39 protein-coding genes and 1 pseudogene are annotated in these 44,350 nt (G+C 72.5%); 19 read left to right on the top strand and 21 right to left on the bottom strand.

The annotated features are described in order from the left end of the window. Positions 1-343: 343 nt before the first annotated feature. The 5 genes from leuA (at position 344) to FGF04_RS25545 (ending at position 4,789) form a co-directional block, all read left to right on the top strand. Positions 344-2,065 (top strand): 2-isopropylmalate synthase, encoded by a 1,722-nt coding sequence (gene leuA / locus FGF04_RS25565; protein WP_149513589.1) that lies wholly within the window; start codon positions 344-346, stop codon positions 2,063-2,065. A gap of 173 nt (positions 2,066-2,238) precedes the next feature. Further along, entirely contained in the window at positions 2,239-2,961 is a 723-nt protein-coding gene (locus tag FGF04_RS25560; protein ID WP_235882487.1) for a TerB family tellurite resistance protein, read from the top strand. 141 nt (positions 2,962-3,102) lie between these two features. Next, positions 3,103-3,537, top strand: a complete 435-nt coding sequence (locus FGF04_RS25555) for a protein-tyrosine phosphatase family protein (RefSeq protein ID WP_149513587.1) — start codon at positions 3,103-3,105, stop codon at positions 3,535-3,537. Positions 3,538-3,786: 249 nt separating this feature from the next. Beyond that, entirely contained in the window at positions 3,787-3,993 is a 207-nt protein-coding gene (locus tag FGF04_RS25550; RefSeq protein ID WP_149513586.1) for a hypothetical protein, read from the top strand. Then, positions 3,986-4,789 (top strand): DUF2637 domain-containing protein, encoded by an 804-nt coding sequence (locus FGF04_RS25545; protein WP_235882486.1) that lies wholly within the window; start codon positions 3,986-3,988, stop codon positions 4,787-4,789. The genes FGF04_RS25550 and FGF04_RS25545 overlap by 8 nt, the downstream gene beginning before the upstream one ends. Here FGF04_RS25545 and FGF04_RS25540 read toward each other — a convergent pair. Continuing rightward, positions 4,779-5,057: a DUF397 domain-containing protein gene (locus FGF04_RS25540; RefSeq protein WP_149513584.1), complete on the bottom strand. Its 279-nt coding sequence runs from the start codon at positions 5,055-5,057 to the stop codon at positions 4,779-4,781. The two genes, FGF04_RS25545 and FGF04_RS25540, sit on opposite strands and share 11 nt — an antisense overlap. After that, the gene (locus FGF04_RS25535) at positions 5,039-5,872 is read right to left on the bottom strand and encodes a helix-turn-helix domain-containing protein (protein ID WP_149513583.1); all 834 of its coding nucleotides are present in this window, start codon (positions 5,870-5,872) and stop codon (positions 5,039-5,041) included. The genes FGF04_RS25540 and FGF04_RS25535 overlap by 19 nt, the downstream gene beginning before the upstream one ends. 116 nt (positions 5,873-5,988) lie before the next feature. On the opposite strand from FGF04_RS25535, the gene FGF04_RS25530 reads away from it, so the two are divergent. From FGF04_RS25530 to FGF04_RS25515, 4 genes are all read left to right on the top strand, one after another. Then, entirely contained in the window at positions 5,989-6,216 is a 228-nt protein-coding gene (locus FGF04_RS25530) for a hypothetical protein (protein WP_149513582.1), read from the top strand. A 14-nt stretch (positions 6,217-6,230) separates the two neighbouring features. Further along, the gene (locus FGF04_RS25525; RefSeq protein WP_149513855.1) at positions 6,231-6,428 is read left to right on the top strand and encodes a hypothetical protein; all 198 of its coding nucleotides are present in this window, start codon (positions 6,231-6,233) and stop codon (positions 6,426-6,428) included. A gap of 89 nt (positions 6,429-6,517) precedes the next feature. Beyond that, the gene (gene recO, locus FGF04_RS25520) at positions 6,518-7,270 is read left to right on the top strand and encodes a DNA repair protein RecO (protein ID WP_149513581.1); all 753 of its coding nucleotides are present in this window, start codon (positions 6,518-6,520) and stop codon (positions 7,268-7,270) included. Between the two features lie 45 nt (positions 7,271-7,315). Continuing rightward, a complete protein-coding gene (locus tag FGF04_RS25515; protein ID WP_149513580.1) occupies positions 7,316-8,167 on the top strand; it encodes an isoprenyl transferase in 852 nt (283 codons plus the stop codon). Positions 8,168-8,245: 78 nt separating this feature from the next. On the opposite strand, the gene FGF04_RS25510 is transcribed toward FGF04_RS25515, so the two are convergent. From FGF04_RS25510 to FGF04_RS25495, 4 genes are read right to left on the bottom strand one after another with little or no spacing between them, the layout of a single operon-like run. Next, on the bottom strand, positions 8,246-8,659 hold the full coding sequence (locus FGF04_RS25510; RefSeq protein ID WP_149513579.1) for a Fur family transcriptional regulator: 414 nt from the start codon (positions 8,657-8,659) through the stop codon (positions 8,246-8,248). A 59-nt stretch (positions 8,660-8,718) separates the two neighbouring features. Next, positions 8,719-9,633 (bottom strand): metal ABC transporter permease, encoded by a 915-nt coding sequence (locus FGF04_RS25505; protein ID WP_149513578.1) that lies wholly within the window; start codon positions 9,631-9,633, stop codon positions 8,719-8,721. A 5-nt stretch (positions 9,634-9,638) separates the two neighbouring features. After that, the gene (locus FGF04_RS25500) at positions 9,639-10,424 is read right to left on the bottom strand and encodes a metal ABC transporter ATP-binding protein (protein ID WP_149513577.1); all 786 of its coding nucleotides are present in this window, start codon (positions 10,422-10,424) and stop codon (positions 9,639-9,641) included. A gap of 60 nt (positions 10,425-10,484) precedes the next feature. Then, on the bottom strand, positions 10,485-11,468 hold the full coding sequence (locus FGF04_RS25495) for a metal ABC transporter substrate-binding protein (RefSeq protein ID WP_149513576.1): 984 nt from the start codon (positions 11,466-11,468) through the stop codon (positions 10,485-10,487). A gap of 259 nt (positions 11,469-11,727) precedes the next feature. On the opposite strand from FGF04_RS25495, the gene FGF04_RS25490 reads away from it, so the two are divergent. The 3 genes from FGF04_RS25490 (at position 11,728) to FGF04_RS25480 (ending at position 14,946) form a co-directional block, all read left to right on the top strand. After that, positions 11,728-13,107 (top strand): glycine--tRNA ligase, encoded by a 1,380-nt coding sequence (locus FGF04_RS25490; RefSeq protein ID WP_149513575.1) that lies wholly within the window; start codon positions 11,728-11,730, stop codon positions 13,105-13,107. Between the two features lie 224 nt (positions 13,108-13,331). Next, positions 13,332-14,336 carry an aldo/keto reductase gene (locus FGF04_RS25485; protein ID WP_149513574.1) on the top strand — a complete coding sequence of 335 codons (1,005 nt, stop codon included), beginning with the start codon at positions 13,332-13,334 and terminating at the stop codon, positions 14,334-14,336. 25 nt (positions 14,337-14,361) lie between these two features. Next, positions 14,362-14,946, top strand: a complete 585-nt coding sequence (locus FGF04_RS25480) for a TetR family transcriptional regulator (RefSeq protein ID WP_408055657.1) — start codon at positions 14,362-14,364, stop codon at positions 14,944-14,946. Between the two features lie 13 nt (positions 14,947-14,959). Here FGF04_RS25480 and FGF04_RS25475 read toward each other — a convergent pair whose 3' ends face one another. Beyond that, positions 14,960-15,166 (bottom strand): hypothetical protein, encoded by a 207-nt coding sequence (locus tag FGF04_RS25475; protein WP_149513573.1) that lies wholly within the window; start codon positions 15,164-15,166, stop codon positions 14,960-14,962. 79 nt (positions 15,167-15,245) lie between these two features. Next, positions 15,246-16,637, bottom strand: coding sequence for an MFS transporter (locus tag FGF04_RS25470; RefSeq protein WP_235882518.1), 1,392 nt, complete (start codon positions 16,635-16,637; stop codon positions 15,246-15,248). Between the two features lie 137 nt (positions 16,638-16,774). On the opposite strand from FGF04_RS25470, the gene FGF04_RS25465 reads away from it, so the two are divergent. Then, positions 16,775-17,683, top strand: a complete 909-nt coding sequence (locus FGF04_RS25465; RefSeq protein WP_149513571.1) for a helix-turn-helix transcriptional regulator — start codon at positions 16,775-16,777, stop codon at positions 17,681-17,683. A gap of 144 nt (positions 17,684-17,827) precedes the next feature. On the opposite strand, the gene FGF04_RS25460 is transcribed toward FGF04_RS25465, so the two are convergent. Further along, on the bottom strand, positions 17,828-19,270 hold the full coding sequence (locus FGF04_RS25460; RefSeq protein WP_149513570.1) for an MFS transporter: 1,443 nt from the start codon (positions 19,268-19,270) through the stop codon (positions 17,828-17,830). Positions 19,271-19,350: 80 nt separating this feature from the next. On the opposite strand from FGF04_RS25460, the gene dusB reads away from it, so the two are divergent. Further along, a complete protein-coding gene (dusB, locus tag FGF04_RS25455) occupies positions 19,351-20,505 on the top strand; it encodes a tRNA dihydrouridine synthase DusB (protein WP_149513569.1) in 1,155 nt (384 codons plus the stop codon). 208 nt (positions 20,506-20,713) lie between these two features. Here dusB and FGF04_RS25450 read toward each other — a convergent pair. After that, positions 20,714-22,638 (bottom strand): annotated as a pseudogene (locus tag FGF04_RS25450) (amylo-alpha-1,6-glucosidase). Continuing rightward, a complete protein-coding gene (locus tag FGF04_RS25445; protein ID WP_149513568.1) occupies positions 22,635-24,080 on the bottom strand; it encodes an MGH1-like glycoside hydrolase domain-containing protein in 1,446 nt (481 codons plus the stop codon). The pseudogene FGF04_RS25450 and the gene FGF04_RS25445 overlap by 4 nt, the downstream one beginning before the upstream one ends. A gap of 146 nt (positions 24,081-24,226) precedes the next feature. Between FGF04_RS25445 and FGF04_RS25440 the strand changes: the two genes are divergently transcribed. Next, on the top strand, positions 24,227-25,435 hold the full coding sequence (locus tag FGF04_RS25440) for an ROK family protein (protein ID WP_149513853.1): 1,209 nt from the start codon (positions 24,227-24,229) through the stop codon (positions 25,433-25,435). Between the two features lie 427 nt (positions 25,436-25,862). Further along, on the top strand, positions 25,863-28,613 hold the full coding sequence (gene ppdK / locus FGF04_RS25435) for a pyruvate, phosphate dikinase (RefSeq protein WP_235882485.1): 2,751 nt from the start codon (positions 25,863-25,865) through the stop codon (positions 28,611-28,613). A gap of 127 nt (positions 28,614-28,740) precedes the next feature. Here ppdK and FGF04_RS25430 read toward each other — a convergent pair whose 3' ends face one another. The 5 genes from FGF04_RS25430 to FGF04_RS25410 form a co-directional block, all read right to left on the bottom strand. Then, a complete protein-coding gene (locus FGF04_RS25430) occupies positions 28,741-29,901 on the bottom strand; it encodes a PhoX family protein (RefSeq protein ID WP_149513567.1) in 1,161 nt (386 codons plus the stop codon). A gap of 181 nt (positions 29,902-30,082) precedes the next feature. Then, positions 30,083-31,015, bottom strand: a complete 933-nt coding sequence (locus FGF04_RS25425) for an oxidoreductase (protein WP_149513566.1) — start codon at positions 31,013-31,015, stop codon at positions 30,083-30,085. Positions 31,016-31,284: 269 nt separating this feature from the next. Beyond that, positions 31,285-31,671, bottom strand: a complete 387-nt coding sequence (gene nirD, locus FGF04_RS25420; protein WP_149513565.1) for a nitrite reductase small subunit NirD — start codon at positions 31,669-31,671, stop codon at positions 31,285-31,287. Next, the gene (gene nirB, locus FGF04_RS25415; protein WP_149513564.1) at positions 31,668-34,331 is read right to left on the bottom strand and encodes a nitrite reductase large subunit NirB; all 2,664 of its coding nucleotides are present in this window, start codon (positions 34,329-34,331) and stop codon (positions 31,668-31,670) included. Before nirB ends, nirD begins: the two co-directional genes overlap by 4 nt. Next, on the bottom strand, positions 34,331-35,641 hold the full coding sequence (locus FGF04_RS25410) for an NAD(P)/FAD-dependent oxidoreductase (protein ID WP_149513563.1): 1,311 nt from the start codon (positions 35,639-35,641) through the stop codon (positions 34,331-34,333). Before FGF04_RS25410 ends, nirB begins: the two co-directional genes overlap by 1 nt. A gap of 245 nt (positions 35,642-35,886) precedes the next feature. On the opposite strand from FGF04_RS25410, the gene FGF04_RS25405 reads away from it, so the two are divergent. Next, positions 35,887-36,669 (top strand): sulfite exporter TauE/SafE family protein, encoded by a 783-nt coding sequence (locus tag FGF04_RS25405; protein ID WP_149513562.1) that lies wholly within the window; start codon positions 35,887-35,889, stop codon positions 36,667-36,669. 9 nt (positions 36,670-36,678) lie between these two features. Here the strand turns inward: FGF04_RS25405 and FGF04_RS25400 are convergent, their stop codons facing one another. Beyond that, complete coding sequence (locus tag FGF04_RS25400) at positions 36,679-37,323, bottom strand: class F sortase (protein WP_149513561.1); 645 nt, start codon at positions 37,321-37,323, stop codon at positions 36,679-36,681. A 139-nt stretch (positions 37,324-37,462) separates the two neighbouring features. Next, positions 37,463-38,101, bottom strand: a complete 639-nt coding sequence (locus FGF04_RS25395; RefSeq protein WP_149513560.1) for a hypothetical protein — start codon at positions 38,099-38,101, stop codon at positions 37,463-37,465. 327 nt (positions 38,102-38,428) lie between these two features. Here FGF04_RS25395 and FGF04_RS25390 point away from each other — a divergent pair, with 327 nt between their 5' ends. Beyond that, positions 38,429-39,058, top strand: coding sequence for an NADPH-dependent FMN reductase (locus tag FGF04_RS25390; protein ID WP_149513559.1), 630 nt, complete (start codon positions 38,429-38,431; stop codon positions 39,056-39,058). 21 nt (positions 39,059-39,079) lie between these two features. On the opposite strand, the gene FGF04_RS25385 is transcribed toward FGF04_RS25390, so the two are convergent. From FGF04_RS25385 to FGF04_RS25375, 3 genes are all read right to left on the bottom strand, one after another. Beyond that, complete coding sequence (locus FGF04_RS25385) at positions 39,080-39,967, bottom strand: aminoglycoside phosphotransferase family protein (RefSeq protein ID WP_149513558.1); 888 nt, start codon at positions 39,965-39,967, stop codon at positions 39,080-39,082. A 210-nt stretch (positions 39,968-40,177) separates the two neighbouring features. Further along, positions 40,178-42,313, bottom strand: a complete 2,136-nt coding sequence (locus FGF04_RS25380; RefSeq protein WP_149513557.1) for a molybdopterin oxidoreductase family protein — start codon at positions 42,311-42,313, stop codon at positions 40,178-40,180. Positions 42,314-42,510: 197 nt separating this feature from the next. Further along, positions 42,511-43,230, bottom strand: a complete 720-nt coding sequence (locus FGF04_RS25375; protein WP_149513556.1) for a SanA/YdcF family protein — start codon at positions 43,228-43,230, stop codon at positions 42,511-42,513. 179 nt (positions 43,231-43,409) lie between these two features. Here FGF04_RS25375 and FGF04_RS25370 point away from each other — a divergent pair, with 179 nt between their 5' ends. Beyond that, positions 43,410-44,186: a sirohydrochlorin chelatase gene (locus FGF04_RS25370; RefSeq protein WP_149513555.1), complete on the top strand. Its 777-nt coding sequence runs from the start codon at positions 43,410-43,412 to the stop codon at positions 44,184-44,186. Positions 44,187-44,350 lie beyond the last annotated feature (164 nt).

Genomic DNA, 44,350 nt, shown 5'->3' with positions numbered 1-44,350 from the left:
CCTAAAAGACTGCGCAGTTCCCCGCGCCCCTCAAAAGCGAAAGACTGCGCCGTTCCCCGCGCCCCTGAAGTACTGCGCAGTTCCCCGCGCCCCTTCAAGGGCTGCGCCACTGGTGACCGCGGGGTGTCCCGCATGGTGATACGGGGGGATGGGCGGGGCGGACGTCGGATAGCATGCGGAGCATCATGCGTTACGGGCTGCTTCTCCTTAGCTGCCGCGGCGAGGGCCTGTAGTCGAGGCCGACCCCCTCCCCGCGGAGTTCGGCGTTGCGCCGTCGGCCGTCCCTCAGGACCGGAAACGACCGGTTCCGAGGATCAAGCGGACCAGAGGAGCCCTCCGCATCATGGTGAATCGCCAGCAGCCCACGTCCATGCCGATCCACAAGTACCGCCCGTACGACCAGGTCGACATCCCCGACCGCACGTGGCCGGACAACCGGATCACCGTCGCCCCCCGCTGGCTCTCCACGGATCTGCGGGACGGCAACCAGGCCCTGATCGACCCCATGTCGCCCGCGCGCAAGCGCGAGATGTTCGACCTGCTGGTCAAGATGGGCTACAAGGAGATCGAGGTCGGCTTCCCGGCCTCGGGGCAGACCGACTTCGACTTCGTGCGCTCGATCATCGAGGAAGAGGGCGCGATCCCGGACGACGTCACGATCTCCGTACTGACCCAGGCCCGCGAGGACCTGATCGAGCGGACCGTCGAGTCGCTGAAGGGCGCCAGGCGCGCCAACGTCCACCTGTACAACGCCACCGCGCCGGTCTTCCGCCGCGTCGTCTTCCGCGGCTCCAAGGACGACATCAAGCAGATCGCCGTCGACGGCACCCGCCTGGTCGTCGAGTACGCGGAGAAGCTGCTGGGCCCCGAGACGGTCTTCGGCTACCAGTACAGCCCCGAGATCTTCACCGACACCGAGCTGGACTTTGCCCTGGAGGTCTGCGAGGCCGTCATGGACGTCTGGCAGCCCGGGCCGGACCGCGAGATCATCCTGAACCTGCCCGCCACCGTGGAGCGCTCGACCCCCTCCACGCACGCGGACCGCTTCGAGTGGATGTCCCGGAACCTGTCCCGCCGCGAGTACGTCTGCCTGTCCGTCCACCCGCACAACGACCGCGGTACGGCGGTGGCCGCCGCCGAGCTGGCGCTGATGGCCGGCGCCGACCGCATCGAGGGCTGCCTGTTCGGGCAGGGCGAGCGCACCGGCAACGTCGACCTGGTCACCCTGGGCATGAACCTGTTCTCGCAGGGCGTCGACCCGCAGATCGACTTCTCCAACATCGACGAGGTCCGCCGCACCGCCGAGTACTGCAACCAGATGGAGGTCCACGCCCGCCACCCGTACGTGGGCGACCTCGTCTACACCTCCTTCTCCGGCTCCCACCAGGACGCCATCAAGAAGGGCTTCGACGCGATGGAGGCCGACGCCGCCGCCAAGGGCGTCACGGTCGACGACATCGAGTGGGCCGTCCCGTACCTGCCGATCGACCCCAAGGACGTCGGCCGCTCCTACGAGGCCGTCATCCGCGTCAACTCGCAGTCCGGCAAGGGCGGCATCGCGTACGTCCTGAAGAACGACCACAAGCTGGACCTGCCGCGCCGGATGCAGATCGAGTTCTCGAAGATTATCCAGGCGAAGACGGACGCCGAGGGCGGCGAGGTCACCCCGAAGGACATCTGGGCGGCCTTCCGGGACGAGTACCTGCCCAACCCGGACAACCCCTGGGGCCGCGTCCAGGTCCGCAACGGCCAGTCCACGACCAACAAGGACGGTGTGGACACGCTCACCGTCGAGGCCGAGGTGGACGGCGTCGAGACCACCCTGGTCGGCACCGGCAACGGCCCGATCTCCGCGTTCTTCCACGCCCTGCAGGGCATCGGGGTCGACGCCCGGCTGCTGGACTACCAGGAGCACACGATGAGCGAGGGCGCCTCCGCGGTGGCCGCCTCGTACATCGAGGTCGCGATCGGCGACAAGGTGCTGTGGGGGATCGGTATCGACGCGAATACGACACGCGCGTCGCTGAAGGCGGTCGTCTCCGCCGTCAACCGCGCGACCCGATAGGCCTGTTCACCTGCGTTTCTCCGGTCCCGTCCGCCTCTTCGGCGGGCGGGACCGCTGCGTCTATCCGGCCATGTCACCGAGCGGCCTCGTACGGGGTACTGACTCCGCGTCCACAATGTGGCTAACATCACGCCAACGCGGCGATGTTGCCGTGGGGTTACGGAGGTGCGAACGTGCTGCCAGTATGGGGACGAAACGGCCGGTTTGTCCGCATCGGCGCCTTAGGCGTTTCGCGCATCCTCGGAACCAGGACGGCGTGGACCACCGTCGGCGACGGCGAGTTCTTCTGCCCGGGCTGCGGCGGTGACCGCAACTACCAGCGCCTGACCGGCCGCCGCCGCTTCACCTGCCTCGGTGTCCCGGTCGTGCCGCGCGGCGAGACGGGGCCCGTCGTGGAGTGCGCGGCCTGCCGCCACCACTACAGCGCGGACGTCCTCGACCACCCGACCACCACCCGCTTCTCGGCGATGCTCCGGGACGCCGTCCACACCGTCGCCCTCGCGGTGCTCGCCGCCGGGGGGACGTGCGCGCGCACGTCGCTGGAGACGGCGGCCGGTGCGGTGCGCGCGGCCGGGTTCGACGACTGCACGGAGGAACAGCTCGCCGCGCTCGTCGAGGCGCTGGCCGCCGACACGGGGCGGCTCTTCGGCGACGGTGCCGGTGAGCCCTGCGGGCCGGGGCTGTCGATAGAGCTGCACGAGGCGCTGGACCCGCTGGCGCCGCACCTCGCGCCCGCCGGGCGGGAGGCGATCCTGCTCCAGGGCGCGCGGATCGCCCTGGCGGACGGGCCGTACACGCCGGCGGAGCGGGAGGCGTTGACGACGGTGGGGGTGGCGCTGACGATCTGCACGGACGATGTGACGCGCCTCCTCACGGCGGCGCGCACGCCGTCCTGACGGGCGCCCGCCCTCCCGGCGGGGGAGGGTGGACACGTGCGGGCCCGGTGGGGGCTGATCGCGCAGTTCCCCGCGCCCCTGAAAGGCTGCGCCCCTCAAAGACTGCGCCCCTAGGTACCTAGGGGCGCAGTCTTTGAGGGCGTGGGCTGGGACGAGCGGGCGCCGGGGGTGCTCCGGCTGCCGTCCGGACGGCTGGTACGGGGCCGGGGACTGCGCGCGGAGCTGGACCCCGAGGAGGTCCGCCCGACGTACGGCGTCTACCTGCTGGGCCACGAGCCGCCCGAAGTCCCCTGGGAGACACGGTGGCTGAAGTGGCCCGACTTCCGGCTGCCCGCCGACAAGGACCTGGCGCGCCGGGTCCTGACGGAGGTCTGGGAGCGGGCCGCGGACCCCGCCGAGCGCGTCGAGGTCGCCTGCCGGGGCGGCCGGGGACGCACGGGCACGGCCCTGGCCTGCATCGCCGTGCTGGACGGCGTACCGGCCGCGGAGGCGGTGGAGTTCGTCCGGCGCGCCTACGACAGCCGTGCGGTGGAGACGCCGTGGCAGCGGTCGTACGTCGGCAGGTTCGGGGACTGAGGAACGACAATATGGGTGGCGTCCCCGATAAAAGCATCTGAGGCTGCAAAACCTGTTCTTCTCGCAACAACGGTTCTTGACCTACAAACGGCACCGTCAATTATTTCCGCGCGGTGACGCTCACTCCTTTGCCGCGCATCCGAGCGAGGATCACGGCGTTAGCTACATATGGCGAACGCAAGGCCCGTCGACCCCCCACACCCCTTCCCCGCGGCACGGAAAAGTGTCCTCGCCGCCCCCGCGGTGGTGATGGGCCGGTACATCTTCACGCCCGCCGCCGCCTATTCGGCACCGGGCGCCCGCGGCACCCTGCACGGGGACGGAAAACCGCTCGAACTGCATGTCACCGAACCACTTCTGGGTGAATTCCTGGGATTCCTCAAGCGCGCGCAGCGCGATCTCGACCGGCGCTGGAGCGCGCAGGTGCGGCCCGGCGGGAATGCGGCCCATGGCTGACGGCAGCCGGAATTCCGTGAACGACGACTACGCCCACTTCTTCGTACCCGACGGCCACGCCGGCACGGGCGACGGGCGGCACCGCGGCCCCGTCGACACGGGGTACGAGGCGCCCGCCGCGGACCCCCTCGACTCCGCCTGGGACCCCGTCGAGGAGATGACCTACCTCCTCCAGGACGCCGTCTCCGCGGAGCGCGCCGCGTCCGTGCCCCGGCCCCGCGACGGGACCGCGCCCCCCATCACCCTCACCGGCGACCCGATCGACAACCTGGCCGCCCTCACCACCGAGCTGCCGCCCATCAGGCCGCATCCTTCCGGGCACCGCAAAGTGCGCGTCCGCAAGCTGCGCTTCACCTGGGTGCAGACCGTCAGCTTCCTGATCGCCGCGCTGGCCGCCGCCGTCGTGTCCATGGTCAGCGTCTTCGGCGGGATGGTGTCCTACGGCCCCCTGCGCCACGTCGCGTTCCTCACGGGCAGCGGTACGAGCGTGTGGTGGCCCCTGCTGGTCTACGGCCCGTGGACGGTCGCCTCGCTCTCCGTCCTGCGGGCCGCGCTGCACCGGCGGCGGGCCGTGCACTCCTGGCTGGTCGTCCTGCTGTTCTCCTCCGTCGCGATGGCGCTCTGCGTGGCGCAGGCCGACCGGACCTTCACCGGCGTCGCCGCGGCGGTGCTGCCGGCGGTGGCGGCCCTGTCCTGCTTCCAGCAGCTCGTCCGCCAGATCACGATGACCCGGCCGGCCCGCCGGAGCCTGCGGGGGCGCCGCCGCGCGGCAGGAGGGGCGACCGTCACCCGCTGACGGCACCGACGAACTCGGCCCAGGCGAGGGGCCCGACGAGCAGGACGGGCCCGTGCGGGACCTTGCTGTCCCGAACGGGGACGACACCGGGGACTCCGTCGGCGACCTCGACGCAGTCCTCGCCGCCGTCGCCGCCGCTGTGACTGCTTTTACGCCAGCGGGCGGCACCGATGAAGTCGTAGGCGACTTCGACGCAGTCCTCGCCGCCGCTGCCGCCGCTGTAACTGCTCTTGCGCCAGCGGGCGTTCGTCAGGTCGCACTCGCGCATCGTCTGTGGTCCTCCGCCGCCGACTCGATCAGGGTCAGGGACGCCTCGGGTGACAGCGCGGCGGCCCTGATCAGATCGTAGGACGACCGGGTTCGCTTCACCACTGCCGGTTCGTCCAGCAGATTTCCTGAAAGCACCGCTTCTGTATAGACAGTCGGTGGGGCGTCGTCGAACGACATGAGCTTCATCATCTTGCCCATCTCCCGGTGTGCTCCCGTCGCGAACGGCAGCACCTGCAACAGCATCTTGCGTTCCCGTGCCATCGCCGCGATGTGGCTCAGCTGGTGAGCCATGACGTGCGGGCCGCCGACGGCCACGCGCAGCACCGTTTCGTGGAGGATCACCCAATACCGTGGTCGTGCAGCACCCTTGAGGAGTTGTGCCCGGTCCATGCGTCCCTTGATCAGGTCCTCGATGTGGTCGTCCGGGGAGAGCGGATTGCCCGCCAGGAACACCGCCCGTGCGTACTCCCGCGTCTGCAGGAGTCCGGGGACCACCGTGGGGGCGTACTCGCAGATCTCCGTCGCCAGACGCTCCAGCTCCACCACATGCGCGAAGTACTCCGTGTACGGCTGGTCCACGATGAGTTTCCGCCAAAGCCGCTCGAAAAAACCGTCGGTTTGTAGGATCTCGTCGATCCTGGACGCCACGTCCAACTGCGGTTTCCGAATGGCCTGTTCGAATTGGCCGATGTAACCGCCGGAAACAAAGACCCGGCACCCCAACTCCGCCTGGGTCAGCCCCGCGTCCTCGCGCCGTCTCTTCAGCTCCGTTCCGAAGAACTCCCAAGCCGCTTGCCGTGAACCATTGGCCATGGCCGTACCCCCTTGTACTGCACCGACGCTGCTGCGTGCGAGGTCTTCCGAATTCTAAGCGGCACACGGCATTGTCGAGGCGGAAAGAATGGAATCCGGGGAAGAAGGGGAACACCGTGAGGTCTGATCGGCAGGGAAACGACACCCGGCACTCGACGATCTGCGTCGAACAAGCGGAGGAAACGGTGAAGGAATTGCGTGAAACACTCGCAGCCGCAGGAATCAAGCTGCCGACACTCCGGATCGACCCGGCGACCCTGGCGCGGGAGGCACCGTGTCCCCTGGTGGAACTGGGCCGGTGTTCCGTCGAGACGGCGGCCCGGCTCGCGGCGGTGCTCCGGTGAGGCCGGCCGTCGGGATGTACGTCGTCGACACGAGGACCGGTCGCGTGGGCCGGGTCATGGGCCACGAGGGACCGTACCTCCAGCTGCGTCCGTACGGCGGCGGCCGGGAATGGGACTGCGCACCGGACGAGGTCCGGGGAGCCACCGTGGCGGAACGGCTCAGCGCCGCGACCGCGTACGCCAACGCACGCAGCCGCGGCGAGGTCCCTTGAGGCCCGGGCGGGCGGAGGCGGCCGGGGACGATCAGGAGTGATCGGTCACCCCGGCCGCACCCGCCGGTTCCGTACGGGAGAATGGGGTCATGAGTCTGTTCCGCGACGACGGCATCGTGCTGCGCACCCAGAAGCTGGGTGAAGCGGACCGGATCATCACCTTGCTCACGCGCGGTCACGGGCGCGTACGGGCCGTGGCGCGGGGCGTGCGCCGGACCAAGTCGAAGTTCGGCGCGCGCCTCGAACCGTTCTCCCACGTGGACGTGCAGTTCTTCGCGCGCGGGAGCGAGCTGGTCGGCCGCGGGCTGCCGCTGTGCACGCAGAGCGAGACGATCGCCCCGTACGGCGGCGGGATTGTCACCGACTACGCCCGCTACACCGCCGGCACGGCCATGCTGGAGACGGCCGAGCGGTTCACCGACCACGAGGGCGAGCCCGCCGTCCAGCAGTACCTGCTGCTCGTGGGCGGGCTGCGCACCCTCGCCCAGGGGGAGCACGAGCCGCATCTGATCCTCGACGCGTTCCTGCTGCGCTCGCTCGCCGTGAACGGCTACGCGCCCAGCTTCAACGACTGTGCGCGGTGCGGGATGCCGGGGCCGAACCGGTTCTTCTCGGTCGCCGCGGGAGGTTCCGTCTGCGCCGACTGCCGGGTGCCCGGGAGCGTCGTACCCTCGCCTGGGGCGCTCGAACTGCTCGGCGCGCTGCTGACCGGGGACTGGGCGGTCGCGGACGCGTGCGAGCCGCGGTTCGTCAGGGAGGGCAGCGGCCTGGTGTCGGCCTACCTGCACTGGCACCTGGAGCGCGGACTGCGGTCCCTGCGGTACGTCGAGAAGAGCACCTGAGCAGCAACCGGCTGTACGAACGAGATCCGAGGAGACGAGAAGCAGATGGTGGTACGCGGGATCCTGGGGCGCCAGCGCCGCGAGTACAGGACGCCGGAGCCGCACCCGTCCGGGGCGCGGGCGCCCAAGCTCCCCGGGGAGCTGATCCCGAACCACGTGGCGTGCGTGATGGACGGGAACGGTCGCTGGGCCAAGGAGCGGGGGCTGCCGCGCACCGAGGGGCACCGGGTCGGGGAGGGCGTCGTGATGGACGTCCTCAAGGGGTGCCTGGAGCTGGGCGTCAAGAACCTCTCGCTGTACGCCTTCTCGACGGAGAACTGGAAGCGGTCGCCCGAGGAGGTCCGCTTCCTGATGAACTTCAACAAGGACGTCATCCGGCGCCGGCGGGACGAGATGAACGACCTCGGCATCCGGATCCGGTGGGTCGGGCGGATGCCCAAGCTGTGGAAGTCGGTCGTGCAGGAGTTGCAGGTCGCGCAGGAGCAGACCAAGGACAACGACCTGATGACCCTGTACTTCTGCGTGAACTACGGGGGGCGGGCGGAGCTGGCCGACGCGGCGCGGGCGCTGGCCGCCGACGTGGCCGCCGGGAAGCTGGACCCCGACAAGGTCAGCGAGAAGACCATCCAGAAGTACCTGTACTACCCGGACATGCCGGACGTGGACCTGTTCCTGCGGCCCAGTGGGGAGCAGCGGACGTCCAACTACCTGATCTGGCAGTCGAGTTACGCCGAGATGGTGTTCCAGGACGTGTTGTGGCCGGACTTCGACCGGCGGGATCTGTGGCGGGCGTGCGTGGAGTACGCGTCGCGGGACCGACGCTTCGGCGGCGCCGTCCCGAACGAGGACCTGCTGGCCATGGAGGCGGACATGAGGGGCCGGCCCGAAGAGGCTTAGGCCCCTCCGGCCCGCAGGCATAAAAGATTGCGCAGTTCCCCGCGCCCCTTCTAGGGGCGCGGGGAACTGCGCAATCTTTTAGCTGCGCGCAGCGCAGTCTGCGCAGGTGCCGAAGATTTCTACCGTGTGTGCCACGTTCACGTAGCCGTGTTCCGCGGCGATCGCCTCCGCCCACTTCTCCACCGCCGGACCCTCCACCTCCACGGCCTTGCCGCAGATCCGGCACACCAGGTGATGGTGGTGGTCCCCGCTCGCGCAGCGGCGGTACACCGACTCCCCGTCGGACGTGCGCAGCACATCCACCTCGCCCGCGTCCGCGAGCGACTGCAGCGTGCGGTACACCGTCGTGAGCCCGACGGAGTCCCCCTTGTGCTTGAGCATGTCGTGCAGGTCCTGCGCGCTGCGGAACTCGTCGACTTCGTCCAGCGCCGCCGCCACGGCGGCACGCTGGCGGGTGGAACGGCCCCGAACGGGCGGTCCAGCGGTCGTCACCGTTGCCTCCAAACGTCTGCGGCTTGCCGGGCCATTGTGCCAGCCCCGGCAGGACGCGGTCAGACGCCGACCTTCCCGGTCGGTTTCCGTCCCGGCGGGATGACGCACTCCGCCGGGTCGGCGCCCTCCCGCGCCGCGACCGCGGCAGCGGCCCGCGCCCGCCGCCGGGCCAGCGGCGCCGCCAGCGCCGTGAGCAGCACGAACGCGCCGATGGTCAGCAGCACGATCGTCGCCCCGGGCGGCACGTCCTGGTAGTACGAGGTCACCGTGCCGCCGATGCTCACGCTGATCCCGATGGCCACCGAGATCGCGAAGGTGGCCGCGAAGCTACGGCTGAGCTGCTGCGCCGCGGCCACCGGGACCACCATCAGCGCGGACACCAGCAGCAGGCCGACCACCCGCATGGCGACCGTGACGGTCACGGCGGCCGTGACCGCCGTGAGCAGGTTCAGGGCGCGCACGGGCAGCCCCGTGACCCGCGCGAACTCCTCGTCCTGGCTGACCGCGAACAGCTGCCGCCGCAGGCCGACCGTCACCAGGACGACGAAGGCCGCGAGCAGGCAGATCGCCGTCACGTCCTCCTCCGACACCGTCGAGAGTGAGCCGAAGAGGTACGAGGTCAGGTTGGCGTTGGAGCCGCCCGGCGCGAGGTTGATGAACATCACACCGCCCGCCATGCCCCCGTAGAAGAGCATCGCCAGCGCGATGTCGCCGCGCGTCCTGCCGTACCAGCGGATCAGCTCCATCAGGACCGCGCCGAGCACGGATACGGCGGTCGCCATCCACACCGGGGACCAGGACAGCAGGAAGCCGAGGCCGACCCCCGTCATCGCGACGTGGCCGATGCCGTCGCCCAGCAGGGCCTGGCGGCGCTGGACCAGGTAGATGCCGACGGCGGGCGCGGTGATGCCGACCAGGACGGCTGCGAGCAGGGCCCGCTGCATGAAGGCGTAATCGAGGATTTCGAGGTTCATGGCGGTCAGCTCAGCAGTCCTGTGCGGAGGGGCTCGGCGTCGTGGGCCGCGTGGGGGTGGACGTGGTCGTGGCCGGGCAGCGCGTGCTGGCCGACCGCCCGCGGGGGCGGGCCGTCGTGCAGGACGCAGCCGTCGCGCAGGACGACCGCGCGGTCGATCAGCGGCTCCAGCGGGCCCAGCTCGTGCAGGACGAGCAGGACGGAGGCGCCCGCGGCGACCTGCTCCCGCAAGGTCGCCGCGAGCACCTCCTGGCTGGCCAGGTCCACGCCCGCCATCGGCTCATCCATGATCAGCAGTTCGGGTGCGGAGGCCAGGGCGCGGGCGATCAGGACGCGCTGGTGCTGCCCGCCGGAGAGGGCGTTCACGGAGTCCTTGGCGCGGTCGGCCAGGCCCACCAGCTCCAGGGCGCGCCGGACGGCCGCGCGGTCCTCCTTGCGCAGCACGCCGAAGCGGGCGCGGGACAGCCGCCCGGAGGACACCACCTCGGTCACCGTGGCCGGCACCCCGCCCGCGGCGGTCGTGCGCTGCGGTACGTAGCCCACGCGCGCCCAGTCGCGGAAGCGGCGGCGCGGGGTGCCGAACAGCTCGATCTCGCCGCCGGTGACCGGCACCTGGCCGATGACCGTGCGGACGGCCGTCGACTTGCCGGAGCCGTTGGCGCCGAGCAGCGCGACGACCTCACCGCGGTGCACGGTGAGGTCGATGCCGCGCAGGACGGGACGCGAGCCGAGTTCGGCGGTCACTGAGCGCAGGGATATGACCGGGTCCCGATGCTGCTGGTCAGCCGTCATGGCTCGTGCCTTCCTTGGTTGCGTACCGGGTGCGGCTCCGCGGCGGCGTCCGCGGGCGCGTCACTTCGCGCCGAGGGCCTTCTCCAGTGCCGTCAGGTTCGACCGCATGACCTCGATGTAGTCGTCGCCCTGGGACTTGTCGGTGATGCCTTCGAGGGGGTCGAGTACATCAGTCCTCAACCCGGCGTCGTCGGCCAGGGTCTTCGCGGTCTTGTCCGAGACCAGTGTCTCGTAGAAGACGGTGGTGACGCCGTCGGCCTTCGCCTCCTGCTGGAGCTCCTTGATCCGGGCGGCGCTCGGCTCGCTCTCGGGGTCGAGGCCGGAGATGGACTCCTGGGTCAGGCCGTAGCGCTCGGCGAGGTAGCTGAAGGCGGAGTGGTTGGTGAAAAAGATCTTGGACCTGGTGTTCTTCAGCCCGTCCTCGAACGCGGTGTCGAGGTCGCCGAGCTCCTTCGTGAGCGCCTCGGTGTTCTTCTTGTAGTCGGCCGCGTGGTCCGGGTCGGCCTTCTCCAGGGCCTTGCCCACGCCCTCGGCGACCTGGGCGTACTTCACCGGGTCGAGCCAGATGTGCGGGTCGAGGCCGGAGCCCTCGCCCTCCTCGGCGTGCTCCTCCTCCTCGGCGTGCTCGTCCTCGCCCTCGTGGGAGTGGCCCGTGCCGCCGTGGTCCTCCAGCTCGGTCAGCGTCGCCGCGTCGACCTTGTTCTTGATCCCGGACTGGGCGACCGCCTCGTCGACGGAGGGCTGGAGGCTCTTCAGGTACAGGACCACGTCCGACTCCTGGAGCTGCGCGGTCTGCTTGGCGCTGATCTCCAGGTCGTGCGGCTCCTGGCCGGGCTCGGTCAGGGTGCTCACGCTGACGTGGTCCCCGCCTATCCGCTCGGCGAGGAACTGCATCGGGTAGAACGACGCCACGACGTCGAGCTTCCCGCCGCTGCCGGCACCGGCGGCGTCCGAGTCGGACGAGCAGGCGGAGAGGGTGCCGAGACCGAGGGCGGTGACCGCCGCGATCGCGGCGGTGGATATGTGGCGTCGTCGTACGTTCATGACAGTCATTTTCAATGATTCTGGAAACGATTGTCAATAACTGGACTTGTGACCTGGGCTTCATCCCGGTATGCGACGGTGCGGACGGCGGGGGCGGCCGGGACCCCGGACCGATTTGATTGCAGGGGCGGGGCCGCCGGTAATCTGAAGCATTCGCTCTGCAGCATTCGCTCTGAAGCAATCGCCGTGCAGCATCCGCCGTGCAGCAACCGCCGTGAAGCAACCGCTTCGTCGCCCGTCGTCGTATGAAGAGAGCACCGTGGCCGCCGACAAGATCGACACCATCGTCAGCCTGAGCAAGCGCCGTGGCTTCGTATTCCCCAGCAGTGAGATCTACGGCGGCACGAGGGCCGCCTGGGACTACGGACCGCTCGGTGTCGAGCTGAAGGAGAACCTCAAGCGCCAGTGGTGGCGCTACATGGTGACGTCGCGCGAGGACGTCGTCGGCATCGACTCGTCCGTGATCCTGGCCCCCGAGGTCTGGGTCGCCTCCGGCCACGTCGCCACCTTCACCGACCCGCTCACCGAGTGCACCTCCTGTCACAAGCGGTTCCGCGCGGACCACCTGGAGGAGGCCTACGAGGCCAAGCACAACCGCCCGCCGGCCAGCCTGACGGAGCTGAACTGCCCCAACTGCGGCAACAAGGGCACCTTCACGGAGCCCAAGCAGTTCTCCGGCCTGCTCTCCACCCACCTCGGCCCGACCCAGGACAGCGGCTCCGTCGCCTACCTGCGTCCCGAGACCGCGCAGGGCATCTTCACCAACTTCGCCCAGGTGCAGACCACCTCGCGCCGCAAGCCGCCGTTCGGCATCGCGCAGATGGGCAAGTCCTTCCGCAACGAGATCACGCCCGGCAACTTCATCTTCCGCACCCGCGAGTTCGAGCAGATGGAGATGGAGTTCTTCGTCAAGCCGGGCGAGGACGAGCAGTGGCAGGAGTACTGGATGGAGCAGCGCTGGAACTGGTACACCGGTCTCGGCCTGCGTGAAGAGAACATGCGGTGGTACGACCACCCGAAGGAGAAGCTCTCCCACTACTCCAAGCGCACCGCCGACATCGAGTACCGCTTCCAGTTCGGCGGCAACGAGTGGGGCGAGCTGGAGGGTGTCGCCAACCGCACCGACTACGACCTCTCCGCGCACGCCAAGGCGTCCGGCCAGGACCTCTCCTACTTCGACCAGGAGGCCGGCGAGCGCTGGACCCCGTACGTCATCGAGCCCGCGGCCGGTGTCGGCCGCGCGATGCTGGCGTTCCTGCTGGACGCCTACGTCGAGGACGAGGCGCCCAACGCCAAGGGCAAGATGGAGAAGCGCACCGTGCTGCGGCTCGACCCGCGGCTGGCGCCGGTGAAGGTGGCCGTGCTCCCGCTCTCCCGCAACCCGGAGCTGTCGCCGAAGGCCAAGGGCCTGGCGACGGCGCTGCGGCAGAACTGGAACATCGACTTCGACGACGCCGGTGCGATCGGGCGGCGTTACCGCCGCCAGGACGAGATCGGTACGCCGTTCTGCGTGACCGTCGACTTCGACACGCTCGACGACAACGCGGTGACCGTCCGCGAGCGGGACTCGATGAAGCAGGAGCGGGTGTCCCTCGATCGGATCGAGGGGTACCTGGCGAGTCGGCTCGTCGGCTGCTAGTCGCTCCGCGAACGGCGCCGCAGTCGTCCGGCTGCGGGTGCGTCGTGGCCGGTCGCGCAGTTCCCCGCGCCCCTAGGTGAACCAGCCCTCGGCCTCCTCACGCATGTGAGGAGGCCGAGGGCTTTTGGTTGCCCTCGCGGTGACAGCTGACAGATATTGAAATCTGTCAGCTGTCATGTCAAGGTGGAGGTGTTGCTTCACCAAAGGCTCGTGAGGAGTTTTCGATGATCACCCGACCCCTCGGAACCACCGGTCCCCAGGTCTCCGCCCTCGGCCTCGGCTGCATGGGCATGTCCGCGCTGTACGGCGGCGCCGACCGGGGCGAGGCCGTCGCCACGATCCACGCCGCCCTGGAGGCCGGCGTCACGCTGCTCGACACCGGTGACTTCTACGGCATGGGGCACAACGAGATGCTGATCGGCGAGGCGCTGCGCAGCGCCCCGGCCGCCCGGCGCGAACAGGCCCTCGTCAGCGTGAAGTTCGGTGCCTTGCGTGACCCCCAGGGCGCCTGGTCCGGCTACGACGGGCGCCCCGCCGCCGTGCATAACTTCGCGGCGTACTCGCTCCAGCGGCTCGGCGCCGACCACATCGACGTCTACCGGATCGCGCGCGTGGACCCGGACGTCCCCATCGAGGAGACCGTCGGCGCCATCGCCGAACTCGTCGAGAAGGGGTACGTACGGCACATCGGGCTGAGCGAGGCCGGTGCGCAGACCGTGCGCCGGGCGGCGGCCACCGCGCCGATCTCGGACCTGCAGATCGAGTACTCCCTCATCTCCCGCGGCATCGAGGACGAGATCCTGCCCACCACCCGCGAACTGGGCATCGGCATCACCGCGTACGGCGTGCTGTCGCGCGGTCTGATCTCCGGGCACTTCACGCGCGACCGGCAGCTCGCCGCGAACGACTTCCGGGCGTTCAGCCCCCGCTTCCAGGGCGAGAACCTCCAGCACAACCTGAACCTCGTCGAGGCGCTGCGCAAGACCGCCGAGCAGAAGGGCGTGTCCGTCGCGCAGATCGCGATCGCCTGGGTGCTGTCCCGCGGCGAGGACATCGTGCCGCTGGTGGGCGCCCGCACCCGTGAGCGGCTCTCCGAGGCCCTCGGGGCGCTCGACGTCACCCTCGACGCCGCCGACCTCGCCGCGATCGAGGACGCCGTGCCGGCCGGGGCCGCCGCGGGCGAGCGCTACCCGTCCGCGCAGATGGCACACCTCGACAGCGAGCGCTGACCGCACCGCCGGTACGGTCATCATCATGGGGACCACCGAGATCCTGACCGCCGAGCGCATCCTCGCAGCGACCGAGGAGGTGCTGCGCCGCCACGGGCCCGCGAAGGCGACCGTGGTGGACGTGGCCCGCGCGCTCGGCGTCAGCCACGGCAGCGTCTACCGGCACTTCCGTACGAAGGCGGCGCTGCGCGCGGCGGTCACCAAGCGGTGGCTGGACCGTACGTCGGAGGTTCTCGACGGCATCGCCGCCCAGGACCGCGACCCCGAGGCGCGGCTGCGCGACTGGCTCGCGGCGCTGTTCACCGCCAAGCGCCGCAAGGCGGGGGACGACCCCGAACTGTTCGCCACCTACATGGTGCTGACCGGGGAGAGCGGTGAGGTGGTCGGGCAGCACATTGCCGAGCTGACCGGGCAGCTGACGGCGATCGTCCGGGCCGGCGTCGACGCGGGCGTCTTCGCCAGCGCCGACCCCGCCATGAGCGCGCTCGCCCTGTTCCACGCCACGGACCGCTTCCACGACCCGTGCCATGCCGCCGCGTGGGAGGAGCCCGGTGTCGAGGACGAGTTCGAGGCGGTCGTGGACCTGGTGCTGCGCGGGCTGCGCGGCTGAGGGCCGGCTCCGTTCACGGGCCGGCCGGGTCCACCGTCGCCTGATGGGCCTGCGCGAGGTGCTCCTCGGCCTTCAGCCAGGGCAGGAACTGGGCCGCCCTGCGCCAGCCGCAGGTGTCGCACCTGATCGTCCGCTGTACGCCCGCACGCCGTACGCGTACGACGTGCTCGCGGCCGTGCTGGTCCCAGCGGCTCACCTTGCTGGTGTCGATCTGCGGCATGACGCCTCCCGGTTGTCGCGCTCGGCATGCGCGCGCCAAGAAGTGTGCAGCAAGAACAACATCAACGGGGCGGCCCGGATCAGGCGATCTCGCGCGGCAGGCGCAGGCTCAGGGCGGTCGTGAGGGCGACGCCGGCGAGCTGGACCAGCAGAGCCGTGGTCAGGGCTCCGCCCATGCCCCGGTCCGGGACCAGGGTGAGGAACAGGGTGCCGAGGGTGGCGACGCCCAGCGCCAGCGCGGACTGCTGGACGGTGATCATGACACCGCTGCCCACCCCGGCGCGGGCCGCGGGGACCTCGGAGAGGATGACGCGGAAGAGGACGGGCAACTGGAGGGCCTGGCCGGCGCCCGCGACGATCAGCCCGGGCCAGAGTTCGAGGCCGCCCACGTGCGGCCAGGAGCCCCACACCGCGAGGATGAGGGCGCCCACGCCGACGGCCTGGAGCAGGCCGCCCGCCGTCACCACGCGCGTACCCCAGCGGGTCACGAGGCGGGGTCCCAGGAGCGACGCCGCGAAGAAGGACACCGCCATCGGCGTGAGGGCGAGCCCGGCGCGCACCGGGCTCAGGCCCACCCCCTCCTGGAGCGCCACCGCGATGACGAACATGAAACCGCTGAAGCCGACGGAGAAGGGCACGACCATCACCAGGCCGCGACGCAGCGGCAGGTCGGCGAAGAGGCCCGGCGGGACCAGCGGGGTGCGGCCCCGACGCTCAGCTCGCCGTTCTACCAGGTAGAAGGCGGTCACGACGAGCGGGAAGAGGGCGAGCGACAGCCACGTCCACAGCGGCCAGCCCGCCGCACGCCCCTCGGTGAGCGGGGCGAGCAGGGAGACGAGGGCCACGGCCAGCAGGACCGTACCGGGCACGTCCACCGGCTGCGGGTCCTGCGAGCGCGTCTCGGGGACGGCCCGGGCGGCGAGGAACAGGCCGAGCAGCACGACGGGCACGTTCACCAGGAAGACCGCGCGCCAGCCGGTGCCCGCGACGTCCGCCGCGACGAGGACGCCGCCGAGTATCTGCCCGGCCACCATGGAGAGCCCGGCCGTGGCGCCGTACAGGCCCATCGCCCTGGCGCGGCGCGGGCCCGCGGTCGCCGACTGGATGGTGGCGAGGACCTGCGGGAGCATCGCCGCGGAGGCCGCGCCCTGCGCGACGCGCGCCGCTACGAGCGTCCAGGCCGTCGGCGCGAGGCCGCACACCAGCGAGGTCAGCCCGAAGGCGGCCATGCCGCCGAGGAAGAGCCGGCGCCGGCCGAACAGGTCGCCGAGCCGGCCGCCGAGGACGAGAAGCACGGCGTACGCGACTCCGTAGCCGGCGACGACGAGTTCCAGGACGGCGTCCCCCGCGGCCAGGTCGTGGCCGATCGTGGGCAGGGCGACGTTCACGATGAAGAAGTCGATGAGGGGCAGAGCCGCACCGAGCAGCACGGTGAACAGTCCGAGCGTGCCGAGCACGGGCGGACCGGCCATGGAGCGGGTGGAGCGGGGAGCCAGGGTTTCGGTCACGCAACCGAGCGTGCGCCCGTTCCCAGCCGGGTACCAGAGTCTTCTCATCCTGGTAGGAGGAGTACCTGGCAACAGGATCCGCGGGGCGGCAGGCTGGGGGGATGACGACCACGGCCGAGGGTGCGACGGCGGGGGCATCCCCGGTCCCCGGTGTGCCCCCGCACGGACCGGACGGGCGGGTCCCGGGGGATTCGGAGGTGCGGCGGCACGAGCTCGCCGCGTTCCTGCGGCACCGCCGGGAGCACATCACGCCCGAGCAGGTGGGTCTGCCGCGCGGCAGCCGGCGCCGCACGCCGGGGCTGCGGCGCGAGGAGGTCGCGCAGCTCTCCTCGGTGGGCGTCACCTGGTACACGTGGCTGGAGCAGGCCCGGGACATCCAGGTCTCCGTGCAGGTCCTCGACGCGCTCGCCCGCAGCCTGATGCTGGACCCGAACGAGCGGGCGCACCTCTTCCAGCTGGCCGGCGCCGTCGATCCGGCCCCGGCGTCGCGGTGCACGACGATCACACCGGCGCTGCTGCAGATGCTGGAGCAGCTGGAGCCGCTGCCCGCGTGCATCCAGAACAGCCGGTACGACATCCTCGCGTACAACCGCACGTACGGGAGGTTGCTGTGCGACCTCGACGAGGTGGCGCCGCAGGACCGCAACTGCATGCTCCTCGTCACGACCGACGAGCAGTGGCGGTCGTCGATCGTGCTGCTCGACGAGACGGTGCGGCTGATGGCCGCCAAGTTCCGGGCGGCCATGGCGGGGCACCTGACCGATCCGGCGTGGAAGATGCTGCTCAAGCGGCTGTGCACGGAGTCGGAGGAGTTCCGGGAGGTGTGGGAGCGGCACGAGGTGGTGGGGTCGCGCAGCAAGACGAAGCTGTTCGACAACCGGTACGTGGGGCGGCTGACGCTGGTCCACACCGATCTGTGGCTCGGACCGCTGGAGGGGGCTCGGATGGTGACGTACGCACCGGCGGACGAGGAGTCGCGGGAACGGCTGGAACGGCTGCGGCGCGTTTAGGGACTTTGCGGTGGGGTCGTCGGGTGGCTGCGGGCCGGTGGGGGCTGATCGCGCAGTTCCCCGCGCCCCTAGGTTTTCAGGGGCGCGGGGAACTGCGCGATCAGCCACTACGGAGCCGCACGTGACTGTCGGCCGTGGGCGCGCTCAGTGGATGCCTGCGGATTCCTTGATCTCCGGGGTCTCCAGGGAGCGGGCCGTGCGGTCCGCGGAGCGGCGCGCCCAGGCCCCGCTCGTCGCCGCCCCCACCAGCAGGACCAGCACGCCGCAGGCCGTGATGATCCACCACGCCGGCCGCGCCGCCGACACGAACGACTCCCGGTAGGAGGACGCGCCCACGCCGGAGGCGAGGACCGCGCCGATCACCGCGACGCCCAGCGTCTGCCCGATCTGGCGGCTGGTGGAGGCGACCGCCGCCGCCACCCCCGCCTGCGCCCGGGGCATCCCGGAGACCGCCGTGTTGGTGATGGGCGCGTTCACGAAACCGAAGCCGAGACCGAACAGCACGTACCCGATGACGAGCGTCACGTCCGCCGTCTCCGCCTCGAACGCCGCGAACAGCACCCCGCTCACCGTCATCGCCGTACCGGCGACCAGCAGGGAGAGGCGGGGGCCCCGGCTGCCGACCAGGCGGCCCGACAGCGGCGCGCAGAGGAACGTCAGCGTCGCCATCGGCAGCATCCACAGGCCCGCGTGCAGCGCGCTCAGGCCCCGTACGTTCTGCAGGTACAGCGTCGACAGGAAGAGGAAGCCGCCCAGCGCCGCGAACGCGCTGACCGCCACCACCGTCGCCCCGCTGAACGGCGCCGACCGGAAGAAGCGCAGGTCGATGAGGGGTTCGTCGCGCCGGGGCTCGTACCACAGCAGGGCCGCCAGGGCGACGAGCGCGACACCGCCGAAGGCGAGGGTGCGGCCGGCGCCGGAGTGCGGCGCCTCGATGATCGCGTACGTCAGGGAGCCGAGCAGCGCGATCACCAGGAGCTGGCCGACCGGGTCGGGGCGGCGGGCCTTCGGGGCGCGGGACTCGGGCACGTACCGCAGGGTGAGCAGGAGCGCGGCCAGGCCCACCGGCAGGTTGAGCCAGAAGATCGAGCGCCAGCCGACCGAGTCCACGAGGAGGCCGCCGACCAGGGGGCCGGCGGCCATGGATATGCCGACCACGGCGCCCCAGACGCCGATCGCGCGGGCCCGCTCCCGCGGGTCCGTGAACGTGTTGGTGATGATCGACATGGCGACCGGGTTGAGCATCGAGCCGCCGACCGCCTGGATCATGCGGAAGGCGACGAGCGACTCCAGATTGGGCGCGAGCGAGCACAGGACCGAGCCGGCGGTGAAGACGACCAGGCCCGCCATGAAGACCTTCCGGCGGCCGATGCGGTCGGCGGTCGAGCCCGCGAGCATCAGCAGCGCGGCGAGCACGAGCGTGTACGCGTCGATCGTCCACTGCATGCCCGACAGGCTCGCGTGCAGGTCCTTCTGCATGGAGGGCAGCGCGACGTTGAGGACGGTGTTGTCGAGGCTCACGATCAGCAGGCTCATGCAGCAGATCGCGAGCACCAGCATGCGCCGGCGGGGACTGAGCTCAGGCATGGTCACCAGGGTACGCCCATGTCGGTAGTGTCCCTAACTAACGACTACCGCCACGGGCCGGCGTACGTGACAATGGGGGGATGTCCACGCTCACGCCCGCGGTGAACACCGCTCTGCAGATCGGCCCGCACACCGTCCGGCCGCCCGTCGTGCTCGCCCCCATGGCGGGCATCACGAACGCGCCGTTCCGCACCCTGTGCAGGGAGTTCAGCGGCGGCAAGGGGCTGTTCGTCAGCGAGATGATCACCACGCGGGCGCTGGTCGAGCGCAACGAGAAGACGATGCAGCTGATCCGGTTCGACGCGTCGGAGACGCCGCGGTCGATCCAGCTGTACGGGGTCGACCCCGCGACCGTCGGCAAGGCCGTGCGCATGATCGCGGACGAGGGCCTCGCCGACCACATCGACCTGAACTTCGGCTGCCCGGTGCCGAAGGTGACCCGCAAGGGCGGCGGATCGGCCCTCCCCTACAAGCGGCCGCTGCTGCGGGCGATCCTGCGGGAGGCGGTGGCCGGGGCGGGGGACCTGCCGGTCACCATGAAGATGCGCAAGGGCATCGACGACGACCACATCACCTTCCTCGACGCCGGGCGGATCGCGGTCGAGGAGGGCGTGACGGCGATCGCGCTGCACGGGCGCACCGCGGCGCAGCACTACGGCGGCACGGCGGACTGGGACGCCATCGCGCGGCTCAAGGAGCACGTGCCGGAGATCCCCGTCCTCGGGAACGGGGACATCTGGTCGGCGCAGGACGCGCTGCGGATGGTGCGCGAGACCGGCTGCGACGGGGTGGTGGTCGGCCGGGGGTGCCTCGGGCGGCCCTGGCTGTTCGCGGACCTGGTGGCGGCGTTCGAGGGGCGGACCGGGGAGTACGCGCGGCCCACGCTGCGGGAGGTCGCGGCGGTGATGGTGCGGCACGCGACGCTGCTGGGGGAGTGGCTGGGGGACGAGGCCCGCGGGGTCGTCGACTTCCGCAAGCACGTGGCCTGGTACCTGAAGGGGTTCGCGGTCGGCTCGGAGATGCGGCGGCGGCTCGCGGTGACGTCGTCGCTGGCGGCGCTGTCGGAGGGGCTTGAGGAGCTGGATCTGGACCAGGCGTGGCCGCTCGGTGCGGATGGGCCTCGCGGGCGGACGTCGGGGAACAATCGGGTCGTCCTGCCGGACGGGTGGCTGAAGGACCCGTACGACTGTGCCGGCATCAGTGAGGATGCCGAGCTGGACACGTCCGGGGGCTGACGGCCCGTCGTCGGGTGCGGCCCGGCGGGGGCTTGTCGCGCAGTTCCCCGCGCCCCTGGAGGGTGGGGGTTGCGGACGGCTTGTACGTGCGGGGCCGTCGTGGTTGCCCGCGCAGTTCCCCGCGCCCCTAGGTATTTAGGGGCGCGGGGAACTGCGCGACCAGCCCCCACTCAGCCGCAGCCGCATCGCATCCGCCGGCCGGCAGGCCTCACGCGCCCCCTATCGCCGTCAGCAGCGCCAGCGGCGTGGCGGCTGAGCGGGATTCACGGACGCATGCGTGGGGGTACGGGACCGGCTCCGGGTGGGTCGTGCGGGCGTAGCCCGCGAGGACCTCCGGGAGCCGGTGCCCCGCGGCACCGGCCGCGTCCACCAGCCCCCGGGCCACCGCCCGCGCCTCGTCGTGCAGCCCGTACCGCGCCAGCCCCAGCGCGATCAGCGCGTTGTCGTGCGGCCACACCGACCCCCGGTGGTAGGACAGGGGGTGGTAGGCGGGCTGGCCCGCGGCGAGCGTCCGTACGCCCCAGCCCGAGAAGAAGTCCGGCTCCAGCAGCCGACGCCCCACCACCTCCCCGTACTCCTTGTCCAGCAGCCCGGACCACAGCAGGTGCCCCGCGTCGGACGCCAGCGCGTCGACCTGCTTCCCGTCGCCGTCCAGCGCCAGCGCGGGGAAGGCGTGGTCCGCCATCCAGAAGTCCCGCTGGAACCGGTCCCGCAGATCCCCCGCGGCCTGCTCCAGCAGCGTCGCGTACACCTCGTCGCCCCACACCGTCCGGGACAGGTACGCGGTGCGGCGCAAGGCGTCGTACGCGTACCCCTGCGCCCCCGCCGCCGTCACCGGGCCGCTCGGCCTGGTGCCGTCGCCGGAACAGATCGCACCGGGCGAGTCCTTCCAGTTCTGGTTGGCCAGTCCGCCCTCGTCCGCGCGGTAGACGAGGTAGCCGCGCGAGGTCAGCCCGCCGTGGTCCAGCATCCAGTCGACCGCCGCGCGGGCGTGCGGCTCCAGACGGCGGGCGAGCACCGCGTCCCCGGTCCGCTCGACGTACGCGCCGAGCAGGACCAGGAAGAGCGGGGTCGCGTCGACCGAACCGTAGTAACGGCCGTACGGCACCTGCTCGAAGTGCGCCAGCTCCCCGTGCCGCACCTCGTGCACGATCTTGCCCGGCTGGGCCACCGCGGCCACGCCGACCTCGGTCGCCTGGACCGCCGCGAGCGCGAGCAGCGTGGCGGCCGCCGGCCGGGAGCGGTAGGGGAGCACGAAGAGGGAGGTCAGCAGGGCGTCGCGGCCCAGCAGGGTGAGGAACCACGGGACCCCCGCCGCGGGGACGCGCAGGTCCTCCCCGTCGGGGCCCTTCGCCGGCACCTGGAGCGCCGCCAGGTCGGACAGCCCGCGGGCGCACGCCGCCGACAGCTCGGGCCAGCCCGTCGGGAAGGGCACCTCCCGCGCGAACTCCTCCTCCAGCGCGGCCAGCCGGGCGTGCGCGGCGGCCGGGCCCGCGGGCGCCTCGGGGTACGCCTCGCCGTGCGGGCGCGCCGTCACCCGCAGGGCCAGCTCGGCCGAGCCGTGCGGTTCCAGGTCGAGGGACCAGACCAGGCGGCGCGCCCCCGTGCCCGTCTCCTCCACGGCGTCGGGCGCCGGTTCCCCGGTGACGGTCGTGGCGGACCGCCATTCCCCGCGCCGGTAGGAGAACTCCACGCCGTCGTCCAGGACCCGGCGGGAGCGGACGGCGCCCGTCTTCGCGTACGTGCGGTGGTCGGAGCGCAGCTCGAACTGGTCCGTGAAGTCGGCGTCCGCCGTGACCGCGATCCGGACCTTCGTGGGCACCGGGCGGTTGCTCGTGATCCGCAGCGACTCGACGAACGAGCCCTCCGCGACGGCCTGTTCACGGAAGACCGTGTGGGCGGGCGGCTCCTGCCGGCCCCCGCGCGGCACGAGCACGCAGCGCGCGACGTCGCCGTCCGGGACCGGCGACAGCGTCTCGGGCACCGCCCCGTCGACGGTCAGCTGCCAGCGGCTCAGATGCCGGGCGTCGCGCACGAACAGTCCGTCGGGGGCGGTGTGCGCACTGCCGCCCCGCACTCCCCCACGGCCGCGAACGTCCCGCCGTGTACGAGCAGATGATGCCGGTCCGTCATCGCAGGTCCCCTCCCAAGGCACCCTCGCCGAACTCCTCGGTCGTGCCGTGCGCCGCGCCGGGCGCTTCGTGCAGCAGGTCCAGCGTCAGCGCCGCGGTCCAGCTGAAGCCGAGCGCCCCGCAGGCCCCTCCGGTGTACGGGTCCACGTACTCGGCGAATCCGGACGCGTCCGCCGTCTCCAGCAGGGCGGCGCGCAGTCGCCGCGCGCGGTCGTACTCTCCGTGCAGCCGCAGCCCGCGCTCCACCAGCCAGTTGGTGTTGAACCAGGCCGGGCCGCGCCAGTAGCGGTGCGGGTCGAAGGCGTGCCCGGTCAGGTCGTAGCTCGGTACGAGCCGGGTCGTGGCCCCGAGCCCGAAGTGCGGTCCCCGCAGGGTGCGTACGAGCGCCGCGGCGGCCTCGCGGGGGAGCGCGGGCAGGATCAGCGGGACCAGACCGGACACCCCGCGCTCGGGGACGAGCGCGTCCGTGCGCACGTCGCGGCAGAGGAACATGCCCTGCGCGGGGTCCCACAGCCGGTCCACCAGCGCCGCCGTCAGCCGCCGCGCGCGGGCGTCGCGGGCGGTGCCGGTGGCCCCCAGCTCCCGTGCGATACGGGCCAGCGCGTGCTCGGACGCGATCAGCAGGGCGTTGAACGCGGGGTCCTCCACCGCGAAGCCGGCGGCGCCGTCCCCGTACCCCGCGTCCCGGTAGTCCGCCGCCAGGCGCACGTAGCGGCCGTAGTCCAGGTCGGTGGGCCGGTCCTCGGGGGCGCCGTGGGCCAGGTCCGCGCGGCGGAAGGAGCGGGCCGGGGCGGGCACCACCCGCGACAGCGGCGCGTCCCAGCTCGGTGCGTTGTCCATGCCCTGCTCCCAGGGGTGGACCACCGAGGCGAGCCCGCCGCCGCCCAGGTCCCGGCGGTGCAGCAGATAGCGGTGCCAGGCGGCGAGGCGCGGGTAGACGCGGGCCAGGAAGGACCGCGACCGGGAGAGCCCCGGGTCCGCGGTGTGCACCAGCCAGGCGGCGAGCGCGTGCACCGGTGGCTGCACGATGCCGGAGGTCTGTACCGTGCGCGGGGCGCCCGCGGCGCGCCCCGCGCTGGAGGAGCGCCAGAAGTCGGGGCTCGGGAAGTACGCGTCGAGGGGGACGGAGGGGTTGAACACGATGTGCGGGATCCGGCCGTCGCCCCACTGCGCGTCGAGCAGCGTCTCCAGCTCGGTCTGGGCCCGCAGCGGCGACAGGTGGCGCAGCCCGATCGCGACGAACGCCGAGTCCCAGGACCACTGGTGCGGGTACAGACTGCGGGAGGGGACCGTGGAGGCACCCGTCCAGTTGCCGTCCAGCACCTCGGCCGCCCTGCGGTGCAGCGATCCGGCCGGGCGGACCGGACCGTGTACGGCCGCGCCGTCCCGGCCGCGCTCGTGGGGCGCGGTGCGCGGTGCGGTGAGCTGGGATGTGCGATTCACTCAGGTCTCCCCGAAGACGTGCGGCCGGACGGTTCGGCATCAACTGCCGTGGAGTTACGTCTATTTAACACGCACAACTCAATATGTAATGCAGAGTTGGTAAACGCAAGGGGGGAAGGATGACCGGGACCGGAGAGAGGAGCGCGATGGCGGCCAGGACCGGGAGCCGGACCGGCTCGGGCGATCTGCTGGAGCTGGTGCGCGGCGGACGCGCCACCACCCGGGGTGAGTTGCAGCAGGTCACAGGGCTGTCCCGGGCCACCGTCGGGCAGCGCCTGGACCGGCTGTTCCGGGCCGGCTGGCTGCGCGAGGGCGCCGCGGGCCCGGTCGACTCGCCGCTGGGCGGACGCCCTTCGGTCCGTCTGGAGTTCGACGACGCCCACGCCGTCGTGCTCGCCGCCGACCTCGACACCCGGCACGCCCGCGCGGCGGTGCTGTCGCTGACCGGTGAGTTGCTGGCCGAGCACGCGGGCCCGCTGCTCGTGGAGGACGGCCCGGACGCGGTCCTCGGCGAACTGGGCCGCTGGTTCGCCGAGTTGCTGGTCAAGGCCGGGCGCGCGGCGCACGAGGTGTGCGGCATCGGGCTCGCGGTGCCGGGCCCCGTCGACACCGGCACCGGCCGGGTCGTCCAGCCCCCGATCATGCCCGGCTGGGACGGCTACGACATACGGGGCCGCCTCACCCGCGCCTTCACCGAGCACACCGGCGCGGCGGCGGTCCCGGTCCTGGTCGACAACGACGCCAACCTGATGGCGTACGGGGAGCAGCGCACCGGCTACCCCGACTGCGCGGCCTTCGTCCTGGTGAAGGTGTCCACCGGTATCGGCGCGGGCGTGGTCGTCGACGGCTCGGTCTACCGGGGCATCGACGGCGGCGCCGGGGACCTCGGGCACATCCGGGTCCCGGCCGGCGCCGACGCGCTGTGCCGGTGCGGGTCCCGGGGCTGCCTGGCCGCCGTGGCCGGCGGCGGCGCCGTGGCGCGCAGGCTCGCGGAGTCGGGGGTGCCGGCCGCGTCCGGCTCGGACGTACGGGACCTGCTCCACTCGGGGCACCCCGGCGCGGCGGCGTTCGCGCGGGAGGCGGGGCGGCACGTCGGGGACGTCCTGGCGACCGTGGTGACCCTGCTCAACCCCGGCGTCCTGATGATCGCCGGAGATCTGGCCGGAACCGCGTTCCTCACCGGCGTGCGCGAACTGCTCTACCAGCGGGCCCTGCCCCGCGCCACCGCCGGTCTGGACGTGGTCACCTCCCGGCTCGGCGACCGGGCGGGCCTGGTCGGAGCGGGTGCGCTGGTCGTCGAGCACCTGTACGCGCCCGACCGGGCCGAGGAACGGCTGCTCGCGCTGGGCCTGTGAACCGCTGTGACGGCGGCGTTTCCGGGAGGGGACGGGTCCGTGCGGGCCGTCCGCATGGTGAAACCCCGGCCCGGCCGACGGCGTGATTCTCGCCACGCCTGATCGGGGTTTCGCTCAGATGAGCGGATCTTGGGCGGCTGCACTTCTCAAAGGGTGGCACTCAGTGCCACCCTTTGATCCTTTACCGCGTGAACTCAGGCGTGACATCGACTGCTCATGTGAGCGGTTTTTCAGGGTTGCGCGCACGGGTCCGTTCAAGAGGTGAAGGCTGTAGGGCTCAACGGCTTACCTTCCCTTGACTTTCGATCCGCTGGCGGACGGGTGGTTACAGCCGTATGACGCGCAAGTGGACGTACCCAGGTGCCTTCGATCTGGGTATGTTCCCCGTCGTCAGGGCAGCCACCGCGTCGTCGAGGAGTCGAGACCCGTGTCGGAAAACAAAGATCCCCACGTAGCCGAGAACGGCGACGGCGGCGTCGAGACCGTGAAGTTCGTCTATGACTTCACCGAGGGCAACAAGGATCTGAAGGACCTCCTGGGCGGCAAGGGTGCCAACCTCGCCGAGATGACCAACCTGGGCCTTCCCGTCCCGCCGGGCTTCACCATCACCACCGAGGCCTGCAAGACCTACCTCGACAGCGGCGAGGAGCCGGCGGCACTGCGTGACGAGGTGAGTGCGCACCTCGACGCCCTGGAAGCGAAGGCCGGCAAGAAGCTCGGCCAGGCCGACGACCCCCTCCTCGTCTCGGTCCGCTCCGGCGCCAAGTTCTCCATGCCCGGCATGATGGACACCGTCCTGAACATCGGGCTCTCCGACAAATCCGTGCAGGGCCTGGCCCAGCAGGCCGGCGACGAGCGCTTCGCGTGGGACTCCTACCGCCGGCTCATCCAGATGTTCGGCAAGACGGTCCTCGGCGTCGACGGCGACCTCTTCGAGGAGGCGCTGGAGGCCGCCAAGCGCGCCAAGAAGGTCACGGTCGACACCGACCTGGAGGCCGCGGACCTCAAGAAGCTCGTCGCCAAATTCAAGAAGATCGTCAAGGCCGAGGCCGGCCGGGACTTCCCGCAGGACCCGCGCGAGCAGATGGACCTCGCCATCCACGCGGTCTTCGACTCCTGGAACACCGAGCGCGCCAAGCTCTACCGCCGCCAGGAACGCATCCCGCACGACCTGGGCACGGCCGTCAACGTCTGCTCCATGGTCTTCGGCAACCTGGGCCCCGACTCGGGCACCGGCGTCGCCTTCACCCGCGACCCGGCCTCCGGACACCAGGGCGTGTACGGCGACTACCTGCAGAACGCGCAGGGCGAGGACGTCGTCGCGGGCATCCGCAACACCGTCGCGCTCGCCGAGCTGGAGGAGATCGACAAGAAGTCGTACGACCGGCTCATGGAGATCATGGCCACGCTGGAGAACCACTACAAGGACCTCTGCGACATCGAGTTCACCATCGAGCGCGGACACCTGTGGATGCTCCAGACCCGCGTCGGCAAGCGCACCGCCGGCGCCGCCTTCCGCATCGCCACGCAACTCGTCGACCAGGGGCTCATCGACGAGGCCGAGGCCCTCCAGCGCGTCAACGGCGCCCAGCTGGCCCAGCTGATGTTCCCGCGGTTCGACGAGGAGGCCGCGGTCGAGCAGATCGGCCGGGGCATCGCCGCCTCACCGGGCGCCGCGGTCGGCAAGGCGGTCTTCGACTCGTACACGGCCGTGAAGTGGTCCCGCTCCGGTGAGCAGGTCATCCTGGTGCGCCGGGAGACCAACCCCGACGACCTCGACGGCATGATCGCGGCCGAGGGCATCCTCACCTCCCGCGGCGGCAAGACCTCCCACGCGGCCGTCGTCGCGCGCGGCATGGGCAAGACCTGCGTGTGCGGCGCCGAGGAGCTGGAGGTCGACACCAAGCGGCGCCGCATGACCGTGCCCGGCGGGCGCGTCGTCGAGGAGGGCGACGTCATCTCCATCGACGGCTCGTCGGGCAAGGTCTACCTGGGCGAGGTCCCCGTCGTCCCGTCCCCCGTCGTGGAGTACTTCGAGGGCCGGATGCACGCGGGCGCCGACGACGCCGACGAACTGGTCGAGGCGGTCCACCGGATCATGGCCTTCGCCGACCGCAAGCGCCGCCTGCGGGTGCGCGCCAACGCGGACAACGCCGAGGACGCGCTGCGCGCCCGCCGCTTCGGCGCCCAGGGCATCGGCCTGTGCCGCACCGAGCACATGTTCCTCGGCGACCGCCGCGAACTGGTCGAGCGGCTGATCCTCGCCGACACCGACGCCGAGCGCGAGGAGTCGCTGAAGCAGCTGCTGCCGCTGCAGAAGCAGGACTTCGTGCAGCTCTTCGAGGCGATGGACGGCCTGCCGGTCACCATCCGCCTCCTGGACCCGCCGCTGCACGAGTTCCTGCCCGACATCACCGAGCTGTCGGTGCGGGTGGCCCTCGCGGAGGCCCGCCAGGACCCGCACGAGAACGAGCTGCGGCTCCTGCAGGCCGTGCACCGGCTGCACGAGCAGAACCCGATGCTGGGCCTGCGCGGCGTGCGCCTCGGGCTGGTCATCCCCGGCCTGTTCACCATGCAGGTGCGGGCGATCGCCGAGGCCGCGGCCGAGCGCAAGAACGCCAAGGGCGACCCGCGCGCCGAGATCATGATTCCGCTGGTGGGCACGGTCCAGGAGCTGGAGATCGTCCGCGACGAGGCCGAGCAGGTCATCGCCGAGGTGCGGGAGCACACCGGCGTGGACCTGAAGCTGGCGCTCGGCACGATGATCGAGCTGCCGCGCGCCGCGCTGACCGCGGGTCAGATCGCGGAGGCGGCCGAGTTCTTCTCCTTCGGCACCAACGACCTCACCCAGACGGTGTGGGGCTTCAGCCGCGACGACGTGGAGGCCAGCTTCTTCACGGCCTACCTGGAGAAGGGCATCTTCGGGGTCTCCCCGTTCGAGACGATCGACCGGGACGGCGTCGGCAGGCTCGTGCGCGACGCGGTGAAGGCCGGCCGCGCGACCCGGCCCGACCTCAAGCTCGGCGTCTGCGGCGAGCACGGCGGTGACCCGGAGTCGGTCCACTTCTTCCACGAGGCGGGACTCGACTACGTCTCCTGCTCGCCGTTCCGCATCCCGGTGGCCCGGCTTGAGGCGGGCCGCGCGGCCTCGTCCTCGGCGGGCAGCGACCACCGGTAGCCCCGGACCGCAGGATCCGGGACCGTGATCTGCCATCCCACCCTCACCGACGGATCACGGCCCCGGTGCACGAAAGAGGCCACGGGGGCGGCACCTGTGCGGGGTGCCGCCCCCGCGGCGTGTCCGGCTACGCGCGGAACGGGCCCTTCACCTCGTACGTGATGCCGCCCGACGAGCTGCCGCTGGTGCCGCGCTGGCTGGAGAAGTAGAGGCGGGTGCCGTCGGGGGAGAAGGCGGGGCCGGTGATCTCCGAGCCGGACTGGCCCTCCAGGCGCAGGAAGGGCGCGATCACGTCGTCCGGCGTGATGACGCAGATCTCCATGTTCCCGCCGTCCTCGGCGACGAACAGGTCGCCGGACGCGGTGCCGGTGATGTTGTCGACGCCGGTCAGCGGGGCCGTGCCGGAGGTGACGAGCGAGTCGTCGTACGCCAGCTCGTAGGTGCTGGTCGTGAGGTTCAGCTGCCAGACGCGGTTGTCGCCCTTGGTGGTGAACCAGACCGTGTCGTCGGCGTAGTGGCAGCCCTCGCCGCCGTCGAACTTCTTCGCCCCCGAGACCTGGGTACGGGTGGTGGTGGGCGAGCCGTCCGGGTCGGGCACGTTCGCCCAGGTGAAGGAGCCGGAGGTGGCGTTCCCCGCGACCAGGACCTGGAGCGTGCCGGCGGAGAGGCTGCCCCAGGTCGTCGGCACGAACCGGTAGAAGCAGCCGTTCGTCTCGTCCTCGGTCAGGTACACCACCTTGCGTACCGGGTCGGCGGCGGCCGCCTCGTGCTTGAAGCGGCCCATGGCGTCCCGGCGCACCGCCGCGTTCACCCCCCACGGGTCGGTCTCGTAGACGTACCCGAGGGACACCTCCTCGCAGGACAGCCAGGTGTTCCACGGCGTCCTGCCGCCCGCGCAGTTCTGCCGGGTGCCGGACAGGACGCGGTACGCGCCGGTGATCGCGCCCGCCGACGAGAACCTCACCGCGCTCGCGCCGCCGGACGGGTTGATCTCGGAGTTGGAGACGTAGATCCAGCCGCTGCCGTCGGCGTAACAGGCGCCGCCGTCCGGTGCGTTGTGCCAGGTGTACGAGGTGCCGGCGACCGGCTGGCCCGACCGGGCGATCACCCGGCTGGTGAAGCCGGCCGGCAGCCTGACGCCGTTCGCGTCCGCCGCGCCGAGCGCCCCGTACGGGCCGGTGCCGGGCTGGGCGGGCGCGGCGTACGCGGCGCCGCGCCACAGGGTGCCGCCGAGGACGGCCGACGAACCGCCGAGGACGGCCGCGCGCAGGAGGGTACGACGTTCCACTGTCGCTCCAAGGGGTGCCGATGCTGCCCCGACCGGCGGACGGGGTGGCGCACCGCCGGAGCCTAGGGGGGCGGGGTGGACGCACCGTGACCGCGTGGTGACGTGCACGCGTCACGCCTGCGCGTCACATCTGTGCGTCGCGCCTGCGCATCACGCCTGTGCGTCGGGCTCCGGGTGCACGTCAGGCCGGGAGCGCGTCGTACGTGACGCCCGTCAGCCGTTCCGACGCCTCCCAGAGCAGGCGTGCGGCCCGGTCGTCGAGGGTCCACCGGGCGCGCGCGGCGCGTACGGGGGTGCCGCGGCGGCTCAGCGCGGACGGGCCGGTGAAGGAGTCCGGCCGGACGCCGGGCGCCGTCGCCGCGTACAGCGTGGGCACGGCGCCCGCCTGCGCGGACAGCGCGACGAAGCGGCTGCCGACGGCCATGAAGAGCTCCTTGCCCCTGCGGCCCTCCATCCTCGGGCCCGCGGACATGAGGTCGGTCGCGGCGTACCCGGGGTGCGCGGCGGCCGCCACCACGTCCGAGCCGGCGGCGGCGAGGCGGCGGGCCAGCTCGTGTACGAACAGCAGGTTGGCCGTCTTCGAGCGCCCGTACGCGATCCAGCGGCGGTACGGCCGCTCGGTGTTCAGGTCGTGGAGGTCGACGGTGCCCAGCACGTGCAGGACGCTGGACACGCTCACCACGCGGGCGCCGGGCGTGGCGAGCAGCAGGGGCATCAGCAGTCCGGTGAGCGCGAAGTGGCCGAGGTGGTTGACCCCGAACTGCGTCTCGAAGCCGTCCGCGGTCCGTCCCTGCGGCAGGGCCATCACACCGGCGTTGTCGATCAGCAGGTCGAGCCGGCCGTGCTCGCGCGGGTACGCGGTCGCGAACTCCCGTACGGAGGAGAGGTCGGCGAGGTCCAGCGGGGCGAACCGTACGTCGGCGTGCGGGACCTCGGCGGCGAGCCGCTCGACGGCCGCGCCGGCTCGGGTCTCGCTCCGGCAGGCGAGCACGACCCGGGCGCCGCGCCGCGCCAGCTCCCGGGCGGTGACGTAGCCGATCCCGCTGTTGGCCCCGGTGACGACGGCCGCGCGCCCGCGCTGGTCGGGGATGTCACGCACGTTCCAGCCGGCCATGGCCTGGCTCCCTCCGCATGCGCCCCGTCTGCGGCCCGGTGGGGGCTGGTCGCGCAGTTCCCCGCGCCCCTGACGGGGCGGGGAGTTCCGCCGGGAATACGTCATGAAGCTGCGGGCCGGTGGGGGCTGGTCGCGCAGTTCCCCGCGCCCCTTACGGGGCCGGGTTCAGCCTAGGCGCCCCGATAGGGGCGCGGGGAACTGCGCGACCGGCCACATCCGGACCCGCACCCGACAACGCCCCGGGCGGAACCCTGGCTTCGGGCGGAGCCCTACTCCACCTGTACCTCGTACGTCGTCACGCGCACCGACTCGTCGTCCAGGCACAGGCCCGACGCCAGGTCGAACCGCTGTTTCAGCAGGGGCGAGGCGACGAACGCCCGCCCCCGGTGGGAGCCGGTGAGCCCGCGGGACAGGACGGCGGCCCCGGAGAACGGGTCCCGGTTGTCGATCGCGTACACCCGTCCCGCCCGGTCCATGAACACCGCCGCCTGCCGCCCGTCCGGCAGCAGCGCGGCCACCCCCCGGCCGGGGATCAGCACGGACAGGTCGCAGACGGCGAGCCAGCCGTCGTCGGCGCCGGGCGCGGCGGTCGCGGCGGTCGCGGCCGGCCGGAGCCGGACCGTGAGCGTCGTGGTCGTCTCGGGTGCGAGCGTCATCGCTGGGCGCTTCCTTCCAGGGGACGGATGCCGATGGCCAGCAGCGGCAGGTCGGGCTTGATCTGGTCGCGCTCGGGGACGAAGCCGACGACCGGGTCGGGCGTGTCCGGCGCGTTGACGAAGGAGACGAAGCGGGACAGCTTCTCCGGGTCCTTGATGGTCTCGGCCCACTCGTCGCGGTAGGCGTCGACGTGCGCCGCCATCAGCGACTCCAGCTCCTCGCAGATGCCCAGCGAGTCCTCCACGACCACGTCGCGGACGTGGTCCAGGCCGCCGTCGATCCGCTCCAGCCAGGTCGAGGTGCGCTCCAGGCGGTCGGCCGTACGGATGTAGAACATCAGGAACCGGTCGATGAGCCGGACGAGTTCGGCGTCCGAGAGGTCCTGGGCCAGCAGGTCCGCGTGGCGCGGGGTGGCACCGCCGTTGCCGCCGACGTACAGGTTCCAGCCGTTGGCGGTGGCGATGACGCCGAAGTCCTTCGACTGCGCCTCCGCGCACTCCCGGGCGCACCCCGAGACGGCCGACTTGAGCTTGTGCGGGGAGCGCAGGCCCCGGTAGCGCAGCTCCAGGTCGATGGCCATGCGCACCGAGTCCTGCACGCCGTACCGGCACCAGGTCTGCCCCACGCACGACTTGACCGTCCGCAGCGACTTCCCGTACGCGTGCCCGGACTCGAAACCGGCGTCCACCAACCGGGTCCAGATGAGCGGCAGCTGCTCGACGCGGGCGCCGAACATGTCGATCCGCTGGCCGCCCGTGATCTTCGTGTAGAGCCCGAAGTCGCGGGCCACCTCGCCGATCACGATGAGCTTCTCCGGGGTGATCTCGCCGCCGGGGATGCGCGGCACGATCGAGTACGAGCCGTTCTTCTGCAGGTTGGCCAGGAAGTGGTCGTTGGTGTCCTGGAGGGCGGCCTGCTCACCGCCCAGGACGTGGTTCTCGGCGCCGATCACGGGCGCGAGCGAGGCGATGACCGAGCCGACCGCGGGCTTGCAGACCTCGCAGCCGTCGCCGCCCCGCGCGTCCTCGCGGCCGTAGCGGTCCAGGAGCTGCCGGTAGGAGGAGACGCGCAGGGCCAGGACGATCTCGTACAGCTCCTCGCGGGTCTGTGCGAAGCAGCCGCACAGGCCCTTGTCGACCTCGACGCCGCTCGCCTCCAGCTCGGCGGTGACCAGCTGGCCGAGCACCTTGACGCAACTGCCGCAGCCGGTACCGGCCTTGGTGCACTTCTTGACCTCGGGGACCGTCGTGCAGGAGTGCTCGGTGACCGCGCCGCGGATCGCACCCTTGGTGACGTTGTGGCAGGAGCAGACGATCGCCTCGTCGGGCAGGGCGGACGGGCCGAGCTGCACGGGCGCGCCCGCACCGGCCGGCAGCACCAGCTGCTCCGGGGCGATCGGCGGCACCGAGCCGGTGAAGGCGCGCAGGGTCCCGTACGCCTCCGCGTCGCCGACCAGGATGCCGCCCAGCAGCTCCCCGCCGGACCCGATGACCAGCTTCTTGTACGTGCCGGAGCGGGAGTCCGAGTAGACGACGTCGAGGCAGTCGGCGGCGGCGCCGTGCGCGTCTCCGAAGGAGGCGACGTCGACGCCGAGGAGCTTCAGCTTGGTCGAGAGGTCGGCGCCGGTGAAGGACGCCGTGCCGGAGGCGACGGCCGGGGGCATCCCCTCGGCGGAGAGCTCCGGGGACATCCCGTCGGCGGCGATCGTGGCCGCGGCCGTCTCCGCCATCTCGTAGCCCGGCGCCACCAGGCCGTACACCCGGCCGTCGGAGGCCAGCGCGCACTCGCCGATCGCGAAGACGCGCGGGTCGGAGACCGTACGGCACTGCTCGTCGACGCTGATGCCGCCGCGCTCGCCCACGGTCAGGCCGCTGTCGCGGGCGAGCTGGTCACGGGGCCGTACACCGGCCGAGAACACCACCAGGTCGGTGGCGACCGTGGAGCCGTCGGAGAGTTTCATGCCGGTCACGGCGCCGTCGTCACCGGTGACGACCTCCTGCGTGCCCGTGCCGGTGTGGACGGTCAGGCCCATGCCCTCGATGGTGCGCAGCAGCGCGGCGCCGCCGCCCTCGTCGACCTGGACGGGCATCAGCCGCGGGGCGAACTCCACGATGTGCGTGGTGAGTCCGAGCCCCTGCAGCGCGCCGGCCGCTTCGAGGCCGAGCAGTCCGCCGCCCACCACGGCGCCGGTCGTCGCCCGCGCCTTCGCGTACGCCTCGATGGCGAGCAGGTCCTCGATGGTGCGGTAGACGAAGCAGCCCTCGGCGTCCTTGCCCGGCACGGGCGGCACGAAGGGGAACGAGCCGGTGGCGAGGACCAGCGTGTCGTAGCCGACGACCAGACCGGAGCGGGCGGTGACCTGCCGGGCGGTCCGGTCCACGCTCTCGGCCGGGTCGCCGAGGTGCAGCTCGATCCCGTGGTCCGCGAGGAACGCCGGGTCCGTCATGGACAGTTCCTCGGGCGTGCGGCCCGAGAAGTACGAGGTCAGCTGGACGCGGTCGTACGCGGGGCGCGGCTCCTCGCACAGCACGACCACGCGGTGCGTGGCGGTCAGGCCGCGCTCGGCGAGCGCTTCGAGGAAGCGCTGGCCGACCATGCCGTGGCCGACGAGCACGATCGTGGGCCGGGGCCCGGTCCCCGCGGGTGCGGTCGTGGACATCAGGAGCCTCCATCGTTGGTGAGCAGGTGGAGCAGCGGGGCGCCGTCCGCGGGGAGCGGCTCCGCTCCCTCCCAGGCGCGGGCGAGGGCGCCGACGGTGCCCAGCTCGCCGACGAGGACCCCGCCCACCAGGCGGTCGTCGCGGACGACGACCTTGCGGTAGGTGCCGCGGGTCGCGTCGGTGAGCTGGACGACGTCGTCGCCGGGGAGCGGCGTCTGCTCCCCGAACGCGGCGAGGTCGAGGGGGCCGCCGGGGCCTGGACGGCCACCGGGACCGGGACGGCCGTCGGAGCCGAGGGGGCCGCCGGGGGAGCCGCCGGAGGAGAGGGTCAGCCGGGTGAGGGCGCGAGTGCCGCGGTAGCCGGGGGCGGCGCCCTCCGCGGGCGCCGCCCCCGCGGGTGTCCCCGCCAGCAACCCGGCCAGCGCCTCGGCCTGTTCGAGTGCGGGGGCGGCCAGCCCGTACACCTGGCCGTCGTGCTGGGCGCAGTCGCCGACGGCCCGGACGTGCGGGTCGGAGGTGCGCAGCTCGTCGTCGACGATCACACCCTTGTGCACGGCGAGGCCCGCGTCCCGGGCGAGGCCCACCCGCGGATGCACTCCGCAGGCCAGCACCACCAGGTCGGCGCCGAGGGCGTACCCGTCGGCCATCTCGACCGAGCGGACCGCGCCCTCCACGCAGCGCACGCCGCGCACCCGGCTCTCGGTGTGCACCTCGACGCCGAGCTCCGTGAGGTGGCGCAGCACCAGCCGGGACGCGGTCGGATCGAGCTGCCGTTCCATCAGGCGTTCGCCCTGCTGGGCCAGCACCACCTGCGCGCCGCGCCGGGCGAGCGCGCGGGCGGCCGAGACGCCGAGCAGTCCGCCGCCGATGACGACGGCCCGGGTGCCGTGCCGGACGGCCGCCGAGAGGCCCAGGCAGTCGCCCATCGTGCGGAACGCGTGGACGCCCTGCGGCAGTTCGGTCCGGCCGGGGCCGAACAGCCCGCGCAGGGGCGGGAGCACCGGGTTCGAGCCGGTGGCGAGGACCAGCGTGCCGTACGCGATCTCCGTGCCGTCGGCGAGCTGGACCCGCCGCCCGGCACGGTCGATGCACACCGCCCGGCCACGCACCAGCCGCTCGGGCGCCGGGAGGGCGATGACCTCGGGGGCGTACCGCCCGGCCAGGACCTCCGCGAGCAGCACCCGGTTGTAGGGAAGGTGCTCCTCCTCGCCGACGAGGACGGCGGGCACACCGAGCTCTCCGAGCCGGCGGGCGAGACGCACGCCCGCGAGGCCGGCGCCGATCACCACCACACGCGTATTCAAGGTCATGCACCGCAGCGTGCGGTGCCGGTGTTACCCGTCCGCATCACGCCTGTTTCCCGCGGGGAACGCTGCCCTCAGCGGCACCGGGGCCCGGATGTGAGGGGTGCGCGCGAGGTGGAACGGGGCTTCGGCCGACCGGACCCCGGGTTTCGTACCGGCACCGTCGACCGCCGGGCCGGGAAGCTCAGAAGACCCTCAAGGTTCCCTGGATCGATGGACGACGCATCTACCTCGTCCATAAGCTCGCGATCATGCCCGACATCTCGCTGACCATGGTCGTCGTCCTGTGCCTCGCCGCGCTGGCGGCCGGCTGGATCGACGCCGTCGTGGGCGGCGGCGGACTGCTCCTGCTGCCCGCGCTGCTGCTCGGACTGCCGAACACGGGCTCGGCCGCCCAGTACGCGCTCGGCACCAACAAGGCCGTGGCCATCGTCGGGACGACGGGCGCGGCGGTGACGTACGCGCGCAAGGCGCCCGTGGACGTCCGCACGGCCGTGCGGATCGGGCTCGCGGCGCTCGCCGGCTCCACCGCGGGGGCGTTCGTCGCCACCGGGATGAGCACCGACATCCTGAAACCGGTCGTCATGGTGGTCCTGCTCGGCGTCGGCGCCTTCGTGATCCTGCGGCCCGGCTTCGGCTCGGCGCCCTCCACCGAGCCGGTCTCCCCGCGCCGCGTGCTGGCCGCGATCGGGCTCGCGGGCCTGGGCATCGGCTTCTACGACGGGCTCGTCGGCCCCGGCACGGGCACGTTCCTGGTGCTCGCGCTGACCGGTCTGCTCCACCTCGACCTCGTACGGGCCTCCGCCACCGCGAAGATCGTCAACTGCTGCACCAACGCCGGCGCCCTGGCCACGTTCGCCTGGAAGGGCACGGTGTTCTGGCAGCTTGCCGCGCTGATGGCCGTCTTCAACCTGGTCGGCGGGATGGTCGGGGCGCACACCGCGCTCAAGAAGGGCAGCGGGTTCGTCCGGGTCGTGCTGCTGACGGTGGTGTTCGCGCTGGTGGCGAAGCTGGCGTACGACTTCTGGCTCTGAGGGGGACGGTCACTCCCCGGCGGCCCCGGTCGCCGGGCGGCTGCCCGTGAGGTGGGCGAAGACGACCACGTTGCCCTGGTAGCCGGTGCCCGCCGACCAGCGGCCCCCGCAGGTGATCACGCGCAGCTCCGGGCGTGCCGCCGCCCCGTACACCTTCTCGTCCGGGAAGTCGCGGGCGTCGTACACCTCCACCGCGTCCACCGAGAAGAGCGCGACGCTGCCGTCCCGGCGCCCGACCTCGACGGTGCTGCCCCTCTTCAGGGCGCCGAGGTGGAAGAAGACGGCGGGGCCCTCGGCGTTGTCGACGTGGCCGGCGACGATCGCGGTGCCCCGCTCGCCGGGCGCGGTACCGGCCGCGTACCAGCCGGCGAGGTTCTTCCTGGCGGCGGGCGGTACGTCGAGGCTGCCTTGCGGGGTGAGGCCGAGGCCCATGAGGGGGGCGTCCACCCGGATCGAGGGGATGCGGACGCGGGCGGGCGCCGAGCGCGGCAGCGCCGCGGCGGCGGGCCGGTCCACGTGGCCGCCCGCCCGGGCCTGCGCGGGCGACGGCTGGGGCGGCGCCTGCGTCCCGGTACCCCGGTGCAGCAGCCAGGCCCCGCACAGCAGTGCGACGAAGGTGACGGCGGCTATGGAGACATTGCCGAACCGGCGCACGTCGGCCCCCTCTCTCGGCGACTGGGAAACCCGTGGACGGGGTGTGTACGGGTGTCCCGCGTCCCCCTCCGGGCCGCGAGGGGCGTCGGGCCGGGAGGGGGCGGGGACGGCGGTACCGGTGGACAGCGGAGGGTGTCCGTCAGATCCCGTCGCCTCTCGCGCGGCGATGCAGGAGCCAGGTACCGCCCGCGGCGGCGACGGCCAGGGCCGCCACTCCCGCCGCGGTCTGCACGGGGTCGGGGCCGAGTGCGCCGCCGACCCCCGTCTTCACGCTCCCCCGCGGGCCGACCCACGGATCGGTCCGGCCCTCGGTCCGCGGATCTGTCTGCGCATCGGCCCTCGGGTCGGTCCGGGGATCGGTCCGGGGGTCGGCCCGCTGCGGACTGCTCTCCTGCGGAGCGCTCTCCCGGGTGGAGGTGAGCGTGACCACCAGGTCCGCCGTCATTCGCGGACCGCTCGAACAGCGCGCCACGATCTCGTACGTGCCCGGCTGCGCGGACGGCGGCACCTCGAAGTGGCCGACCGCGTCGCCCTCGTGCGCGCTGGGGATGAGCGTGAACCTGCCCGCGCCGACGGCGCCGGCGTCCCCCGACACCGCGTCGTCCGCCCCGCACGCCGCCGAGTTCACCGTGACCTCGTCGCCGGGCACGACGGTGGCCGGGTACAGCTCGATGGACCCCGCACCGGCCGCTGCGTGCGCCCCGTGGGCGGGGGCCGAGCAGAGGCCCGCCGCGGCGACGGCGAGCGCGGTACCGGTCAGCAGACGGGCTGTGCGCATCGTGCTTGCTCCTGTCGAGGGGGCGCGACCCGCGACCCTCGTGCGCCGCTGCGTCGGTCACGCCCTGCCCTACCGAGGTAAGTGGCAGTCGGGGACGTACGCCTCCTGATGTCACGTCAGAAGTACGGCGAACGGGCGCCGGGCGGCCGGCCCTCGCCCCGCGATCGGTGACGTTTCGCCAGGTCACCGCCGTGCCGATGGCGTACGGGCGGAAAGAACAGGCGGCGGCGGGCGGCACGTGTGAACGGGTGACCGGAGCCCGCCGGACTCGCCCCGGACCTGCTCCGGCTTGACCTCAAGTTTGCTTGAGGTGTGAGGCTCGCTCCCATGAACCCCACCACCGAAGTTCCCGCCCCTTCTCCCGTGTCCCCGTCCCTCGCCGGGCCCCTCAAGGTCGCCGTCATCCTCGGCAGCAACCGGGAGGGCCGCTTCGGTCCCGTCGTCGCGGACTGGCTGCTCGGCCGGTTCCGCGACCGCGACGACCTGGTGGCCGAAGTCGTCGACACGGCCGACGCGGGGCTGCCGACGGCCCTGTCCTCCTCCCCGTCCCCGGAGGTGGCCGCCGAACTGGCGAAGGTCACGCCCGGGCTCGCCGCGGCGGACGCCTTCGTCGTGCTGACCCCCGAGTACAACCACTCGTTCCCCGCCTCGCTCAAGGCCCTCATCGACTGGCACTACGAGGAGTGGCGCGCCAAGCCGGTCGCGTTCGTCTCGTACGGCGGGGTCTCGGGCGGTCTGCGCGCGGTGGAGCAGCTGCGCCTGGTCTTCGCCGAGCTGCACGCCGTCACCGTCCGCGACACGGTGTCCTTCCACAACGCGGGCGCGTCCTTCGACGACGCCGGCCGGCACCGGGACCCGGCGGCCCCGGACGCGGCGGCGAAGGCGATGCTGGACCAGCTGGCGTGGTGGGCGTCGGCGCTGCGGACGGCCAAGGAGGCGCGCCCGTACGGTAGTTGAGGTCGGCGGCCCTTTATTCGGTTATTCGGTGTCGGCGAGGGCCTCCGCGACCGTCCGGTGCGCCACCGCCGCGAGGACGGGGTTGGTGACCCGGTAGTGGTGCTCCGCCGTGAGCCCGAAGTACAGGGCCCAGCCGCGGCCGCGGGCCCAGGTCGCGTCGTCGACCCCGGCGGCCTCGCGGAACAGCTGCCGGGTGCCGGCGGTGAAGACGGCCCAGGCGGCGAGCACGTCGGCCGCCGGGTCGCCTGTGCCGAGTCCGCCGAAGTCGATGACCGCGCCGAGCCGTCCCTCCCGGGCCAGCAGGTTGCCGGGCAGGAGGTCGCCGTGCAGCCACACGGGGGCGCCGGCCCACGGGGGGACCCGCAGGGCGTCCTCCCAGGCGGCGCTCGCACGGGCCGCGTCCAGCGTGCCGTCCGCGCCCAGGCCGCGGATCGCCGCGCGGACGTGGTCGTCGTCGGTGAGCGGGCCGCCGCGCCAGGACGGCGGTCCGCCGACGGCGTCGACCGCGCGCAGCGCCGCGACGAACCGGCCCAGCGCGAGGGCCGCCTCCGCGCGTGCGGTCCCGTCGGTGAACGGGGCGTCGTGGACGTTCTCGCCGTCCAGCCAGCGGAAGACGCCCCATGGCAGCGGGTACCCCTGCCCGGGCGCCCCCTCGACGAGCGGGACGGGGACGGCCAGCGGGAGGTGCGGTGCGAGCCGGGGCAGCCAGTGCTGCTCCTTCGCGACCTGGCCCGCTCCGCCGGGCAGCCGCGGCAGCCGTACGACCATGTCGTCGCCGAGCCGGTACATGGCGTTGTCGGTCCCGGCCGACACCACGCGCTTCACCGGCAGTCCGGCCCAGGCGGGGAACTGCTCCGCGAGGAGCCGCTCCACGAGGAGTTCGTCGATGTCGAGCTCGTCGGGATGCATGGGGCTCCGTGGGCTGGGACGGCGACGGCGAATGCGAGTCGGGTGCGGGCACGTCGTGGCTGGTCGCGCAGTTCCCCGCGCCCCTGAAGGGGCGGGGACCGGCGGAGCCTAACCGGGAAAGGTGCCGAACCACCACGACTTTTCGCGCCCCGCCAGGGGCGCGGGGAACTGCGCGCTCAACCAGGACGCACCCGCGGTGTTCCGCCGGGCTCAGCCCACCCGTTCCACCCGCACCGCGCACGCCTTGAACTCCGGCATCCGTGATGTCGGGTCGAGTGCCGGGTTGGTCAGGGTGTTGGCGCGGCCCTCGCCCGGCCAGTGGAACGGCATGAACACCGTGTCGGGCCGGATCGCGGTGGTGATCCGGGCCGGTGCCACCGCTCGCCCCCGCCGGGACACGACCGCCAGGGGTTCCCCCTCCACCGCCCCCAGCCGCTCGGCCAGCCGGGGATGCAGCTCCACGAACGGGCCGGGCGCGGCGGCGTTCAGCTCGTCGACGCGACGGGTCTGGGCGCCGGACTGGTACTGGGAGACCACCCGGCCCGTGGTCAGCAGCACGGGGTACTCGGCGTCGGGCTCCTCCGCCAGCGGCCGGTGGTGCACGGCCACGAACCGGGCCCGCCCGTCGGCGGTGGCGAACCGGTCGAGGAACAGGCGGGGGGTGCCGGGGTGGACCACGGCACCTTCGCCCCCTTCACCGGCGGAACCCGCAGGACCCGCGGAGCCGTCCGACGGGCACGGCCAGAACACCCCGTCCTCCTCCGCCAGGCGCCGGTACGTGATGCCCGAGTAGTCGGCAGGACCGCCCGCGCTCGCCCGGCGCAGCTCCTCGAAGACCTCCTCCGGGTCCGTGGGGAAGCCCTTCTCCACGCCCAGCCGGTCCGCCAGTTCCCGCAGCACGTGCAGGTCGCTGCGGATGCCCTCCGGCGGTGTGAGCGCCTGCCGGCGCAGCAGGACCCTGCCCTCCAGGCTAGTCGTCGTGCCCGTCTCCTCCGCCCACTGGGTGACCGGCAGGACGACGTCGGCGAGCTCCGCCGTCTCGGACAGCACCACGTCGGCCACGGCCAGGAAGTCGAGAGAGCGCAGCCGCTCCTCGACGTGGGCGGCCCGGGGCGCGGACACCACCGGGTTCGACGCCATCAGCAGCAGCGCGCGGATGTCCGTGCCCAGGGCGTCCAGCAGCTCGTACGCGCTGCGGCCGGGCCCCGGCAGCGTGTCGGGGTCGACGCCCCACACCTCGGCCACGTGCCGCCGCGCCGCCGGGTCGTCCAGCTTGCGGTACCCGGGCAACTGGTCGGCCTTCTGGCCGTGTTCGCGCCCGCCCTGCCCGTTGCCCTGCCCGGTGAGGCACCCGTACCCGGAGAAGGGCCGCCCCGGACGCCCGGTCGCCAGGCACAGGTTGATCCACGCGCCCACCGTGTCCGTCCCCTTGGACTGCTGCTCGGGCCCGCGCGCGGTGAGCACCATCGTGGCCTCCGGCTCGCAGAACATCCGCACCGTCTCCCGCAGTTGGGGAACGGACACCCCCGTGATCCGCTCCACGTACTCCGGCCAGTGCGCCATCGCCGCGGCCCGCGCCTCCTCCCAGCCGCTCGTGCGCTCCCGGATGTACGCCTCGTCCGTCCGCCCCTCCGCCACCACCAGGTGCAGCAGCCCCAGCGCCAGGGCGAGGTCCGTCCCCGGGCGGGGCGCCAGGTGCAGGTCGGCCTGTTCGGCGGTACGGGTGCGGCGCGGGTCGACGACGATCAGCTTTCCGCCGTTCTCCCGCAGCTCGGTGAGGTAGCGGAGCGCGGGCGGCATGGTCTCGGCGAGGTTGGAACCGACGAGGATCACGCACCCCGCCTTCGGGACGTCCTCCAGCGGGAAGGGCAGCCCCCGGTCCAGGCCGAAGGCCTTGATGCCCCCGGCCGCCGCGGACGACATGCAGAAGCGGCCGTTGTAGTCGATCTGCGAGGTGCCGAGCACGACCCGGGCGAACTTGCCGAGCGCGTACGCCTTCTCGTTGGTCAGCCCGCCCCCGCCGAAGACCCCGCACGCGTCCGGACCATGTTCCGTACGCGTACGGGACAGCCCCTCGGCGATCCGGTCGAGCGCCTCGTCCCAGCCGGCCGGCCGCAGTACGCCGTCCGTGCGGACCAGCGGGGTGGTCAGCCGCACCCGGGACGAGAGCAGCGCGGGCGCGGTGCGCCCCTTGCCGCACAGGGCGCCGCGGTTCACCGGGAAGTCGGTGCGCTCCGTGACCTCGACCCCGGTCCCGCCGCCGTCGCGGTCCGGCACGGACGTCAGGTTCATGCCGCACTGCAGGGCGCAGTACGGGCAGTGGGTGGGCGTCACGGAGGTCTGCATACCGTCCAGCGTGCGGCGCACGTGTTACGCGGCGGCGCGCACCCCGTTACGCGGCAGGCACGGGGACCTCCCCGCGGGGACCGGCCGGCCGTGAGGGCGCCCGCCCACGCCTCCGTCCTCCCACGCGCCTCCGCCCGCTCACACGCCTCCGCCCGCCCACGCGCCTCCGTCCTCCCACAGCTCCGTCCTCCCGCGGCCTACCTCCCCGCTGCCCCCGCCAGCGCCCGTTCCACGCCCGGCTCCCGGGGACCGAGGAACGTCGGATCGGGCTCGAAGACCGCGTCCACGAGCGCCTTCCCCGCCGCGACCACCTCGCGCGCCCCGCCGTAGTACCAGGTCACGTCGTGCACGTCGTCCACGCCGACCCCGTACGACTCGACGCCCGCCTCCTGGCAGAGGGCGACCGCGCGCCGGATGTGAAAGCCCTGGCTGATCAGCACGGCCTCGTCCACGCCGAAGATCTTCTTGGCGCGCACGCAGGAGTCCCAGGTGTCGAAGCCGGCGTAGTCGCTGACGATCCGCCCGTCCGGCACCCCGTGCTCGGTGAGGTAGGTGCGCATGGCGTCCGGCTCGTCGTAGTCCTCGCGGCTGTTGTCGCCGGTCACCAGGACCACCCGGACGCGCCCCGCCCGGTACAGCTCGGCCGCCGCGTCCAGCCGGTGCGCGAGGTACGGCGACGGCTCGCCCTGCCACAGCCCGGCCCCGAAGACGACCGCGACGTCGGTGCGCGGCACGTCCGCCGCAGTCCGCAGCCGGTCGCCCGGGGCCGTGTACATCCAGGTCGCCGGGAGCAGCCCGAGCACGCACCCGGCCATCACCGCCTGCACGGCGCGCCGCTGCCCGGTACGGGTGCGCGGCAGCCGCGGTCTCGCCCACCGCGGCACCCGCGGCGGCTTCGGCAGTCTCGGACGGCGCATGGACGGTCCCTCCCCGGGTGGCCTCTCCCCGGGAGACGCCGCCCGCGGTGATCCGGTTCACTGCGCACGGATCGCGCACCCAGCGCCTCACACCCTCCCGCACCCCGCCGTGAAGCCCCGGAAAAGCCCCGTCACCACGGCGCAACGGGAGAGCAACCTCGGCGAGGCACCCTTGAGGCATGACGGCGTACCGCACGAACCGCACCAGCAGCCGGCCCGCCACCCCGCCCGCACTGGTCCTGGTGGGGCACGGCAGCCGCGACCCGCGGGCCCTGAGCACCATCAGGGCCCTCATGGAGCGGATCCGCGCGCTGCGCCCCGGCCTGCCCGTGCACCTCGGGCACATCGAGCTGAACGAGCCCCTGCTGCCCGACGCGCTCGCCGCCCTCGGCACCGGTGACGCGGTCCTCGTACCGCTGCTGCTGAGCCGCGGCTACCACGTCAAGCAGGACATCCCGGAGGCCGCGGCCGCCTCGCCCGCGCGCACCCGGATCGCCGCGCCGCTCGGCCCGCACCCGCTGCTCGTCGAGACGCTGCACGCTCGGCTGGTGGAGGCCGGCTGGCGCACCCCGGACGCGGCGCGGCGCCGGGAGAGCGCGGTGGTGCTGGCCGCGGCCGGCTCGCGCGACCCCGACGCGGCCGTCGACACCCGCCGTACCGCCGCGATGCTCGCGGAGCGCCTCGGCGTCCCGGTGGTCCCCGCGTACGCCTCCGCCGCCGCGCCCACGGTCCCGCAGGCCGTACGCGCCCTTGCCGCCCGGGGCCGCCACCGCGTCGCCGTGGCCTCCTACTTCACGGCCCCGGGCCGCTTCTCCACCGAGTGCGCGGCAGCGGCCCCCTGGCTGGCGGCGGCCCCCCTGGGCGCCCACCAGGCCATGGCCCACCTCACCCTGCACCGCTACGACGAAACCCTGACACCCCTAAAGAAGCCCTCACGAAAACTGGCACTCCTCTAGGGGCAGCCCCAAAGGGGCGCGGGGAGCGGCGCAATCTTTCAGGGGCGCGGGGAACGGCGCGACCAGCCACGACCCACCCGCAGCCGCCCGGAGGGCCACCGCACCGCCCAATTGTCACCGCCTCCCTCTACTGTCAAGACATGGAAGGCACCAGCACCGAGACC

The sequence above is a fragment of the Streptomyces apricus genome (assembly GCF_008369065.1).
In the GTDB taxonomy this organism is placed as follows: Bacteria; Actinomycetota; Actinomycetes; order Streptomycetales; family Streptomycetaceae; genus Streptomyces; species Streptomyces apricus.
Note: the sequence above shows the minus strand (reverse complement) of the source record. Positions and strands in the feature narration are given on the sequence as shown.

Excerpts from the sequence above, each read along its gene's own strand:
- leuA (WP_149513589.1), top strand. The coding sequence starts at position 344 with ATGGTGAATCGCCAGCAGCCCACGTCCATGCCGATCCACAAGTACCGC.
- FGF04_RS25550 (WP_149513586.1), top strand. The coding sequence starts at position 3,787 with ATGGGCCGGTACATCTTCACGCCCGCCGCCGCCTATTCGGCACCGGGC.
- FGF04_RS25545 (WP_235882486.1), top strand. The coding sequence starts at position 3,986 with ATGGCTGACGGCAGCCGGAATTCCGTGAACGACGACTACGCCCACTTC.
- FGF04_RS25540 (WP_149513584.1), bottom strand. The coding sequence starts at position 5,057 with ATGCGCGAGTGCGACCTGACGAACGCCCGCTGGCGCAAGAGCAGTTAC.
- FGF04_RS25535 (WP_149513583.1), bottom strand. The coding sequence starts at position 5,872 with ATGGCCAATGGTTCACGGCAAGCGGCTTGGGAGTTCTTCGGAACGGAG.
- FGF04_RS25525 (WP_149513855.1), top strand. The coding sequence starts at position 6,231 with ATGTACGTCGTCGACACGAGGACCGGTCGCGTGGGCCGGGTCATGGGC.
- recO (WP_149513581.1), top strand. The coding sequence starts at position 6,518 with ATGAGTCTGTTCCGCGACGACGGCATCGTGCTGCGCACCCAGAAGCTG.
- FGF04_RS25515 (WP_149513580.1), top strand. The coding sequence starts at position 7,316 with ATGGTGGTACGCGGGATCCTGGGGCGCCAGCGCCGCGAGTACAGGACG.
- FGF04_RS25505 (WP_149513578.1), bottom strand. The coding sequence starts at position 9,633 with ATGAACCTCGAAATCCTCGATTACGCCTTCATGCAGCGGGCCCTGCTC.
- FGF04_RS25500 (WP_149513577.1), bottom strand. The coding sequence starts at position 10,424 with ATGACGGCTGACCAGCAGCATCGGGACCCGGTCATATCCCTGCGCTCA.
- FGF04_RS25495 (WP_149513576.1), bottom strand. The coding sequence starts at position 11,468 with ATGAACGTACGACGACGCCACATATCCACCGCCGCGATCGCGGCGGTC.
- FGF04_RS25485 (WP_149513574.1), top strand. The coding sequence starts at position 13,332 with ATGATCACCCGACCCCTCGGAACCACCGGTCCCCAGGTCTCCGCCCTC.
- FGF04_RS25480 (WP_408055657.1), top strand. The coding sequence starts at position 14,362 with ATGGGGACCACCGAGATCCTGACCGCCGAGCGCATCCTCGCAGCGACC.
- FGF04_RS25475 (WP_149513573.1), bottom strand. The coding sequence starts at position 15,166 with ATGCCGCAGATCGACACCAGCAAGGTGAGCCGCTGGGACCAGCACGGC.
- FGF04_RS25470 (WP_235882518.1), bottom strand. The coding sequence starts at position 16,637 with ATGGCCGGTCCGCCCGTGCTCGGCACGCTCGGACTGTTCACCGTGCTG.
- FGF04_RS25465 (WP_149513571.1), top strand. The coding sequence starts at position 16,775 with ATGACGACCACGGCCGAGGGTGCGACGGCGGGGGCATCCCCGGTCCCC.
- FGF04_RS25460 (WP_149513570.1), bottom strand. The coding sequence starts at position 19,270 with ATGCCTGAGCTCAGTCCCCGCCGGCGCATGCTGGTGCTCGCGATCTGC.
- dusB (WP_149513569.1), top strand. The coding sequence starts at position 19,351 with ATGTCCACGCTCACGCCCGCGGTGAACACCGCTCTGCAGATCGGCCCG.
- FGF04_RS25440 (WP_149513853.1), top strand. The coding sequence starts at position 24,227 with ATGGCGGCCAGGACCGGGAGCCGGACCGGCTCGGGCGATCTGCTGGAG.
- FGF04_RS25425 (WP_149513566.1), bottom strand. The coding sequence starts at position 31,015 with ATGGCCGGCTGGAACGTGCGTGACATCCCCGACCAGCGCGGGCGCGCG.
- nirD (WP_149513565.1), bottom strand. The coding sequence starts at position 31,671 with ATGACGCTCGCACCCGAGACGACCACGACGCTCACGGTCCGGCTCCGG.
- nirB (WP_149513564.1), bottom strand. The coding sequence starts at position 34,331 with ATGTCCACGACCGCACCCGCGGGGACCGGGCCCCGGCCCACGATCGTG.
- FGF04_RS25410 (WP_149513563.1), bottom strand. The coding sequence starts at position 35,641 with ATGACCTTGAATACGCGTGTGGTGGTGATCGGCGCCGGCCTCGCGGGC.
- FGF04_RS25405 (WP_149513562.1), top strand. The coding sequence starts at position 35,887 with ATGCCCGACATCTCGCTGACCATGGTCGTCGTCCTGTGCCTCGCCGCG.
- FGF04_RS25395 (WP_149513560.1), bottom strand. The coding sequence starts at position 38,101 with ATGCGCACAGCCCGTCTGCTGACCGGTACCGCGCTCGCCGTCGCCGCG.
- FGF04_RS25390 (WP_149513559.1), top strand. The coding sequence starts at position 38,429 with ATGAACCCCACCACCGAAGTTCCCGCCCCTTCTCCCGTGTCCCCGTCC.
- FGF04_RS25385 (WP_149513558.1), bottom strand. The coding sequence starts at position 39,967 with ATGCATCCCGACGAGCTCGACATCGACGAACTCCTCGTGGAGCGGCTC.
- FGF04_RS25380 (WP_149513557.1), bottom strand. The coding sequence starts at position 42,313 with ATGCAGACCTCCGTGACGCCCACCCACTGCCCGTACTGCGCCCTGCAG.
- FGF04_RS25375 (WP_149513556.1), bottom strand. The coding sequence starts at position 43,230 with ATGCGCCGTCCGAGACTGCCGAAGCCGCCGCGGGTGCCGCGGTGGGCG.
- FGF04_RS25370 (WP_149513555.1), top strand. The coding sequence starts at position 43,410 with ATGACGGCGTACCGCACGAACCGCACCAGCAGCCGGCCCGCCACCCCG.